We start from the raw sequence: 51,491 nt of genomic DNA, 5'->3' as shown, positions 1-51,491 counted from the left end.
ATCACATGGTATTCATACCGCAATTACAATGCCACCACCGGTCATCATTTCTAAACCAATTGATAGCCAATCTATATTTGATCTTAATACCTTAGCACTTAATACGACTCGTGATCCATCTATGAGTGATGTCAAAAAATTAGGTGATGTTTTACAAATATATGACGATAGTGTTGTATTTTTTTCTATTTTCAATCCATATGATTATCGCAAACAAGTGCAACTTATGCTCCCTGCGTTTATGTTGGCTTTAGAAAAAAACATTAACATGATCTTGATTATAAAATTAGTCATTGATAATATTCATACAACTTTAGGTACAATACAAGATATTTTAAAAAAGTTATTTAAAATTGAGGGCCAATGTGATCGTATCATTTTTATTGGAGAGAAGCTAAGTGATCATCAAGTAATTAAAATCATGGAGACAGCTAATTATTATCTTTGCACTTCCTCTACTGAAGGCCTTAATCTCCCTCTTATAGAGGCTATGGCCCAAGGCGTGGTACCTGTATCCTCGCGAGCCACAGCAATGGCTGACTATATCAATGAGACAAATTCTGTAATTATTGAGAGTGAGCGGGCCGTAACCAATGGTACTTACCATTTTTTGCATGGCCAACTCGTCACGACACATTTTCCTCCCATACTTTTGTCTATAGTTGATGCATTAATTGTTGCATCTTCTCTTTCTAAGGAAGCGTATCAATCCCTTTCTAGTCAAGCAAAAATTGATGTTGATGCTAAATACAGCCTGTCAGCATTTGTCAATAAATTAAATGCAATTGGAGGGGTATAAATATGAAAGAAAGTCAGATAGAAAAAAAAGGTAAGCCATTATTAATAGTAGATGTAAGCCCGTTATGGGAAATTAATTATACTGGTATATCAAATGTTGTTTATGAGTTGGCAAAAAGATTCCTGAATGATATTGCATCTGATTTTAATATAAAATTTAGTGTTTTTTTAAAAATTGTCAATGTTGAATTAATAGAAAAATGTTTGCAAAATAGAAGCGGCGCTGAACTTCAGGCGGCTTTTAAAATTGACAATATTTTTAATGAAATCATGGTTGATGAAAATGGCCAAATTGATGGTTGTGATTCATATGGTCTTTTTCTTCACCGAAAACCAAGTAGAAAAATATTTCATAAAGATAGTCAATTATTTTATGATTTCTCTTTTCTGCTTACACAGGAATGTCATACCCAAGATACCGTTAATTACCATTTAGAAGGATTAATAGAGCAAATAGCTACTACGGAATTATTTTTTTGTATTTCAGAGTCTACTGCAAACGATTTAAATTGGCTTTTTAATGTGCCGAAAACTAAAATAGTTACTGCATTACTTGGTCATAATGTGGATAAAGAAATGGCTGTTATCGCACGAGAAAAAATTGGTGGTCGTGAAGTTGAACCCTATTTTCTTATGTTGGGTACTATCGAGCCTAGAAAAAATATCGCCATTATTTTTGAGTGGCTAAAGAAAAATCCCGATTTACTAAAAAAATTCAAATTTATTTTCGCTGGTGGACAAGGATGGGGGCCTTCTTTTTCTGATTCAGTGAAAAAATATGATCTATCGAGCGAAATGGAATCTGGGCGCATATTGCATCTCGGTTACGTCGATGAAGCACTAAAAGCTACTCTGATCGTAGGGGCACGCGCCATATTTTATCCTTCAATTTTTGAGGGATTTGGATTGCCCGTACTTGAGGCGATGGAACTGGGTGTTCCTGTTATTGCAAGTTGCTCAACCTCAATTCCTGAAGTTTTAGGTGACACAGGATATTATTTTGATCCTTATTCAGTAGAATCACTTGATCAAGCTTTTTCCAAATTTATTTTAGATCAATATACTGAAAATATTGAAGGTTTATTGATAAATGCGAAACAAAGAGCAGCTGAGTTTAGTTACGATCGAACGTATTTGATAATATACGAGGCTTTATGCTCAAAATTGATCGATAGTTAAGCCATGAAATAAAAAATTTTTAAGACCATGTTATTTGAAGATTGCACAAATATATTTGTGCCAGTTTATTAATATCATAGCCAATTTTTTGTGCCAATCAACGCTGTGCTTGTGTGTAAAAGATTGAATTTTGTATGTTAACCATAAAAATAAAATCATAAAACTTTAATTAATTAATTAAAAAATACGTCATCAAACTTACTAATAACTCATCATAAAAAAGTAAGAAAAAAAGACTTTATATCTTGTACAGGATATTAGTCAGATAACGCTTTAAAATTTATCCGATTTGCTTAATTGCGAGTAAAAAATGAAAACAACAATTATTACCGGTATTACCGGCCAAGACGGTGCATATTTAGCAGAGCTTTTGTTGGGCAAGGGTTATAAAGTTTACGGCACCTACCGCCGAACCAGTTCAGTCAACTTCTGGCGCATCGAAGAATTGGGCGTAGCCAAACACCCTAATCTGCACCTGGTGGAATACGACCTGACGGATCTCAGCTCAAGCATCCGCTTGCTGCAGACTACTGGCGCGACCGAGGTGTATAACCTCGCTGCCCAGAGCTTTGTAGGTGTGTCATTCGACCAGCCGATCACCACGGCAGAAATTACCGGCCTCGGTCCGGTGAATCTGTTGGAGGCGATCCGGATCGTCAATCCTGGTATCCGTTTTTATCAGGCCAGCACGTCCGAAATGTTCGGCAAGGTGCAGGCGGTACCGCAAATTGAATCGACCCCTTTTTATCCGCGCAGTCCCTATGGTGTAGCCAAGCTGTATGCGCACTGGATGACGATCAATTATCGCGAGTCTTACAACCTGTTTGCCAGCAGCGGAATTTTGTTCAATCACGAATCCCCGTTGCGCGGACGCGAGTTTGTTACCCGCAAGATTACCGATAGCATGGCCAAGATTACTCTGGGCCAGCTCGATGTACTTGAACTGGGTAATATCGACGCCAAGCGCGACTGGGGCTTTGCCAAGGAATATGTCGAGGGCATGTGGTGCATGTTGCAGGCCGACAAGCCTGATACCTATGTATTGGCAACCAACCGAACCGAAACCGTGCGTGACTTTGTCACCATGGCAGCCAAGGCGGCAGGGTTTGAGCTGGTATGGGAAGGTACTGCAGAGAATGAAATCGCGATGGATCGCAAGACGGGCAAGACACTGGTACAAGTGAATCCGAAGTTCTACCGTCCTGCTGAAGTTGAGCTGTTAATCGGCAATCCTGAAAAAGCCAGAAACGAACTAGGCTGGCAACCCCGGACCACGCTGGAGGAACTCTGCCAGATGATGGTGGATGCCGATATTCGCCGTAATCACGCCGGGTTTTCATTCTAATTAACGTATAGCTTCATGACGGCACTCACTTCAAATAAGGTATTCCCCGGACGGGTGATTTTTGATCACCTGCCAAAAACTGCTGACATGGCGATCAATGCCTGGTTGATGGACGAATTGGGAGCGGGTTGCGTCAGCACTAACTTGGCGGGCAAGCACCGTGATTTAATCCGGCACTACGGCGGGCTATATTCAATTATTTCTGGACATGTTCACTTTCATGCAGGCGAAGGTCTTGATCCGCGCTATCAGTACATGACGTTTTTTCGTGATCCTGTGGATAGGGTTGTTTCATGGCTGTATTTTGTGATCAACAATCATGACGAAGCACAGTCTCCGGAATTAAGAGTTCCGTCGATACGTTATCTGGAAAGTAACGGCGAGGAGATTGGTACTGCGCTACTCAGCAATATTTCAAACTGTTATGTGAATCATTTTTGCCGCATCAACGGTAACGGTCAGGAAACCGATGACGAGAAAATTGCCAACGCGCTCGCAGCGATTCGCCAATATGACGTCGTGGGCATGTATGAAGATATGCCGCGGTTTCTTGCTGATGTGGCAGCGCTGATCGGGCTGCCAGCTCCGCAGGCGATTTCGCGCATCAATGTCACGGTACAACGTCCCCAAGTCGACCAGATATTGCCGTTATTGCGGGAACGAATCGTGGCGCTAAACCAGCTGGATATTCGCTTGTTTGCCGAAGTGCTGGCGTGGAAAGCATCGACCATATCTGCTGATGCTATTCAGGTTCCGCCGCTGGCAATGTCAATGTGGAAGAAGAGCGAACCGGTTGCTGATCTGGTCTTCAGTAGCCCGGATTTGACCATTTTCAAGGTGGCGCTGCGTGAGGGCGTTGAGATTCGCCACGGACAGTTGATGACGTTCGATGTCGATTTTTTCCTGGCGCGAGAAGTGGCTGAGCTGGAGATGGGCATCCATATCTTTGACAGTGACCGGCAATGGGCATTTGGTATTAACAGTACCTTGCTAGGTCAGTCCCATCGGTCGTTATCAAGCGGGTCGTACCGGGTTAGCCACCATCTGGTTGCCGATCTGCATGCCGGAAAATACACAGCGGGGTTTGCTTTTGCAGAGCTTTTGCCGGAAGGGTTGACGGAGTTGGCGTGGCGGGACGTCATGTGCGAATTTCAGGTTTCTCGTCCGGTTGAAAAATCATTTGCGGGCTATTCCTATTTACCGGCTGACCTCAGTCTATTTTTGATTAGTCCTGCAACGCGGGATGCGGTGGTGAACCAACCTAAGGGCCGTATAAGCGTTGTGTCAGCAGTTACTTCCATGATTTCTGGAGGGGAAGTAAATGTACATGTGAGGATTGTCAATTCCAGTGACGAGGATTGGGTAGGCGACAGGTCACGTCCGGTTAGCTTTTCTTATCACTGGCTACACGAATCAGGCGAAATGCTGGTTTTTGATGGTCTACGCACTCCTTTGCCCCCCAGCGGCATTGCACGGGGGAATTCGGTCGATGCCACGATGCTTGTCAAAGTTCCGCTTATGGCTGGAATGTACTTCCTGATTTTGACGTTAGTACAGGAGTTTGTGGGGTGGTTTGAGGATAAGGGTTTCGAGGCTGCGAAGCTGGCAGTCGAAATAAGGATTGCAGATGAATAAACCAACCAACGTAATCTGGCACCACTCAACCGTCAGCAGAACCATGCGCGAGACGTCCAACGAGCACAAGAGCGTGCTGTTGTGGTTCACGGGATTGTCCGGTTCCGGCAAATCCACGCTGGCCCATGCGGTGGAAAACCGCTTGTATCAACTGGGTCGGCAGACCTTTGTGCTCGATGGCGACAATGTTCGCCACGGGCTGTGCGCGGATCTCGGATTTTCCGCGCAGGATCGCGTTGAAAACGTGCGGCGGGTTGCGGAGGTCGCCAAATTATTTCTGGAGTCGGGCGTCATTACGCTGGCTGCCTTCATCTCGCCTTTTGCAGCGGATCGCGCGCGGGCACGGTCAATTTTTCCGCATGGTGATTTTCTGGAAATCTATTGCCGTTGTTCGCTGGCTATTTGTGAAGAAAGAGATGTCAAGGGCTTGTACAAGCTGGCGCGCGCCGGTGAATTGAAGCATTTCACTGGGGTGTCGTCGCCCTACGAAGAACCGTCCGTTCCGGAACTCGTTGTGGATACGGGCCGCATGCAGCTGGCGGAGTCCATTGACGCGGTGATAGCGCTGTTACGCGCCCGCGGCATGATCCCTAACAAGTCAATTGATCGATAGAATTTTTAAGAGATTAACCATGTTGAAAGCATTCATTACCGGTATTGACGGATTTACCGGGCGTTATATGGCCGCTGAGTTGCTTGGTGCGGGGTACGACGTATCCGGCCTGGCGCATCATCCCGTGAGCGTGCCGATTCCCGGGGTAACACAGGTCTATGTCGGTGACCTCGGTGATCGTGCCGCCCTCGCCCGTATCGTGACGGAGGTGCAGCCTGACGTGGTCGCGCATCTGGCGGCGATCGCCTTCGTTGCGCACGGAGATGCAGAGGCGATCTATCGCACCAACCTGATCGGATCGCGCAATCTGCTGGAGGCATTGAGCCAGGAGGCCAACGCTGTGCAGGCAGTGCTGGTGGCCAGTAGCGCCAATGTGTACGGCAACGCCACTGGCGGCGTGCTCGATGAAACCACGCCGCCGGCACCGGCCAACGATTACGCCGTGAGCAAACTGGCCATGGAGTACATGGCCAAACTGTATCAGGAGCGCTTGCCGCTGATGCTGGTGCGGCCGTTTAACTATACGGGCGTCGGGCAGTCCGAGAGTTTTTTGCTGCCTAAAATTATCAACCATGTGCGCCGACGTGCGCCAGTGATCGAGCTGGGCAATTTGCATGTGGCACGGGATTTTTCCGATGTGCGTACGGTGGTGCAGTATTACCGCCGGCTGCTGGAAACCCCAGCTGCGATCGGCAATACCTTCAATGTCTGCTCCGGTCAGGCCCATACGCTCGACGAGGTTCTGGCGATGGTGCGGATATTGGCGGGCTACGATGTTGAGGTCCGCGTGAATCCGGCATTTGTTCGCGCCAACGAGGTGAAAACATTGAGTGGCAGCCGTGCCCGGCTGGAGGCAGCGGTGGGTGTTGTGCCGGACATACCGTTGCTTGAGACGCTGCGCTGGATGATTCAGGCGGATGTCTGAAAATCACCCTGGCAGTGGAGGCGTTGGCACCGGTCTTGACCGGTATCGGACGGTATGCCTGGGAACTGGCATCGCGCCTGCCGCTGCATCTTGGTACTGGTGACGTGCGCTATTACCGGCAAGGCCATTGGGTGAAGGACCCCGGACTCTTGTTGCAAGCGCCAGCAACCACGTCCGGACCGCATCAAAAAAAACGGCGACTCCGGATCAAGACGCCGCGCTGGTTCAACGAGCACATGTTGACGCGTGACTGCCGTGGGTACGTATTCCATGGACCGAACTATTTCCTGCCGCCCTGTACCGACATTGGCGTGGCAACAGTGCATGACTTGTCGGTCTTCAAATTTCCGGAGACGCATCCGGTCGCCCGTATCAGGCAATTCGAGCGCGACTTTACGGCCTCCGTTTCCCGTGCAAGACATCTGATTACGGATTCGGAAGCGACCCGCCTGGAAGTCATTGACTTTCTGGGGTGGCCGGCTGCACGCATCACTGCGGTGCCGCTGGGAGTGTGTTCAACATTTGCACCTGCATCGGCAGAGGCGACGGCGCTGTGTCTGCGCAAATATGGTCTGGTTCATGGTGGCTATGCCTTGTGCGTGTCGACGCTGGAGCCGCGCAAAAAGATAGGAAATTTATTGCAGGCGTATCAATGTCTGCCGCCATCGCTGCGGCAGCAAACCCCATTGGTTCTGGTGGGCGGTGCCGGCTGGTTGAGCGAGGCACTGCATCAGGAGATCGATCGCCTGTCCGCGCAAGGTTGGCTGCATTACCTCGGCTTCGTGCCGGAAGCGGATCTGCCCGCCTTGTACGCGGGTGCCGCGACGTTTATTTATCCGTCGATTTATGAGGGTTTTGGTTTGCCGGTCCTTGAGGCGATGGCATCCGGCGTGCCGGTCGTGACATCGAACCGGACGTCGTTGCCGGAAGTGACGCAAGGCGCGGCATTACTGATGGATCCCGACGACATTGATGCACTGGCTGCCTGTATTTACCAGAGTCTGGGTGATGCGTTGTGGCGTGCGACTGCCATCACGCTGGGTCTGGCGGTCGCCAGGGAGTTGTCGTGGGATCGTTGTGTGGCGCACACCATTGCGGTGTATCGCGGCATAGCACGGGATTAATCGATGAGGTGCCGGGACAGGTAGCCCGATTTGCATGAATGATTACTGCCGGAAACGAACAGAAAACCGAGTTTGTCGATGCTTGCGCCCATGCGCAAAAGCGGCAATCCGCATGAAGTATTTAACACTGGAACTCAAGAGCATGAAATCAACATCGTACGGGCTTGTGAAGCGTGCTGTCAGCGCTGTCCCTTTACTTCTCTCTCTGCTCGCAGCAAGTGCGCTGACTGGCTGCGCCACCTACCCCAACTGGCTCCCCTCATCCGGCCCCAGCCTCGAGCAAGTGCAGGATACTTCCCGGACGCAGGATACGACCGGTATCCAGATCGTCGAAGTCAACGATGCGGTCGCTCGCAGGTTGCTTGCCAGTCAAAAGCAAAGCCTGTTTTCTGAAACGTTCAGGACTTCTGCCCAATCCGCCTATGTCATCGGTGCTGGCGATGTGGTTGAAGTGTCGATCTGGGAAGCGCCGCCTGCGGCCTTGTTTGGCAGCGGGGCGATTGACCCGCGCTCGGGACCGGCGATTACGCGGGTGACGGCTTTTCCGGAGCAGATGGTCAACAGTGACGGAGCCATCAATATGCCCTTTGCGGGGCAGATCCCGGCAGCGGGACGCAGTCCGCATCAGATCGAGGGCGAGATTGTGCGTCGCCTGAAAGGCAAGGCGAATCAGCCGCAAGTGCTGGTCCGGGTGATCCGCAACAACACGGCCAACGTGACGGTCGTGGGCGAAGTCACCACCAGTACCCGCGTGCCGCTGACCGCACGCGGCGAGCGTTTGCTTGATGCGCTGGCAGCAGCAGGCGGCGTTCGTCAGCCGGTCAACAAAACGACCTTGCAGATTACCCGTGGTGATCAGGTTCAGGCCTTGCCACTCGACACCATCATCCGCGACCCAAAGCAAAACATCGTGTTGCAGCCAGGCGATGTCGTGACCTCGCTGTTTCAGCCGCTCAGTTACACCGTGCTGGGGGCGACCGGCAAGAATGAAGAGTTGAACTTTGAAGCGCAGGGTATTTCACTGGCCCAGGCGCTGGCCCGGGCAGGCGGTTTGCAGGACTCCCGTGCCGATGCACAAGGCGTATTCATTTTCCGGTTCGAGTCACCCGGTGTGCTCGATCTCGGTGGCAAGACGCCGACCATGACGCCGGAAGGAAAAATACCGGTGATTTATCGGGTCAATCTGAAAGACCCGGCGACGTTCTTTGTGGCACAGAGTTTTCCGGTTCAGAACAAGGATGTGCTGTACGTTTCCAACGCGCCTGCGGCCGAACTGCAGAAATTTTTGAATATCATTGTTTCGGTCGTTTATCCGATCGTCAGTGTCGGCGCCGCGGTGAAGTGAACGCGCCAGGCCTTTCGATTCACTACTGTGAAGGCAGACGTCATGTCTGAGGTATTCATTGACGTGACCAGACTGGTAGGCCGATTGATGAAGGGTCGGCTGCCGACGGGTGTTGACCGTGTCAGTCTGGCGTACGTCCGGCATTTTTTTGATCATGCGCAAGCCGTGGTGCGGCTCGGGGCACGCACTTTAGTGCTGCCACGGCAGGCATCGCGCGCGTTGTTCCGCCAATTGCTGGCTCCCTCTCCGGATGTCAACCGGATCATGCTGTGGCTGGTCGGCCGCGAATACCTGAAATTCCAGCGTGGCCACCGCCTTCAGGGTGCCTTTTTGTTCAACACCGGCCATAGCGGATTGGAGCAACCGGGGTATCCGGAACAATTGCGTCGGCAGGGCGTACGCCCCTTGTTTCTGGTGCATGACCTGATTCCGATCAGCCATCCGGAGTATTGCCGGGCAGGCGAGCTGGCCAGGCATGAGATCCGGATGAATAACGTACTGCGTCTTGCGCAGGGTGTGATCGCCAATTCGCAGGCAACGCTCGACGCGTTGAAGGACTTTGCGCGAAAGACGGACCAGCCCACGCCGCCCGCGGTCGTGGCGCTGCTTGCTGCGCCAGTGTTTGCGGCACCTTCGCCGGTGCGGCCTGTGGCGGGACCTTATTTTGTCATCGTGAGCACGATCGAACCGCGCAAGAATCACTGGCTGCTGTTGCAGCTCTGGCGTCGCCTGGTCGAGCAGATGGGTGCCAACGCGCCGAAGCTGGTGGTCATCGGTCAGCGTGGATGGGAATGCGAAAACGTGGTGGATTTGCTCGAGCGGTGCGAGTTGTTGCGCGATGTCGTGACCGAACTGCCGGCCTGTTCCGACGCCGATCTGTCGACCTATCTGCATCATGCGCAAGCGTTGCTGTTTCCGTCTTTTGCCGAAGGGTATGGCATGCCGCTGGTCGAGGCGCTGTCGCATGGGGTGCCGGTGATTGCGAGTGACTTGCCGGCCTTTCGCGAAATTGCCGGGGACATCCCCGATTACCGCGACCCGCTGGATGCGCTCGGATGGATGGCCTGTATCGAGGCCTATACCCGCACGGATTCTGCCGAGCGCACGGCACAGTTAAACCGGATCGCCCGGTTTGTGCCGCCGACGTGGTCGGCGCATTTTCAGCTGGTCGAAGGCTTGATGGAGCGATTGGGATGACGCCTTCTTTTGCTGACGTTTCTGCGGTGAGTGGTCAGTTGGAGCGCGCCTTGCCGCCGCATGTTTTTGCGTTCGGGTTTTCATTCAGGAAGCGCGCCATCGTGCGTCGCTTTGTCGGTGACGTGAAGGTACGTTTTATCTGGAACAGCAGCGCCGTATCGGCGGGTAGTGCTTTGCTACTGTGGGGTAGTACTCCGCTACCGGCGGGCTTGGTGCCGGACGTGCGCGTAATCCGGATCGAAGATGGTTTTTTGCGCTCGGTAGGATTGGGTGCAGATTTGATCGCGCCGGTGTCGTGGGTGATGGATCAACGCGGGATTTATTACGATGCGACACGGCCATCGGATCTGGAGTTCCTCCTGCAACATTCCGAGTTCAGCGCCGAACTGCTTGCGCGTGCCACCTCTTTGCGACGTCGGATCGTCGACACCGGGCTGACCAAATACAACGTTGGATCAGGCAGCTGGCGCTGTCCGCAACCGGGCAGGCGCGTCATCCTGGTGCCGGGCCAAGTTGAAGCGGACGCCTCGATCCGCTTCGGTGCGCCGGGAATCTCGACCAACATGGCGTTGCTGCAGGCGGTGAGGACGGCCAATCCGGATGCTTACGTTGTCTATAAACCCCATCCTGATGTCGTGGCCGGTTTGCGTGCCAGAGGTCAGGGCGAAGACGAGGCCCGACGCTGGTGCGACGAGGTGGTGGTCCATGTCGCGATGGCCGATCTGCTGGCGGCGGTCGATCAAGTCCATGTGCTGACCTCGCTGGCGGGCTTCGAGGCGCTGTTGCGTGGCAAACGGGTGACTTGTTACGGACTGCCTTTTTATGCGGGATGGGGATTGACCGAGGATGTGCTGCCGATACCGCGCCGCTGTCGTCGGCTGACCCTCGATGCCCTGGTGGCAGGCGCGCTGATTCTGTATCCGGTGTATCTCTCTCGCAGCAAAAGCGAAGAGAAGTGCACACCGGAGCAAGCGCTTGATGCGTTGCTGGCCTGGCGAGCGGCGACTGGAGATGGTCTGGTTTTGTGGCGCAAGGTGTTGCGCAGTGTACTGCGCAGTGTGTTGGGTATAGCGGGGAGAAAACGATGATTGTCAACGGCCTTGCCGGTTTTAAAGGTAGACGCATCCTGCTGTTGCAGGGACCACTCGGGCCGTTTTTCAGGCGGCTCGCGCGGGACCTGACGGCAGCCGGTGCCGAGGTGTCCAAGATAGATTTCAACGGAGGCGACTGGCTATTTTCCCAGGTGGGTGCCATCGCGTTCAGGGGAACGAGGGCGGCGTGGCCGGTCTTTTTCGAGCAGGTACTCGACGAGCGCCAGATCGACATGGTGCTGTTGTTTGGTGACTGTCGTCCGCTGCACAGCGCGGCACACGATATTGTGGTCGCGCGTGGCATCGATCTCGGCGTGTTTGAAGAGGGCTACGTCCGGCCCGATTACATCACGCTGGAACGCTTCGGCGTCAACGGGCATTCGCGGATTTCCCGTAGCCCGGTCTTTTACCTGAACACGCCAAAAATCGAGGTGGCGGCGACAGTCAATGTCGGCAACACCTTCTGGTACGCCGCAATGTGGGCGATGTTGTACTACCAGGCCAGTGTGCTGTTGCGTCCATGGTTTCGCCATTATCAGCACCATAGGCCGCTCACCATGGGCGAATGTTTGCCATGGCTGCGGGGTACCTGGCGCAAGCATTATTTTGCGCGCAAGGAAAAAGGTGTTCAGGCCGCGTTGTCCTCGACGCTGTCGGGGCAGTATTTTCTGGTCGCATTGCAGGTCCACAATGACGCGCAATTGCACGTGCATTCCGGCTTCGGGTCGGTGCCCACCTTTATCGAAACCGTGGTGTCGTCTTTCGCCCGCTTCGGGCCTGTTGGTACGGATCTGGTAATCAAGCAACACCCGCTGGAGCGCGGCTATCACGATTACTCGCAACTGGTGAGTGAACTGGCCCAGGCGCTGGGCATACCGAATCGCGTGCGCTACATCCATGACCAGCATTTGCCGACCTTGCTGGAACACGCCCGTGGGGTCGTGCTGATCAATAGCACCGTGGGACTTTCTGCGTTGTCGCATGGAACGCCACTGAAGGTCTGTGGCAACGCGATCTATGATATGCCGGGTCTGACGTATCAGGGACCGCTGGACGATTTCTGGCCGCAGGCCGAGGACCTCACCGTGGATGCGGAACTTTACCTGCGCTTTCGAAATTATCTGATCGAGCGCACCCAATTAAATGGCAGCTTTTACCAGCGACTGGATATCACGGGGTCGTCTGCCGGATTGGTCTGGGCAGTGGCGGGCGGCGGGCCCGACGGCGCAGAGATGGTCGGTAAAGAGGTTTTGCAGCACGCGCTTTTGTGAGGTCATGGACAACCTGATCGGGTGTGACACGAGGCTCGTTGGCGTTATCCGATAGCCACTACCCCGACATAGCCCGCCGGCAGCATCAGCATGGAACATCTTTCATCGTGCATCACCGGCGCGCCCGCCCATTCCACCAGCCCGCAGCCGTGCCGCTTGAGCTGCGCTTCACGCCGTGTCCATTCCTGCGCAAAGCAGTGCGCCCGGCGATCGTCACCACAACCGGCAAGTCGCGCCGTCGCAGCAGGGCCAAGATAGTCCCGCGCCACCGCTTCCCAGTCCGGTATCGGCTTTTCCTCTAACCGCATCAGATCGATGCCGACCGGACCATGACGATGTACCGCAGCGACCGAGAAGCCGGGCGCATGCGAGATCGATACGCTAGCCTGCGCAGCCAACTCGCCCAGCGCCTGCCGCACCAGCAAGCGCGCTTGGGTACGGTCTTCGCCCTGCGGCGTGTGCACACCGATCAGCAGCAAGCCCGATGCCGGCATCACCAGCGGTCCTGGCCAGTGCTGTACCGCCAGCGTCATCTCAGAAGATTGCCGGGGCAGCAGGGCAGCCGCGCCAGCTTGATCCGGCCGGGATGAATTCGCCTTTCATCACTAGTGTGAGTGCACCCAGTCGCGCATCGTCGCCGACGACCGCTCCGTACAGCACCAGACTGCGCGGCCCCATGTAGACGCGCTTGCCGATGATGACATGGTCGATCTTCATCACGCGGTCTTCAAACAGATGGGTTTGCGGACAGGCCAGCGCATTGATTTCGCTGTGGTCGCCGATGCTCACGCAATCGAATTCGGTGATCTGGGTGGTATCCATGTAGACCCCGCGACCAATCTTGCAACCGAGCAGACGCAAGGCCCACGGCAGCATTGGCGTGCCGCGCAGGTAGTTCATGAAGTTCAGTACGGCGACCCCTTCGTACAGGTTGGTGGCGGCTTCCGACAGCCACACGAAGGGCGTCCACATGGGTACGCTGCGCTGGCCGTAACGCCCCAGCAGCAGCCATTTGAACAGGGCCACGAACAGGAAACTGCCAGCGCCATACGCCATTCCGGTCAATGCCAGGCTGCGCAACACCGGCCACCAGACCCCGGCGCCGGCCAGCGGCATCAGGTCGAGTACGACGGTATAGCCGACTGCAGTGACGATGGCGTGCGGGGCAATGATGCGGAAGCCTTCGATCAGACCACGCGCCAGGCGGCGTTGTGGCGATGGATGGAAGGTCAGGTTTTCCGGGAAACCGCTGACGGTCTCGCGTGCCGGCAAATTGATCGGTGGCGAGCCGAACCAGGTATCGCCTTCTTTCATCTGGTGGTTTTCCGGCGCACGCGAACAGACGCCGATCAGCACGTTCTCGGGCAAGGTCGTTCCATCGGGGATGTAGGCCGCATTGCCCACGAAGCTGCGCTTTGAAATCACCGTTGGCTGCATCGTCATCCAGCCGCCATCGATCTGTTCGTCGCCCAGCAGCACGGCGTCGGCGATGAAGGTTTCATCACCCAGCGTGAGCATGTCCGGGATCACGCCGAGTGCGGTCGAGATTTCGGCATCGCGGCCGACTTTGGCACCGAGCAGCCGATACCAGATTGGCGCGAACACGGTCGCATAGACGCCGTGCAGCACGTGCAGGCTCGATTCCTGAATCTGGTTGACCAGCCATTTGCGGCAGTAGACATTGCTGTGTACCGGCCAGCTACCTGGCTGCAGTTTCGGTAGCAAACCCCAGCGGATGCCGGCCGACAACAATGCGGTACACAGGATCATCACGGCGGCGGCGGGGCAGGCCATGATGAAGTACTTGGTCAGCTGGAAGGCTTCGTTGGAACTTTGCAGCCACGGCGAACGCTCGGCGTCATCGAGCCAGTCGATCAGCATGAAACTCGGGAATACCGGCATGAAAAACAGCGTCGTGATCAGTAGCGCGCCGAACACGAAATAGACCGCTTCGCAGCTCAGGCGCAAGTTTGATACGGGCGGACGCGGCCGGTTCGAGGTCATGTCGAACGGGCCGGTATCGTTGGCGGGCGAACCGCTCCAGTTCCGTCCGGCCGGGATCGCCATGCCATCGCTGAGGGCTGACTGGGCATCGAGATGACCGTAATCGCCGATGCTGGTATTGCCTTCCAAAATCGAATACGAACCGACGCAGGTGTGTTCGCCCAGCGTGATCGCGCCGATGAGCAGTTCGCCGTGCTGGACCCGGGCGTTTTCAAAATTGGTCGCGTTGCCGATACTGGTGCCGGAACCGACGGTCAGCAGGTGCGGGGCACGCAGCGTCATCGAGCCGATCACGACATCGCTGCCGATACGCGCGCCGAGTGCCCGCAGCCAGCCGTTGTAGAGCGACGAACCGCTCAGCAGATAAGTCGGCGCGGATTCGATCACGCGGTCGGCTAGCCACCAGCGGTAATAGGTCAATCCCCAGAGCGGATAGCGGCCGGGTTTCAGACGGCGCACCAGCAGCAGGTGCGCGACGATGGCAAAGCCGAATTCAAGCAGCGTGGCCAGCATGAAAACGCCCACCGAAGCGGCGATCGCGACCGGTAGCGAGTCCCCCGGATCGCCGGTGAAATAGTGGTAAGTAAAGAAGGGTGCCAGCCATTGCGCCATGCGCAAGGCCACCAGTGCGGGGATGGCAGCGGTTTGTCCGGCACCGCACAACCAGCGTCGCCAGGCCGCCGGCGGCGTCCAGTTCAGGTCGGGTGCAACTGTCGCCGGTGGCGCTTCGGCCAGCACGTCGGCGATGCGTCCGATCAGCCGGTTCTTGTAGATGTCGCTGACGGTCACATGGGCAAAGCGCGGGTCGGCGCGCAAGGCCGAGGCCAGTCGCGCGGCAAACAGCGAATGGCCGCCGAGGTCGCTAAAGAAATCCAGCGTGCGCCGGATTGGCTGGCCCGGAAAGAGTTTGCCGAGCGCGCCGAAGAGCGCTTCTTCGGCCATGTTCAGCGGCGCGTCCGACGCCGCTGCATCAACCGCAACAAACGTCAGCGCACGCGCCTTGAGGCTGTTGCGATCAATCTTGCCGGAGGTCAGGCGCGGCATTTCGGGCAGGGTTTCGTAGTGGCCCGGCACCATGTACGGTGGCAGCACCTGCATCAGCGCGGCGCGCAGCGTGGCTGGCGTTGGCACCGTGCTCGCGTCGGCGACGAGGAAAGCTACCAGCTGGTCGATGCCGGCTTCCTGACGCAGCAGCACGGCGGCGGTGCCGACACCGGTCTGCTCGACCAGCACTGCTTCGATCTCGCCGAGCTCGACCCGAAAGCCGCGGATCTTGACTTGCGAATCGGTGCGGCCAAGGCAATCGACATTGCCGTGCGCGTCGATGCGGGCGAGGTCGCCGGTGCGGTACAGACGGCGATCCTGTTCGCCGGTCGACCATGGATTGGTGAGGAATTTTTCAGCAGTCAGGTCGGGCCGGCCCAGATAGCCCAGTGCCACACCGGGACCGGTGATGGCCAGCTCGCCCAGTGCGCCGCGTGGCAGCAGCGTCAGTGTCCGGGCCGGATCGGGATCGATCACCATCAGGCCGTAGTTGGGCAGCGGCCGGCCAATCGTGACCGGCTCGCCGGCGTGCAGTGCAGCCAGGCTGGCCGAGACCGTTGCTTCGGTCGGGCCATAGGTATTGAACAGCTGGCGACCGGGCTTGGCCCAGCGTGCCACCAGCGTCTGCGGACACATTTCGCCACCCAGGTTGATCAGGCGCAGGCTGTCGACGTCGTGGCTGAACAGGGCCAGCAGCGTCGGCACCGCATGCAGCACCGTGACCTGATTGTTGGCCAGCGCCAGCGGCAAGGCTTCGGGGTCGGCAGCCAGTTCTTTCGGGGCTAGCCAGAGCGTGGCACCGACCAGATAGCTGATCCAGATTTCTTCAAACGACATATCGAAGGCGACTGAAAAACCCTGATAGACGCGGTCGCTGGCGCGCACGTCCAGCACCGCGTTTTCGCTGCGCAGAAAATGGCAGATTGCGGCCTGGCTGATCTCGATGCCCTTCGGTTTGCCGGTCGAGCCGGACGTGTAAATCACGTAGGCCGGATCGTGCGCCCGCACGTCGCTGCGACGGGCATCGGTGGTGGTGGCGAGCAGGCCTTCGATGGTCCGGACCGGACAGCTGACGCTCATCAGTTGCGGCGCAAAGTGCAGGCAGCTGACGATGCCGGTGGCTTTCGCATCCTCGAGGCAAACCGCGATCCGCTCGACGGGCGTATCGGCATCGAACGGCAACCAGCCGGCACCGCTCTTGGCGATGCCGAGCTGGGCGATCAGCAGGTCGATCCCGCGTGGCAGCCACAGGCCGACCAGCTGGCCGGCACCGACGCCGCTGGCGATCAGGCCGGCCGCAATGCGGTCGGCGGCGGCGTCGAGTTCGGCGTAGGTCAGCTGGCGCTGGTCGAAGATCAGCGCGATCTGGTCGGGTGTGCGCTGGGCGCTGGCTTCAAACAGATCGGCCAGCACTTCATTACGGATCAGGTCGGGGCGGGACGGGCCCTGCAGGATGTCATGCAGGGCGTCGGAAAGCGGCAAGGAATTCATCTGGAGCCAATGGCGGAAAACGCAGAGATTATCACGCCATGGGGTGCAAAGCCGACTCGTTTCAGTCGCCCGGAATCGCCCGGTTGCGGGCGACGTCGAAGGCTGTCACGGGTGGTTGCGCATTGCCCCATGTGGCACGCGTGTATGACACCACCGCAGCGACTTCGGCATCGCTCAGGATGGCGGCAAACGGCGGCATGCCATACGGCCGTGGATTGCCGCCGGTGCTGGGCGGGAAACCGCCGTTGAGGACGATGCGGATCGGATTGATGGCCGACTCCATCGTGATGGCGCGGTTGCCGGCCAGAGGCGGATAGTGCGGCGGGATGCCGCCGCCATCGGCGCGGTGGCAGTTGACGCAATGCTGTTCATAGAGCTTGCTGCCGAGCCGTTGTGTGCGCTCATCGAGCACCACCGGAGGCAAGGCCGCTTCGCTGGTTTGCGGCAGCGATTTCAGATACCCGGCCATCGCCTGCAAGTCCGGTGTGGACAGATGCTGCAAGCTGGACCCGACCACTTCAGCCATCGGGCCGAATACGGCACCACGCGGCGAGATACCGGTTTGCAGCAAGTCGACGATGTGGGATGGCTGCCAGTCGCCGAGACCGGCTTCGCTACTCGATGTCAGCGACGGGGCATACCAGTCCAGCACCGGGATCAGGCCACCGTCGAGTCCGCCACGGCTACCACCGAGCGTGGTGCGGCTGGCATGGCAGGCGCTGCAATGACCGAGGCCCTCGACCAGATAAGCACCGCGATTCCAGACGGCTGTCTGGCTCGCATCGACTTCTTGCGTGCCCGGCGTGAAATACAGCACTCGCCATGCCGCCAGCAGTGGACGCTGGTTGTATGGAAAGCGCAGCGTGTTCGGCAGGTTCTCTTGCGCGACCGGTGCCAGCGTCTTGAAGTAGGCGTACATCGCATCGCTGTCGGGCCGCGTCATGCGGGTGTAACTGGTGTACGGAAAAGCCGGGTACAGAAAGCTGCCGTCAGGCGATTTGCCGTTGTGCAGCGCCCGCCAGAAATCATCGGCCGACCAGTTGCCCAGGCCGCTGGTTTTGTCCTGGGTCAGATTGGGGGAATAGATGGTGCCGAACGGGGTGGCGATCGGCCGACCGCCGGCATACTGCGCGCCGCCGCGCACGGTGTGGCAACCCATGCAATTGCCCGCCAGCGCCAGATACTTGCCTTGCGCGACCTGGATGGCGGAACCGGTGATCGGTACGCCGACGGCATCCTGACCGGGAGTGCGGACGAATTCTTTCGTGATCAGCAGGGCGGGGATCGCCAGCAACAGGAACAGGGCGATGCGCAGAAATTGTTTCATGGTCTTCGTCATTGTGAAACGCTGCCGCAGGTCAGTGGCATGCGGGCAGGCAGCGAGGTGGCAGGTCTGGCACCGGCTGGCACCGGTTGGGCCGACAGCCAGGCCGTGACGGCGTTGATGTCAGCCGGGCTGAGTTGCGCGGCAATCTTGCCCATGCAGTCGGGTGCTGCCGCATGGCGCGTGCCGTTGCGCCAGGCACCGAATTGCGCAGCCAGATAATCGCGCGGCAAACCCACCAGGCCGGGGATGGCGGGTGACACGCCGGTCAATGCGCTGCCGTGGCAGGCGATGCAGGCCGGGATGTTTTGGGTCGCATCGCCATGCTGCACCAGTGCCTGCCCGCGCGCAGCCACGCTGGCCGATACCGTCAACGGTTGCGGTGGCGGATACGGCACTTCCAGCGCGGAAAAATAATTGGCCAGTTCGTGCAGGTAGTCATCCGACAGGTTGCTGACCATGTAAATCATTTGCGGATACGCGCGGCGGCCATCGCGAAAGTTGATCAGCTGGTTGGCCAGATAGCCGGCCGGTTTGCCGGCGATGCGCGGGAAGTAGCCATCGGCACCGCGCTTGCCGTCAATGTTGTGGCAAGCAATGCAGGCGACAGCGCGCTGGGCGATGCTGTCTTCAAGGGCGGGGGCGGCGAGGGCATTGCCTGCAGCCAGTGCCAGTAGCAGTGAAGGCAGAACGCGATAGTGGCAGGTGGATGTCATGTCAGGTGCAGTGTGACCGCGAGATCGGGGACTGCATTCTACTGCTAGCGTCAACGGTCGCCGTCAATAAAGCCGATGGGTGCCAATGCTAGACTCTGCCTCTTTGCCTAATCCGGAGTCATCATGATCGCTACGTTTGCTACGCTGCTGGTGTTCCAGTCCCTTGGCGAAGGCCTGTCGTATGCGTTGTCGTTGCCGATACCCGGTCCGGTAATCGGCATGGTGCTACTGCTGGGATACCTGATGCTGCGGCCCGCCGAGGCAGAAAAATTAACCCCGACGTCGATGGGTTTGCTGCGCCATCTGTCGCTGCTGTTCGTGCCGGCCGGGGTCGGCATCATGGTCCATGCAAGGCTGCTCGCCGCCGAGTGGGTGCCGATTTCGACGGCGCTACTGGCCAGCGTGGTGGTGTCGATTGCGGTGACTGCCGCTGTCGTGCGGGCCTTGCAGAAATGACGCCCAAGCTCAACGAGATCTGGGTTTATCTGGCGGCGTCGCCGCTGCTGGGACTGACGGCGACTTTGCTGGCCTATCTGATCGCATCGCTGATTTACCAGCGTGCCAGATTCAATGCGCTGGCCAATCCGGTGGCGATCGCCGTGGCCATCCTGGTGTTGCTGCTGACGCTGACGGGTACCTCGTACAAGACCTATTTCGATGGCGCGCAATTCGTGCATTTTCTGCTGGGACCGGCGACGGTCGCGCTGGCGATTCCGCTGTATCAGCAATTGCCGGCATTGCGGCGTGACTGGTTCGCGCTACTGGTTGGTATGCTGGCCGGCAGTGCCGCAGCGATTACTACGGCAATGGGTGTGGCCTGGGCGCTGGGCGCGTCGCCGGTCACCATCCTGTCGCTGGCACCGAAGTCGGTCACCTCGCCAATCGCGATGGGCATCGCCGAAAAAATCGGCGGCTTGCCGTCACTGACAGCGGTGATGGTGATCGCCACCGGCATCCTCGGTGCGACGCTGGCGCGCACCATCCTGACCTGGATGAAATTTACTGATCACAAGGTGATGGGCTTTGCGCTGGGGGTTACTGCGCACGGCATCGGCACGGCACGCGGGTTTCAGGTTAGTGAAGAAATGGGTGCGTTTGCCGGACTGGCGATGGGGTTGTCGGGGGTGATGACGGCGTTGTTGTTGCCGTTGGGGTTGAAGGTGTTGGGAGTGATTTAGTGGGGGGTGTTTGTTGGCGGGATGTGGTTGCACCGAATGCACTGGTTGAGGTGGTCAATACCTCGACCAGTCACGGTCGTCGCGTGCTGAACTATGAGGCGCTCCGCCACGACCTAGCCGGGGGCGGCCCGGCAGCCGGTCACTTCTTTTTGCTTCGCCAAAAAGAAGTAACCAAGAAAAAGGCGACCGCGAAGCGGCTGCCCTTCGGGTTCCCAAAAGTCGGAGCCAGTCAGGGGGAGTGCCGCAAACTCGCTACGCTCAAACATGCGTCACTCTTATCCCCTGCCTGACTCCGACTTTTGGCAGCTGCTTCAATGCGGGACAGGTCAACGTCAACTGCCACTTCAACATCAACATCAACATCAACATCAACATCAACATCAACATCAACATCAACCCCTCCGACTACCGCTCAATCGTAGGGTGCAATAACCGCAGGGCATTGCACCGAATGCACTGGTCACCGTCATCAATCCTCGAACCATTCCGGTCTGCTGGCCAGCGGCTGGTCGATCACTACATCCGACAGCGGTACCGCGACACACAGCAAGATGGTGCCGTCCTTCTTTTCATCGGCGCTCAGCGCGGTGCAATGCTCTTCGGTTATTGCACCCTCCGCGATTTTTCTACGGGTTGTGATGCTTCGGTTACTCCGACGCGGGTCAGATAGCCAGAACGACTTTCGCCGGCGCGCTTGGCTGCCGCATCAATGATGAACAGCGCACGGCGCGACAGCGTGATGTTGATCCGCTCCGTGACATCTTCCAGTCGGCTCATGTCGATATCCACGAGCACCCACGTCCAGCCAGCGTAATCGGAATTTTTTTGATGCGCTGACAAGGCATGGGCTGCTGGAATCGGTTCGCCCGATGCGAGCAGTGCTTCGATATGCAGTTCGATGGCTTCGGTTGTATTGGTGACTGCTTCATCAAGCGTTTCACCAGCAGAAAAACAACCCGGCAAGTCGGGGACGATAACGCCGTAGGCGGTCGTGTCGCTACCAGTTTCAATGACGATCGGATATCGCATCGCTTACCCCTTCAATCCTGCCTGTTTCAAAATAGCCTTGACCAATCCGATGCCCAGATCTTTTTTGGGATGCGGGACGGTCACCACGCCGGGCCTGCCGATTTTTCGTAATTGATGATGACTGCCGCTGATGCGTGCGATTTCGAAACCATTTTTTTCGAGAAGGCGAATCAGATCGGCACTTTTCATGATGTGTATTCTACTTATTGAAAATGGCGTGGTCCAGAAAAATGCTGGATGTGTAACGTTGTTATAAGCCCTGCAGTTTTGCGTGGTTTGCTTCAGCGCAGCAATGTCGTCGGTTTTTTCGGCTTTTTTTGTTGCCGTGATGCGGTTGGGACTAGCCCGGTGCACTGGTCACCGTCATCAATCCCCGAACCATCACGGTCTGCTGGCCAGCGGCTGGTCGATCACTACATCCGATAGCGGTACCGCGACACACGGCAAGATGGTGCCGTCTTTCTTTTCATCGGCGCTTAGTCCCGGCCAGTCAACCGTGTAGCGCACCGTGCCGCTGCTCAGGCGGCACAGGCAAGTGCGGCAGGTGCCATTGCGACATGAACTGGGCAGGGTGATTCCGGCTGATCGGGCGGCGGCCATTAGCGTGTCGCCATCCGGTACATCGAAGCGCCAGTCCTTGCCGGTGATCTGCGCAGAAAACACGTTAGACGCCATTCCCCATCACGTCGCCCAGACGCACCGGTAGCGCCGCTTTCCACGCAGGATTGAAACGTACCTGTTCGCGTGGAAATAACAGCACGACCGTCGAGCCGAGCAAAAAGCGTCCCATTTCATCGCCCTTTTTCAGCAGAATCTGCTGGTCGTCATAACGCCATTCGCGGACCGCTTTCGTGCGCGGCGGGTTGACGATGCCGTGCCAGGTGGTGGCCATGCTGCCGACGATGGTGGCGCCCACCAGCGTCAGGACGAACGGGCCGGCGGCGTTCTCGAAGACGCAGACCACGCGTTCGTTGCGGGCGAACAGGCCCGGTACGCCGCGTGCGGTCGCCGGGTTCACCGAGAACAATTCGCCGGGCACGTAAATCATCCGCAGCAACCGGCCATCGCAGGGCATGTGGATGCGGTGGTAATCCTTGGGACTGAGGTAGATGGTGGCGAAGCTACCATCGCGGAACTGGTCGGCCAGCGCGGCATCGCCGCCCACCAGCGCGGTGGTCGAATACGCATGGCCCTTGGCCTGGAAAATCTGGTCGCGCTCGATCGCTCCGAACTGGCTGATGGCACCATCGACCGGACAAATGTACGCGGCATCGGCGAGCGGTCGTGCGTCGCTGCGCAAGGCTCGCGTAAAGAAGGCATTGAAGCTGGCGTAGCTGGTGATGTCGGGATTGGCGGCCTCGGCCATGTTGACCTGATAGCGTGCGATGAAGCGCCGGATGATGCCGGTGGTGATGCTGCCGGCTTCGGCATTGGCGACCTTGCCGGCAAACCAGGTGATGGCTTGCTTGGGCAGCAGGTACTGGAGCAGGACTGCGGGATCGGCCACGGCAACTTTCAATAACAATGATGGCCGGATTGTACCGGCATCAGCGCTCGCGCAACGCTTCCTGCTTGGCCTTGATGACCGGTTTGAGCAGATAGTTCAGTACGGTTTTTTTACCGGTACGTATATGGATGGTGGCGGTCATGCCCGGGATGATCGGCAGGTTCTTGTCGCCGCGACCGAGGTTGTTTTTGGACGTACGTACCCGCACCAGATAAAAACTTTCATCCTTGTCGTTGGTGATCGAGTCAGCCGTGATGGTGTCGAGCGTCGCAGCGAGCCCGCCGTAGATCGAAAAATCATAGGCGCTGAGCTTGACGGTCGCATCTTGTCCCGGATGCAGGAAGGCGATGTCGGCTGGTCGCACGCGTGCTTCGATGAGCAGGTTGTTTTCGATCGGGACGATTTCCATCAGGTCCATGCCGGGCTGGATCACGCCACCGATAGTGGCAACAGACAGCGTCTTGACGAGGCCGGCCACCGGCGAGCGGATTTCGGTGCGGGCCAGCCGGTCGGCCATGGCCACGCCCGAAGCACGCGATTGCTCGAACTCGGAGCGGGCCAGATTGAGTTCGGTGGAGGCGTCCGAACGGAACTTGGCGAGCTGTCCGGCTTCCTTGGCGCGGGCCTCGGCGATGCTTTGTTCGATGCGCGGGATGGCCAGGCGCGCGGCGTCGGCTTCACCACGGAAATCGCTGACCTGGCGTTCCAGTCGCAGCACTTCGACTTCCGACAGCACGCCTTGCGCAACCATCGGTTTACTGATCGTCAGTTCGCGTGTGACCAGACGCTGGCTTTCTTCGAGCTGGAGCAGGCGGGCGCGTTTTTCGCGCAATTCCTGCACGCGCTGGTTGGCTTGCTCGCGCAGCACCGTGAGTGCGGCGTCGAGTTCGCGCTGGCGGTTCTGGTACAGCTGTTTTTCTTCCTCGACTACTTTCGGGTTGTCGCGCAGCAGTTCCGGGGATGCCGTAAAAGTGCTGCCGACGGTTTCTGCATTGAGGCGCGCAATCCGCGCCTGCAGTGCCTCGTATTTCGCTTTGACTTCGTCGACTGACGAAGAAAAACGCGTCTTGTCGAGCACCAGCACGATCTGGTTTTTTTGCACCAGATCGCCAACATGCACCGGGATTGCGCCGACGATGCCGCCCTCCAGATTCTGGATCACCTGGACCTGGCCGGATGGAATCACTTTGCCTTCGCCGATGGTGATTTCATCGATCGGTGCAAAGGCAGCCCAGACCACGGCGATGAGGACGAACAGCACCGTGCCGCGGATGATCAGCGAGCCGAAGCGTGGCGCGCCGGTGACCAGCGCGGCACTGCTGTCGGACATGAATTCGATGTCGGCACGGCGGTCGGCGTCGTCCGTACCGGCCGGTAGGATCAGTTGCCGGAGCTTGCTGTTCCAGCCCGATGACGGGAGATTAGACTTTGGCGACATGCAGCTTCCCTCCGGATAAGGCTTCCAGCACTTGTTCTTTCGGACCATCGGCGATGATGCGTCCGCCTTCGACGACCAGCAAACGATTGACCAGCGTCAGCATCGAGGCACGGTGCGTAATCAGGATCAGGGTCTTGTTGCCGAGTTGCTGCGACAGGCGGGTCTTGAAGTTGTCTTCGGATCGGTTGTCGAGCGAATTGGTCGGCTCGTCGAGGACCAGTACGTTCGGGTCTTGCAACAGGGCGCGGGCAATCGCCACCGACTGGCGCTGCCCACCGGAGAGGCCGTCGCCGCGTTCGCCGACGGCACGATCAAACCCTTGCGGATGGCGATTGACAAATTCGGTGACGCCGGCGATGTCGGCCGCACGCAGCATCGCGGCATCGTCGGCATGCGGTGCGCTCATGACGATGTTGTCCTTGATGCTGCCAAAGAACAGCACCGGGTCTTGCGGCACGTACCCGATGTGGCGACGCAGATCGATCGGGTCGATTTGCTGCTGGTCGACGCCGTCGATCCAGATCGCGCCATCGCTGGGCTGGTACAGGCCGAGGAGTAGTTTTTCGATGGTCGATTTGCCGGAACCGATGCGGCCGATGATGCCGACCCGTTCACCCGGGGCGATCTTGAACGAGATATTGCTGAGGGCTTCGACCGGTTGCTCGGGATAGGCAAAGCTGGCGTTCTGGAATTCGATGCCGCCCTGGAAGTCAGGCCGGTGCACGAAGCTCTTGCCGGGTGGATGTTCGACCGGCAAATTCATGATGCGGTCCAGCCCGATCAGCGCAGTGCGGGCGTGATGAAAGCGCGTCGCCAGCGCGGCCACTTGCGATAGCGGTGCGAGCGTGCGTCCGGCCAGCATCGTGCAGGCGATCAGTGCCCCCATCGACAAGGATTTGTCGGCGATCAGATAGACCCCGACGATGATCAGCGCGACATTGGCCAGTTGCTGGACCAGCACGCCGGCATTGATGCTGGCAGCCGAGAGCAGGCGCGCGCGCAAACTGAGCTTGCCGATTTGTCCGACCAGCTGTTCCCAGCGGCGCTGGGCCGGGCCTTCGGCCGAGATGGCCTTGAGGGTGTCGAGCCCGGACAGGGTTTCGATCAGCGTGGCCTGACGTTGCGAACCGACCGAGAAGGTCTGGTTGATGACGCGGGCCAGTGGTCGTTGCAGCAACATGCCGGGGATCAGGATCAAGGGAATCGCGACGAGTGGCACCAGTACCAGCGGCCCGCCGACCCACCAGATGATGAGCAGGTAGAGCAGTGTGAACGGCAGGTCGATCAGTGTGGTGATGGTGGCCGAGGTCAGGAATTCGCGAAAGGATTCAAACTCGGTGAGGCTGTTGGCAAAGCCGCCGACCGACTTGGGGCGCACCGACAGGCGGATGGCGAGGATTTTTTCGTAGATCGCCGATGACAGCGCCATGTCGATTTTTTTGCCGGCGACGTCGATGAAATAGCCACGCAGGCTGCGCATCGCAAAGTCGAAAACGAAGACGATGGCCACGCCGATGGCCAGCACCCAGAGCGTGTCGAAGGTCTGGTTCGGTACCACGCGGTCGTAGACGTTCATCGTGAACAGCGGCAGCACCAGTGCAAACAGGTTGACCAGAAAGGATGCGATCAGTACTTCGGAGTAGATGCGCCACGATTGCCGCAGCGGTGTCCAGAACCAGTGACCGGCGGCGGGGGTGTCGGCCTGGTCGGCGCGGGCATCAAATTTGAAGATCGGGCGCACAAAAATTACATGGCCGGTACAGGACGCTTGCAGGATATCGGTATCGATGTCGAGTTCGCCATCACCGGATTCGGGCTGGATGATGCGCGCCGTGCCGTCGTTGCCCTGATGGGTCAGGATGCAGGCCTGGCCATCCTTGAGCAGCAATACCGCTGGCAGCGTCAGCTGGCTGATGCGTGACAGCGTGCGGTTCACGATGCGCGCCGAGAGGCCGGCGCGGGCCGCCGCCCGAATGAACAGCTCGGGCGTGAGCCGGTTGTTTTCCAATGGCAGACCGGCCGTCAGGGTCTGGCGCGAATGGGGCTGGTTGCGTAGCCGGGTCAGTGTGACCAGACACTCAGCCAGGGGATCATCGGGTTGCATCGCATCACGGGGCAGCGGCCAGTCAGGTGCAGCGGTACCGGCTGTATCGGGAGAACAATCGTTGTCACGCATGAAAAAAGCCTTTCGGTGTGCGGTCTGCTGCCGGGAATTTTAAACGCAATCAGAGCGAACACTGCGGGCAACATCAAACTGCGAGCGGAAAATCGGACTAGGATAGGCCGCCCTGACTATCCCGAAAGACATCGCAGTGCGCCTAATCGATTTGCTGTTCCGGAAACTTGCCTTTGTCATGCTGCTATCGTGCTGCCTGATCCTGCTGACTCCGATCACGGGGGCGACGGCCGCGCCGGTGCTCGAAGTGGTGTCGTTCGGTATGGATAACGGTCGTGCCGGGAGCACGATGGCCGCTGCGCCGCAGGATTTTGTCTACGACGGCTTACCGCCAGCCAACGCGCAGGGAAGTACCTGGAGCGGTCCGGTTCTGGTGGCACCAAACGATACCTGGCAAACCATTCTGGCGCGGTCCCAGGCGCCGGCGACTGCCTGGACTGCACGTCTGACGCGGGCAGATCGTCGCGATTGGCCGCAGCGCCCGGTGCGCGGCAGCAAAGTCTGGATCGAATGGAATGGTGCCCATACGCCGCTGGCGGTGTTTTATTCGGTATCGGCACGCCAGATGCTGATGGCCAGGATGATCGAGGGCGAACTGCGTATTCGCGAGGCCACCCGGGACAGCGAGCAGCCGCCTGTGCTGTCCGGCGGCGCGCTCTATGTAGCGGCTGACACGATCGGCTTGCCGGAAGAAATCGTTGACCAGCTGGTGGCGCTGTTTTCGGGGGAACTGGATTTTCATCGCGACCTGACGCAGGGATTCAAGGGGACGGTGCTGTTTGAAATGCAGTTCGATGAAGGACAGATCAGCCGGCCTGGCCGCATCCTCGCGGCCCGTCTGATGACACCGCAGCGCACGCACACGGCCTATCTGTTTGACGACGTGGCTGCGGGCGAACGGCAGTATTTTGGTGCCGATGGCCATCCTGTTCAGCAGACCTTCCTGCAATCGCCCATTTCCTTTTCACGCCAGACCTCGGGTTATTCGGTGGCGCGTTTTCATCCGATCCTGCAATTATGGCGGGCTCATACCGGCGTCGATTTTGCCGCGCCGTCGGGAACGCCCGTGCGGGTGACGGCCGATGGCGTGATCGAGTTTGTCGGCGTGCGGGGCGGGTACGGCAATCTGGTGCGGGTCCGGCATGCCGACGGGTTGTCGACCTACTATGGTCATCTGCAAGGGTTCGGCAAGGGATTGAAGATCGGTGCGGCGGTGCATCAGGGCGACTTGCTGGGAACGGTCGGCATGACCGGCCTGGCCACCGGTCCGCATCTGCACTATGAATTGCGCCGGCTGGGAAAGCCGTTTGATCCGGCTTTGCTGCGCAGTCCGTCGGCATCGTTGCCGGCAAACCAGCTGGCGCGCTTCGATCATCTGGTGCATTGGTACGAGACGCAGTTGTCGGCGTCTACCCGGTCTCATTTCGTGACGCGCTAGTGTGCGCCGTCTTTTTCATACATCCGGTATTGGTTTTTTCCTTCCGACTTGGCGCGATACATCGCGGTATCGGCATTCCTGAGCAGCGCGTCCGACTCATTCCCATCGCGCGGAAACAGGCTGATGCCGACCGAGGTGCCGACCGACTTGATGCCTTGACTGAGGGTGAACGGCCGGTTGAATGCTTCGACAATGCGTACGGCGACGCGGGTCGCATCGTTTTCGGACATGATGGGTTCAAGGATGGCAGTGAATTCGTCGCCGCCGAGCCGCACGACATGGTCGCCGGGACGCAGTACCGATTGCAGGCGTTTGGCTGCTTGCTGCAGCAGTTCATCGCCGGCGGCATGTCCCAGAGTGTCATTGACACTCTTGAACCCGTCGAGATCAACGAAGAGCAGCGCCAGCATGCTGCCCGCCTTGGCGTTGCGCTCGATGGCTGCAGGCAGGAATCCGGTCAGCCAGTGACGGCTCGGCAGGGCAGTGAGGGCATCTTCGTTGGCGACACGGCTGAGTTCATTGTTGTGATTCTTGACGGCAGAAATGTCGCGCAGCGTCATCGCCAGGCCCGTATCGGCGCGCACCAGCCGGCGATGCAGCCAGGTACCGCGCAGCGGACTGTCATCGACGACTTCAAATTCATCTTCGTAAAAGCCGTTCTGCATGGCTTTGTGGAAAACGCTGAACCAGATTTTTTGGGGAATGCCATCGGTGTGTTCGGTAAAACGCGAGCCGATCAGATGTTCCCGCAGCTTGCCGATCAAGAGTGCGCCACGCTCGTTGCAATCTTCAATCAGGAAGTCGACCAGATGCTGTTCGGTGTCGAAGATGGCTCGCAGCATGTAGAAACCTTCGTTTCCCCCTTCGGTCGCTATCCGGTAAGTCCGTTTGACCTCCTCCGACTGGTAGTGTCGTTGCGCCATCCGTGCCGACATGATGATGCCGATCAGCGATAACGCCAGCAGGAACGCGGAGGCGCTGATCGCACCTTGCCGGTAAGTGTCCCAGGTTGCAACGTAAGGTGCCAGCAACTGCTGTTCCGATAAGCCGATCAGCGTCACGAACGGGTAGGCCGACAACGCTTGCCACGCCAGATAACGGGTTTCGCCATCGGCAAAGACAGTGCTGTCGGCGGCCTTGATGACTCCGCGTTGTACCGGTGTGCGAAGCGGCATGTGGCGGATTGCCGGACTGTCGGACGGATACAGCGTATTGCCGATACGCGAGCCGCGCATCGTTCCCTGCTTGTCGGTCACCGCGAGCAAGTCAGCCTGTCCCAGACTGGCGCTGTCAAAAAAAGCGGTGAAATAAGCTGGTTCGACCGAAATCACGATCACGCCATTGAACGCGCCGCTGGCGTCTTGCAAGCGGCGTGACAGTTGTATCGTGGGTCGGTCGAACAGCCCGGGAGACATCAGCGGATCGATGTGAAGATGGTCCGCAGTCGCCTCGCGCTGGACAAGGAAATACGCCATCTTCGCCATGCTCACACCCTGCTTGATGTTGCGGGTGCTTGTGATCACCGCACCTTTGCTGTCAAGAATCGTTGCAGACAACAAGCCATTGTGCGGGAACAGACCCTGACCAAGCTGGTTATCGAGGAGCAGTTGACCATTGCTTTGCTGCCAGTCCAGGCGCAGGTGGATCGCCGACTGATCGGCCTGGTCGAGCAAGCGCGTCAGGTGCTGGGCAAAGGAGGTGGCGATGTAGGAGGCATTCTTTCGTGCATTTCGTTCTACAAATTCATGATCGGACTGGATGATCGACAGCGTGATGCTCCAGATAGCCACCGCCAATAGCAGGCAACCCACGGGCCAGATCAGTATCGTCGTCAGATTGCCTTTGATGAATGCCATACGGGATGGCGGCTTCATCCATGCTTGGGGGGCGCTTTGCTGGGGCATGGCGGTGTCGTCTCCGTAAAGTCATGGGCAAGAGCGTGCAGCAGGTGACTTCTTGCTGCATTTTCCCGCGATAAGAAATTGATAAAAATCATAACACCGTGTAACTATTGGTAGTAATTTGACGGCGTCATTGGCCGAATTGGCCGATGGAAGTGTTACTTGTGAGCACAAGTGCGCTAGTGGAGCGACTTCGTGTGTCGTGTGTCGTGTGTCATGTGTCATGTGTCGTGTGACATCTCGCTGGCCGGAAAAAGGCTTTGTTCATCACGAAGTGTCATTTGCCGGTTCAAGTTTGTCCGGAGACTGAGGCGTCAGTTCAGCTTGTGCCGCGCTTGACGAAAAACAGGGCGGCACCGACACCGATCAACACGCCGCCAAAAAACCGGTTCTGTTTTTTCATGGCGCGCGGATCACGAAAATAACGCTGCATGGATGAAGCGGCAAACGCATAGGTGTGCATGACCATCAGGTCGATCGCACACATGGTGACGCCCAGAATAATCAATTGGGGCAGCAGCGCCGCGTTGCTGGTAATGAATTGCGGCAGCACGGCAACCATGAAAATAATGCCCTTCGGATTGGTGGCATTGGTCAGAAATCCGGTCATCAGCCGCTTGCGCCAGCTTGGTACATCGGCCGCTGCGGACAGGTGGGGGCGGGTCCCGTCGACATCCACTTTGGCCCGCCACTGGCTGATGCCAAGGTAGATCAGATACAGCGCGCCCACAATCTTGACGGCATTGAAGGCGACTTCGGAGGCCAGCAGCAATGATCCGACGCCGGCACCGGCAATCACCAGGATCATCAGCAGGCCGACTTGCAGGCCGGCGATGGTGACGCTGGTGCGTTTGACTCCGTACGACAAGCCGTGCGACATCGACAGCACCGCACCGGAGCCCGGCGAAATGGCGATGATGCAGGCGGCGATGACAAAAGTGATCCAGGTGGCGAGCGTCATGAGGGTTGCCGGCTTACTTGCCCCAGCTGTCTTTCAAGGTGGTGATGCGGTTAAATACCAGTCGGCCAGCCAGCGAGTCATGCCGGTCGGCGACAAAATAGCCGTGCCGTTCGAACTGATACTTGTCATCGGCCTGTGCGGTTGCAAGGCCGGGTTCCACCCATGCTGCAACGACTTCCTTGGCATTCGGATTGAGCGCCAGTTTGAAATCCTTGCCGCCGGCATCCGGTTGCGCATCGGTGAACAATCGGTCGTACAGGCGCACCTCGGCTTGCAGCGCATGCGCAGCGCTGACCCAATGGATATTTCCCTTGACCTTGTAGTTGGCTGAACCTTCGGTGCCTGATTTGCTGTCGGCGAAGTAATTGCAATGCACGGCGATCACATTGCCCTCGGCATCCTTGTCGCAGCCGGTGCATTCGACCACAAAGCCATAGCGCAAACGGACCTTGTTGCCCGGGAACAGGCGGAAATAGCCTTTGGCAGGCACTTCCATGAAGTCTTCCTGTTCGATCCACAACGTGTCGGAAATGGGGAAGTCACGGTTGCCGCGCTCGGGGAAGTGCGGATGGACCGGGGCCTGGCAGGCGACGAGTTCGCCGGCAGGGAAGTTGTCGATGATCAGTTTGAGCGGGCGCAAGACGACCGTTGCTCGCGGTGCTTTCGGATCGAGGTCTTCACGCAGGCAACCGTCGAGTGTGCCGATGTCGATCCAGCTGTCGGACTTGGTGACACCGGATCGCTCGCAGAACAGTTGCAGCGATTCGGGCGTGAAGCCGCGCCGACGCAAGCCGACGATGGTTGGCATGCGCGGGTCGTCCCAGCCATCGACGATGTGTTCTTCGACCAGTTCACGCAGCTTGCGTTTGCTGGTGATGACGTAGGTCAGGTTCAGGCGTGCGAATTCATACTGGCGCGGCAGCGGTTTTTTAAAGTAGCCCCCTTCAGCCAGACGTTCCAGCACCCAGTCATAGAACGGACGGTGATCCTGAAATTCGAGCGTGCAAATCGAGTGCGTGATGTTTTCCAGCGCATCCGAGATCGGATGGGTGTAGTCGTACATCGGATAAATGCACCACGCATCGCCGGTCCGGTGATGGTGGGCATGGCGGATACGGTACATCGCCGGATCACGCAGGTTCATGTTGGGTGAAGCCATGTCAATACGGGCCCGCAGGATGTGCAGGCCATCGGCAAACTCACCGGCCTTCATGCGTCGGAACAGGTCTAGTGATTCTGCCGCCGAACGGGTCCTGAATGGGGAGTCCTTGCCCGGTTCACTGAAGCTGCCTCGGTTGGCCGCCATGTCTTCTGCAGGCTGGCTGTCAATGTACGCATGTCCGGCAGTAATCAGATATTCCGCCATGTCGTAGAGCCGGTCGAAATAATCGCTGGCGTAATACAGGTGCTCTTGGCCCTGGCTGGTCCAGTCGAATCCCAGCCACTTGACCGAGTCGAGGATGGTGTCGACATATTCCTGGTCTTCACGCGCGGGATTGGTGTCGTCAAAACGCAGGTGCGCACGGCCCTGATAGTCGCGTGCCAGTCCAAAGTTGAGGCAGATCGATTTGGCGTGACCGATGTGCAGGTAACCGTTCGGTTCAGGCGGAAAGCGCGTTATCACCTGGGGCAATGGCAGTCCTGCCGCATCCGTGCGACCCGCGTGCGTTTGTGCTGCCAGATCGGCATCGATGATGCTGCGTAAAAAATTGGAAGAAGGTGCTGTGTCTGCCGCGACTAGGCTGCTGTGATCTTTGCTCATGGTGGGCGTTCGGGGTCGGGATAGTGAAGATTCAACATTTTACCGTAGCAGGTAGCTCGGTTCACATTACATCGCCTGCCATCGGGCTGGTTGCTGCGCCGGGGAGGACAGCAAATGCGCAGTCGGGGTCGCCTGCTTCTTCACTTTTTCTAAATCGAGTTATTCAGGACACTAAAAATTCTTTCTTTTTTCTTGCCGGCATCACTTTTACCGAGAAGTGTTGTAAATCCGCATCAAAAAATCATCTGAAGCGTGATTATTTTAGAGTTTTTAAAATGGTGATTTATCAACCATACGGTGCAATCCGGGAGCGGGATTTATTGCGGTGTAGGCAAGGCATGGGAACACTGCCAAAACAGCGGGTAAATCCCGTTTCTCTTATGGCCACATTTAATTTTTAAGCTCTTTGACGGTTTGCGGCAGGCATTTTCCGGATGGGTTGGCAGCCGATTTTCTTGTTTGCCTGATCCCGGGTTCTTTCCTGATCCCGAACTATGGTTGGAATAATTAATTTTATCCAACTTAAATTCATGAGCGTGCGGTGTTTCTGTACCCGGTTTGCCGACCTTTCGGCATCTGCAATCTCGCCGCGCTGCAATGAAATATGTAAAATCCGACAAGTCGATTTTGCAGGACATCTCAGGCACAAACTTGTTGAGAGTTTCGATTAATAAGCAGCTAACAAGCATCAAGCAAGCATCAAGCAAGCATCAAGCAAGCATCAAGCAAGCAGCAAATAAGCAGCAAATAAGCAGTAAATAAAAGCTCGTCAGAAGCTGATCAACAGTCATTGTGACTGCTGATTATTTTCTAGACGAACATCTGTTAATAACCCCAGGGAACAATCATGAAAAAATCATTACTCGTTTTGGCAATTTTCGGCGCCTTTGCCGGTGTTGCGTCAGCTCAAACTTCAATCACCACATACGGTATCGTCGACATGGGCATTACCCGTGAAATGGGCGGCGCTGCTGGAAACGTCACCAAACTGGCGAACGGCGTCCAATCGGGCAGCCGTCTTGGTTTCAAGGGCACCGAAGATCTGGGCAGCGGCTTGAAAGCCATGTTCCAACTGGAAACAGGTATCAATGCTGATACCGGCGGTTTCAGTCAAGGTGGTCTGGCATTCGGTCGTCAAGCCTACGTTGGCCTGAACGGTGGTTTCGGTACCGCGTCAATGGGTCGTCAATACAACCCACTGTTTACCGCCCTGGATGAAGTTGATCCATTCGGCACAGGCCTGGCGGGTTCATCGACCAACCTGTTCATCACCGGCGCAACCCGCGTGAACAATTCGCTGAAGTATGTTGCTCCAGCAATGGGCGGCATCACTGCTGAAGCCATTTACGGTTTTGGTGAAGTTGCTGGCAATTCATCAGCAAGCCGCACCATCGGTGGTTCGGTTGGTTACTCCAACGGCCCGATCATCAGCAAACTGGTTTATGAGCGCGTTGCTAACGCAACCAACACCAGCACCACCAAGTTCACCCAAGGTACCTTCTCGTACAACTTCAATGTTGCGGTCCTGGCAGTCGGCTACGGCAAGACCAAAGACGACACCACGATCAATGCAGACAGCGCAATGGTTGGCGTGACGGTTCCATTCGGTGCCAGCGCTGTGATGGCTTCATACATCCGTCGCAACGACAAGTCGTCGGCGAACCTGGATGCCAATCAATACGCAGTGGGTTACACCTATGCGTTGTCAAAGCGTACCAACCTGTACTCGGCGTATGCACGTATCAAGAATACAAACAACGCCGGCTTCACGGTTGGCGATGCAACATCGGCTGGTTCAGGCGACAAAGCTCTGAACGTTGGTGTTCGTCACACGTTCTGATTGGTAGCAGGCTACGGCCTGCCGCCATCATGACTGCATCACAAGAAAAGCACCTTCGGGTGCTTTTTTATTGTGGTCACTGCTTCTATTGCGCTCAAGTAACTGGTCGGTTGGTCGTTACAAGATTACGTTCTTACTTTGCGGGTTTCTCATGCGTGCTGTCTTATTGTTGTCCGGTAGCTTGTTGCTTCTCGGGTTCGCTCACGCTAATGAACCGGCCGAGCCAGCTACCAAGCCTGCTGCCGTGGTGGGTTCCGGTGCGAAAACAGGTAGCGTCAGTGCCGCCATCAAGGAGGTAAATCAACCTGTCAAACCGCCGTCGGTGATCAAGGAACCACCAATGTCGGCTGCGGAGCGAACGCTGGCGAGGGACGCTGCGCAGCGCGAAGAGGAACTGGGCGCGCGCCTGAAGGCAAGCCTCGCCCGCCTGGAAAGGGCCAATATTGCTGCGCGCCAGGCTGCGCAGCGACCACGGGTTGTGCCACGACCGAAGATCGTTCCGGTGGCAGAGGCAGTCGTGGTGCCACATTCATCACACTGGGATTACGAGGGTGAAAATGGCCCGCTGCGCTGGGGACGAATCAACCCGGCCTGGTCGCAATGCGAGAGCGGCAAGCGCCAGTCTCCGATCGATATTCGGGACGGTATCCGGGTTGATCTGGAGCCGATCAATGTTGACTACAAGCCAGCCCGTTTCAGCGTCCTCGATAGTGGTCACACCATCCAGGTCAACGTGGGCGCGGGCAACACCATCACCATCTCAGGGAAGATGTACGAGCTGGTGCAGTTCCATTTTCATCGGCCTTCGGAGGAGCGTATCAACGGCCGGAATTTTTCGATGGTGGTGCACCTGGTGCACAAGGACGTGGACGGCAAACTGGCAGTCATCGCCGCCATGATTACCGAGGGGGCGACCAGCCCGTTGGTGCAAACGATCTGGAATAACCTGCCGCTGGAAAAAAATGAGGCGACCTCGCCATCGATGACGATCGACATGAACCAGATGTTGCCAGTCCAGCGCGAGTACTACACCTATATGGGATCACTCACTTCGCCACCGTGTACCGAAGGGGTATTGTGGCTGGTGATGAAAGAACCGATTCAGTTGTCCGCACAGCAGATGGCCATTTTTGCGCGGCTGTATCCGATGAATGCGCGCCCGATCCAGATCGGTGGCGGCCGACTGATCAAGGAATCCAACTAATTACGGCGCGTTAAAACGCAGACGGATGGTCTCGAGTCGCTGGCGATTAGTGCCCAGATCCTTGATGCCGAGTCGCGAAGCAGAGCGCATCTGAATCACGCCAGCCGGTTCGTCGAGGACAAATTCGACGTCGTCGACAAATTTGAGCAGCCGGGTCTGGAATTGCGCATACAAGTAGTCAGGATTGGACGTGATCACCGAGACACCGTCCATTTTCCCAACGAGGCCTGCGAGCTTGCGGAACGCTGCTTTGCCGTCGCCCGTGTACTGGATGGGCGCAATGACGTGATAGTCGGTGTGTGGCTGCAACCTGGCATAACTCGACACCACGTTCGACGAGGTCAGGACCGGCGGCTTGAGCATTCCACCGTGCAAGCCAAGATCTTCAGGCCGCTTGCCGCTCAATAGTCCCAGTTGTCCGACGGCCAGCAATCCTAGTGGCAGGACAATAAAAATGAGCAGAGCAACGAGTCCAAGGGTTTTTGTCATGATGGCAATGAGCGAGGTGTCAGGACAGGCACCTTAGCATGGCGTGAACGCCAGCTACAACACATGCCGTTCGCGTAATTGCGCCAGGTAGGTTTCCGAATAACCGAGCAAGTTCTCCAGCACTTCGTCCGTGTGTTGTCCCAGCAGGGGTGGCGCAGAGCGATAGGCCGGGGGCGTCTGTGACATCCGCATCGGACTGCCGATCAGTCTGGCGCTGGCTCCGGCAGGATGCGGCAAATCGACTTGCAATCCGCGCGCAACGACTTGCGGGTTCTCGAAGACCTCTTGCAGATTATTGATCGGGCCGCACGGTACGCCGGCGAGGTCAAGCAAGGTCAGCCATTCTTCCCTGGTGCGCCTGATCACCATCTCTGCCAGCAATGGCACCAGGATTTCCCTGTTCCGGACGCGCAGCGGATTGGTGGCGAAGCGCGGATCGTCAGCGAGCCCGGGGCAGTCGCCGGCGGTGACAAATTTTCGGTATTGGCGGTCATTGCCCGCCGCGACGATCAGGTGGCCATCGGAAGTGGCGAAGGTCTGGTAGGGCACGATGTTTGGATGGGCATTGCCCCAGCGCTGCGGGATGTTGCCGCTGGCCAGATAATTCGTGCCCATGTTGGCCATCATGGCGACCTGCACATCAAGCAAGGCGAGGTCGATGGCCTGACCTTCCCCGGTGCGGTCGCGGTGACTCAAGGCCGCCAGTACCGCGACGCTGGCATACATGCCGGTCATCAGGTCGGTAATGGCGATTCCCGCTTTTTGTGGCCCACCGCCTGGCAACGCGTCGCGTTCGCCCGTGACCGACATGAACCCGCCCATGCCCTGAATGATGAAGTCGTAACCCGGGCGGTGCGCGTACGGCCCGGTCTGGCCGAAGCCGGTGATCGAGCAATAGATCAGATCCGGCTTGACCTGTTTCAGGGACGCGTAGTCCAGGCCATATTTTTCCAGTTGGCCGACCTTGTAATTTTCCAGCACGACGTCCGATTGTGCTGCCAGTTCCCGGATGATTTGCTGTCCTTCTGCCGTGGTGATATCGACCGTCACCGAACGTTTGCCTCGATTGGCCGCCAGATAGTACGCCGCTTCGGTCGTGTCCTCGCCGTCGGCATCGCGCAAGTAAGGCGGTCCCCAGGCACGGGTGTCGTCGCCACTGTCAGGCCGTTCAATCTTGATGACATCGGCACCCAGATCGGCAAAAGTTTGCCCGCACCACGGACCGGCCAGAACGCGCGTCAGGTCCAGAATGCGCAAATGGGAGAGGGCTGAAGGCATGGAATTGTTTGACATGGGCGAACTCGCTTCCGGAAAGTCAGGTTAGGGTCAACAGACCAATTACACTTGAGACGATTACCGGAGAATACAGATGAAAATCACTTGGCCGTTTCCTCGCGTTGTCGCGCACCGCGGTGGCGGGTCGCTCAGTCCTGAAAATACCTTGGCGGCAATGCAGTGCGGGTTGGCGCACGGGTTTCATGCGGTCGAATTTGATGTGATGTTATCGCAGGATGGCGTGCCGATTCTGATGCATGACGAGCAGTTTGGTCGCACTATCGCAGGTGCCGGTGCAGTGCCAACGACAAATGTAGCATTGCTGACCACGATGGATGCGGGCAGCTGGTTCGGCCCGGCGTTTATCGGAGAACGGGTTCCGACCTACCGGCGAGTGATTCAATTTTGCCGGCGGCATCGTATCTGGATGAATGTCGAAATCAAACCGGCCCATGGTGTCGAGCAAGCAACCGGAACGGCCGTCGCGGCAATGACGCTGGCCATGCTTGAGGCCGATCAGGCGATCCCCCTGTTATCCTCTTTTTCGTTCGAGGCATTGATGGCGGCCAAACTTGTGGCCCCTGAAATTCCTCGTGGATGGTTGGTCGAACATATTCCTGCAGACTGGAAAGCGAAGCTGCTGGAGCTCAACGCGGTGGCACTCCATGTCGACCAAACTCATCTCACGGCAACCACTGCTGCGGCCGTCACGAAGGCCGGTTTTGGTCTGTTTTGCTACACCGTGAATACGGCCGAGCGTGCACGCGAACTGCTGGACTGGGGTGTTGACGGCTTTTGTACCGATCGGATCGACCTGATTGGTCCGGACTTTGCCTGACAGGGTTCTGCAGGAAGGATTGCGCCCGAACGGATCACGTATAATCGGGCGCTCGCTGAACCGCATTCTTCCTTACGACGACACCATGAAATCTACCGAAATCCGCGCCAAGTTCCTGACATTTTTTGAATCCAAGGGGCACACGATCGTGCGCTCCAGTCCGCTGATTCCTGGTAATGATCCCACCATGTTGCTGACGAACAGCGGCATGGTGCAGTTCAAGGACGTATTCCTCGGTACGGATCAGCGATCGTATTCCCGTGCAACCTCCGTGCAGCGCTGCGTGCGCGCCGGCGGCAAGCACAATGACCTGGAAAATGTCGGTTACACAGCCCGTCACCATACGTTCTTCGAGATGCTTGGTAACTTCAGCTTCGGTGACTACTTCAAGCGTGATGCGATCCACTATGCGTGGGAACTGCTGACCGGCGTGTACATGCTGCCCAAGGAAAAGCTCTGGGTGACGGTCTATCACGAAGACGACGAAGCCTACGACATCTGGGCCAATGACATCGGCATTCCGACCGAACGCATCATCCGTATCGGCGACAACAAGGGCGCGCGCTACGCGTCGGACAATTTCTGGCAAATGGCCGACACCGGTCCCTGCGGTCCGTGCAGTGAAATTTTCTATGACCATGGTCCCGACATCTGGGGTGGTCCGCCGGGCAGTGCAGAAGAAGACGGCGACCGCTTCATTGAAATCTGGAATCTGGTGTTCATGCAGTTCAACCGTGACGAGCAAGGCAACATGCCGCGCCTGCCAAAACCATGCGTCGATACCGGCATGGGCATGGAGCGTCTGGCGGCCGTGCTGCAACATGTGCACAGCAATTATGAGATCGATCTGTTCCAGAATCTGATCAAGGCGGCGGCGCGTGAAACCGGTACCGCTGACCTGGGTGATAACTCGCTCAAGGTCATCGCCGACCATATTCGCGCCTGCGCCTTCCTGATTGTCGACGGCATCATTCCTGGCAGCGAAGGACATGGCTATGTGCTGCGCCGGATTATTCGTCGCGCCTTGCGCCATGGTCACAAGTTGGGCCAGACCAAACCATTTTTCTACCTGCTGGTCAAGGATCTGGTCATCGAGATGGGTGAGGCTTATCCCGAGCTGACCGAAGCAGCGACGCGTGTCGAGCAAGTGCTGCGGCAAGAAGAAGAACGCTTCGGCGAAACGCTTGAGCACGGCATGAAAATCCTGGAAGCGGCCCTCGCTGCGACGCCCACTCAGCTCGATGGTCAGACTGCCTTCACGCTCTACGACACCTTTGGTTTCCCGCTCGATCTGACCGCGGATATCTGCCGCGAACGCAAGGTCGCACTGGATGAAGCGGGTTTCAACGTTGCAATGGAGCAGCAACGCACGACGGCACGTGCTGCCGGCAAATTCAAGATGGCTGTTGCAGTGGAATACAGCGGGGACAAGACCCGCTTTGTTGGCTACGACGCGCTGGAGCAACATGCAAGCGTGGTCGCCCTGTACGTCAATGGCGCGGCAGTGACGCACATGACGGCGGGTCAGGACGGCATCGTGGTTCTCGATGTCACGCCGTTTTATGCGGAATCGGGCGGGCAGGTTGGTGACACCGGGCTGCTCACGAATGCGGCAGTTCAATTCCACGTGGCTGACACGCTAAAAATTCAGTCCGAGGTGTTCGGACACCACGGCATGCTGGCCGGCGGTTCGCTGAGCGTGGGTGACCAGGTTGCCGCCAGTGTTAATCCGGTGGCCCGTGGCCGCACGATACGTAATCACTCGGCAACCCATCTGATGCACAAGGCGCTTCGTGAAGTGCTGGGCGCTCACGTAGCGCAAAAAGGGTCACTGGTTGATGCCGACAAAACCCGCTTTGATTTCAGTCACAACGGTGCACTGACAGCCGAAGAAATTCGCCAGGTTGAACTGATCGTCAATCATGAAATTCTTGCCAACGTCGCTACCGAAGCGCGCGTGATGGCCTATGACGATGCGGTCAAATTTGGCGCGATGGCGCTGTTCGGCGAAAAGTACGGCGACGAAGTCCGCGTCCTTGGTATCGGCTCCTCAAAAGAGCTGTGCGGTGGTGTCCATGTCTCTCGTACGGGTGATATCGGGTTGTTCAAGATCATCGCGGAAAGCGGTGTGGCCGCTGGTATTCGTCGGGTTGAAGCAGTGACCGGAGAAGGGGCGCTGGCGCTGGTGCAAGGACTCAGTCGGCAAATGCATGACGCCTCGGCCATTCTCAAGGTACAACCGGAAGAACTCACTCAGCGCATCGTGCAAGTTCAGGACCAGGTGCGTTCGCTGGAAAAAGATTTGTCTGCACTGAAGTCCCGGCTGGCAGCAAATCAGGGTGAAGAGTTGTTGGGCCAAGCGGTCGATGTCAAGGGAATCAAGGTGCTGGCAGCCGTCCTGGCGGGTGCCGATGTGGCAGCACTGCGCGTCACGATGGATAAAATCAAGGACAAGCTGAAGACCGCTGCGATCGTTCTGGCTTCGGTCAACGATGGCAAGGTCAGCCTGATCGCCGGCGTGACGGCCGATGCCACGTCGCGAATCAAGGCAGGTGATCTGGTTAATTTCGTCGCATTGCAAGTCGGCGGCAAAGGCGGCGGACGGCCGGATATGGCACAAGCCGGCGGGACGGATCCAAGTGGACTTCTTGCTGCATTACAAGCGGTGCCCGGCTGGGTCGACGGCAAGGTGTGATGCGCGGACATGCCCGGGCCGATACTGATCGATACCGGCTGGGGATGATCTGCAAGTACGTGATACGTCGATGTGGTGGCGGTACCTTGGTGTTCCGTCAACGCTTGGTAGTTTTCCGGTAGAATTTGCCACGTAAAAATAACCTTATGAGCAAGGCCATGGATTTTCATAAAGAACTTGATGCACGCGGCCTCAATTGTCCACTGCCTATTCTCAAGACAAAGAAAGCGCTCGCCGACATGACGAGCGGTCAAGTATTGCGGGTGACAGCAACCGACCCTGGTTCAATTCGTGATTTTCAGGCGTTCGCCAAGCAAACCGGTAACGAATTGCTGGCGCTGACAGACGAGAACAAGGAATTTGTATTTTTCATGAAGCGCAAGTAAGGGCATTGTTTTACAAAATGGGTGTCTATCCCGCGTGCTTCGGCAGCACAAAAGCAAAAGCCTGATTCCCGATTCTAAAAAGACGGGAATCTTTTAAATCTGACAATAGTACGATCGTGCTTAATTTTGCTGTCATATTGATTTTTCTCTTATAATTCGAGTCAGTTTACGTTTACGTCAATTCGACTTTCTTAAAGGCAGACCTATGAAAATCCTGGTTCCAGTCAAGCGTGTGGTGGACTACAACGTCAAGGTGCGGGTCAAGTCCGACGGCACCGGCGTGGATATCGCCAATGTAAAAATGTCCATGAATCCGTTCGATGAAATTGCTGTCGAAGAAGCCATGCGGCTCAAAGAGGCGGGTAAGGCAACAGAAGTTGTCGTCGTATCGTGCGGTGTGGTGCAATGTCAGGAAACGCTGCGTACGGCGATGGCCATCGGTGCCGATCGCGCCGTGCTGGTCGAGACGGATGTCGAACTGCAGCCCTTGGCAGTGGCCAAACTGATCAAGGCGCTGGCGGACAAGGAACAGCCGCAACTGATCATCCTGGGCAAGCAAGCCATTGATGATGACTGCAACCAAACTGGTCAGATGCTTGCCGCGTTGCTGGGTTGGCCACAAGCGACGTTCGCGTCGAAAGTCGTGGTGGATGGCGACAAGGTTGCCGTGACGCGTGAAGTTGATGGCGGACTGGAAACGCTGTCGTTGACATTGCCGGCGATCATCACCACCGACCTGCGCCTGAACGAGCCACGTTATGTGACTTTGCCGAACATCATGAAGGCAAAGAAAAAGACGCTGGAAATTATCAAGCCGGACGACCTCGGTGTTGATGTCGCGCCACGTCTGAAAACGCTGAAAGTATCCGAGCCGCCGAAACGCTCTGCGGGCATCAAGGTGCCCGATGTGGCAACGCTGGTCGCGAAGCTGAAGAACGAAGCCAAAGTCATCCAATAATCCAACGCCGCCGGCGCATTGCGCCGCTGCTATCCAACCGGGAATCCATCATGGCCGCACTTGTCATTGCTGAACACGACAACGCTTCATTGAAAGTAAGCACTCTTAACACCATCGCAGCTGCTCTGTTATGCGGCGGTGATGTCCACGTCCTGGTTGCAGGTCACCACTGTGGCGTTGCCGCCGAGGCCGCTGCAAAAATCGCTGGTGTTGCCAAAGTCCTCGTCGCTGACGGTGCGCCTTTTGGCGACGGGTTGGCTGAGAATATCGCCGAGCAAGTGCTCGCACTGGCATCGGCCTATAGCCATATCCTTGCGCCAGCAACTGCCTACGGCAAGAACATTGCGCCACGCGTGGCAGCACGGCTTGATGTCGGTCAGATCTCTGAGATTATCAAAGTCGATGCGCCAGATACGTTCGAGCGACCAATTTATGCCGGGAATGCGATTGCCACCGTGCAGTCACTCGATGCGATCAAGGTGATCACGGTGCGTACCACCGGTTTTGATGCAGCGCCGGCCGGCGGCTCGGCAGTCATCGAAAACCTTGTTGCCGTCGCTGATTCCGGCAAGTCGGCTTTCGTGTCGCGCGAGCTGGCCAAGTCGGATCGGCCCGAGTTGACTGCTGCCAAGGTCATCGTCTCTGGCGGCCGCGGGTTGGGTTCCGGCGATAACTTCAAAATTCTCGAGCCACTGGCTGACCGTCTCGGCGCTGCCATGGGAGCGTCCCGTGCGGCAGTGGATGCCGGTTATGTACCGAACGACTGGCAAGTTGGTCAGACCGGCAAAATTGTCGCTCCGCAGTTGTATATCGCCGTGGGAATTTCAGGCGCGATTCAGCATCTGGCCGGCATGAAGGATTCGAAGACGATCGTCGCCATCAACAAGGATCCGGAAGCACCGATTTTTTCGGTTGCCGACTATGGTCTGGTGGGGGATTTATTCGACGTCGTGCCGCAGCTGGTGACCGAGCTGGGTTAATTTTTTTAATTATAAAAGGCGGGAACGTGACAGGTGCCGTGCGGCCGATGAGTGCACTGCCTGTAGCGTATCCTGCCCCTATTCAAGGGAGTACCACATGAGTTACGTCGCCCCATTGAAAGACATGCTGTTCGTCATGAATGAGCTGGCCGGTTTGTCTGAGGTGAATGCGTTGCCAGGTTGCGAAGAGGCGACTCCGGAAACGGTTGAAGCCATTCTCGAAGAAAATGCCAGATTCTGCGGCGAAGTGGTTGCTCCATTGAACTGGGAGGGCGACAAGTCTCCGAGCTTCTGGCACGACGGTCAGGTCACGACCACGAAGGGCTTCAAGGAGGCGTTCAAGTCATTCGGTGAGGCAGGTTGGCAGGGCGTGCAGCATCCGGCTGAATTTGGTGGCCAGGGGTTGCCCAAGCTGGTAGCAACACCGTGCATAGAAATGGTGAATGCGGCCAATGTGTCGTTCGCGCTGTGTCCGATGCTCACGGATGGCGCGATTGAAGCATTGATGACGGCCGGCTCGGACGAGCAGAAAGCAACCTACCTGAGTAATCTGATTTCCGGTAAATGGACAGGAACGATGAATCTGACCGAGCCGCAAGCCGGTTCGGATCTGGCGATGGTGCGTTCACGCGCAGTGCCACAGGACGATGGATCTTTCAAGTTGTTCGGTACCAAGATCTATATCACCTACGGCGAGCACGACATGGCCGAGAATATTATCCATCTGGTGCTGGCGCGCACTCCCACTGCGCCCGAGGGAATCAAAGGTATTTCACTGTTCGTGGTGCCGAAGTTCCTGGTCAACGCAGACGGTTCACTCGGCGCGCGCAACGATGTGTACTGCGTATCGATCGAGCACAAGCTTGGTATCAAGGCCAGTCCGACAGCGGTGCTGCAATTCGGTGATCACGGTGGTGCCGTCGGTACGCTGGTTGGTGAGGAAAATCGCGGCCTTGAATACATGTTCGTGATGATGAATGCCGCGCGTTTCGCCGTCGGCATGCAGGGAATCGGCGTAGCCGATCGTGCCTATCAGAAAGCTGTGCATTACGCCAAGGACCGCGTGCAGTCGCGCGATCTGTCTGGTTCGGCAGGCCCGGTGGCGATTATTCATCAGCCTGATGTACGGCGCATGCTGATGACGATGCGTGCACAGATCGAAGCGTCGCGCGCACTGTCGTATGTGACGGCCGCAGCGCATGACGCCGCGCATCACCATACGGATGAGGCGACACGCAAAGCCAACAACCTGTTCTATGAGTTCATGGTGCCGATCGTCAAGGGCTGGTCGACCGAATTGTCGATTGATGTCGCGTCGACCGGCGTGCAAATCCATGGTGGCATGGGCTTCATCGAGGAAACCGGCGCAGCGCAATATTATCGCGATGCCCGCATCCTGACGATTTACGAAGGCACCACCGCCATTCAGGCCAATGACCTGATCGGGCGCAAGACGGTGCGCGATGGCGGTGCCAACGCCAAAGCCATCATTGCGCAGGTGCGCCACAGCGCAGAGGCCCTTGCCAGTTCAGACTCGGCCGATCTGGCGGCAATCCGGGTCCGGCTAAACGATGCGGCCCAGGCACTGGAAGACGTGGTCAGTTACATCGCGGCGAACGCGAAGTCGGACATCAAAGGTGTTTTTTCCGGCAGTGTGTTGTATCTGAAACTGGCCGGTATCGTTTTTGGCGGTTGGCAAATGGCCCGTGCCGCTTTGATTGCGGAGAAAAAGTTGCAGGCTGGTGAAGGTGATGCGAATTTTTACCATGCCAAGATTGGTACCGCGCGTTTCTTTGCTGATCATTTTCTGGCCCAGGCGAGCGGCTATCGCGCAGCGATCGTCGAGGGAAGCGCCGGAGTCATGGCGCTGCCCGTAGATCAGTTCTGACCAGCCCCGCCGGTGGTGGCATTCAGCCGAATGCGCCACCGGTGAAGAGCAGGTCGAAGCCGCGTGCCAACGTCGCGATCAGGCCGGTCGCACCGACTGCCAGCGTGATCACCAGCAGCAATGCCAGCCACCAGCGCGAGGCGCTCTGCTTGCCTGAGTCCGGATTGAATTGCTGGTCCCATTTGTCATCCGGGATTAATCCCAGTACCAGTGCTTCCAGACAGCCGATCAGAACCGATAGCACCAGTGCTGCAGCCTGGAACAATCCGTGCTGGCCAATGCCTAGCCAAAGCACCAGTAGCGTGACCGGAATGCTCGCCAGGTGTACCCAGCCCCATTTATCGGCTGGGCCGCGCAGATAGAAGCGGTGCAAACCAATGCCGCCGGTCACGGTGGCCAACAGGGTGGCGAAGGTTTTGTTTTTGTGTCTGGATGGCATGAAAAGTACCGCAGTAAGAGAAATGGAATTCGAAGGTAGTAAGGCAGCCGCGAAGTCTGTATCAGAGCCGAGGCGCAGTGTGCACTAGCTCCGGAGTCCCTGCAATGCTGCTCATTTCCGGGCATTCGATTCCGGGACAGTTTAGGTGTTGCGACCAGTCCCTGCTTCAGGCTATAATTCGCGGCTTTTTCCGTGTTTGAAACACTTATTGGAAATATTATGGTCGTTATTCGTTTAGCTCGTGGAGGCGCAAAGAAGCGTCCTTTCTTTAATATCGTTGCAACTGATTCACGCAATCGTCGCGATGGTCGGTTTATCGAACGCATCGGATTCTACAATCCGGTTGCATCTGGTGCCGAAGAAGTGGTCCGGATTGCTCAGGATCGTTTGACATACTGGGAAGGCGTTGGCGCCCAACTGTCCCCGACAGTTGCCCGTCTGGTCGCTCAGGTTGCCAAAAAAGCAGCTTAAGTCTCAGGTTTGACAGTTAATTCGCCACTTAAAACCGATTCGGGAGTAGTTATCCCCGTTGATCTGGTTCAGGTAGGGTACGTGTCCGGAGCTTACGGCCTTAATGGCTGGGTACGGATAAAACCCTTCTCGTCGACCGGAGAAGCGTTGCTCAGTGCAAGAGTCTGGTGGCTGGACAAGCCGGCTTTGCGTGACGTCGATGTCATGCAGGCAAAGGTGCACAGCGGTGATGTTGTTGCGCAATTGGCCGGTGTATCAGGCCGAGACGCAGCGGAAGTGCTCAAAGGCACTTCAGTACAGATACCGCGAAGTTATTTTCCAGCCCTGCCCGATGGAGAGTTTTATTGGGTTGATCTGATCGGACTGGCGGTTGAAAATCTGCAAGGTGAAAGCATCGGCGTGGTCCATGACATGATGGACAACAGTGCGCATCCCATCCTGCGGGTCGAGGCCGTTGTCAGTGCTGATGCCGAAAAGCGGGATGAAATTCTGATTCCGTTTGTCGGTCAGTTCATCAAAACGGTCGATCAGAAGGCCGGGAAAATTACCGTTGACTGGGGCCTGGATTATTAGTGCTTCGGAGTACGGCCCGCAGGTCGGAGGTCTGGATGCAGTTTGATGTCATCACGCTTTTTCCTGAAATGTTCACCGCGCTGACGCAGTCAGGAATTACGCGGCGAGCTTTCGAGCAAAACAAGTGGGGCTTGTCGTTGTGGAATCCCCGTGATTTCACCAGTGACAACCATCGTACTGTGGACGATCGGCCTTATGGCGGCGGTCCCGGCATGGTGATGTTAGCCAAGCCATTGGACGCTGCAATCACGGCTTCCAAGGCGCGCCAGCAGCAACTCGGTCTGGCGGTTCCGCGCGTGGTGTACTTGTCTCCGCAAGGTCAGGCGCTGACGCATTCCCGCGTCATGCAACTGGCGCTTGAGCCCGGACTGGTTCTGCTGTGTGGCCGTTATGAAGCGGTTGATCAGCGCTTGATCGATCGCTGCGTGGACGAGGAAATCAGCCTCGGAGATTTTGTGTTGTCAGGTGGTGAGTTGCCAGCGATGGCCCTGATGGATGCCGTGATTCGGCAATTGCCGGGAACATTGCATGATGAGGCGTCTGCTGTCGAAGACAGTTTTGTCAACGGCTTGCTGGACTGTCCGCACTACACGCGGCCTGAACTGTCAGAAGGCGTAGCAGTGCCGGCAGTTCTGATGGGAGGCAACCATGCCGATATCCTGACATGGCGACGCGAGCAAGCGCTCGCTGCGACGTTCAGGAAGCGTCCCGACCTGATCGCCGTTGCCCGCGCTGGCGGGGCACTGAGTCGCAAGGATGAACAGTTTTTAAGTGGTTTGCAGTAGGTTGTATCGAGCGGATGACTTTTCCGTCAATCCGCATGTTTAATCCCATCCTCTACTGGGCCTCAAGGTGTGCAAACACCCGGCGTCAGCAAGATGGCACAAGGAGTTTCAAATGGATCTGATCCAGCAACTTGAGCAAGAAGAAATTGCCCGTTTGGGCAAGAGCATCCCTGATTTCGCACCAGGCGATACCGTCATCGTGAGCGTCAACGTCGTTGAGGGTACCCGCAAGCGTGCCCAGGCGTACGAAGGCGTCGTGATTTCCCGTCGTAACCGTGGCTTGAACTCGAACTTCATCGTTCGCAAGATCTCGTCAGGTGAAGGCGTAGAGCGTACATTCCAGTTGTATTCGCCGCTGATCGCTTCGATCGAAGTCAAGCGTCGCGGTGATGTCCGTCGCGCCAAACTGTATTACTTGCGTGAGCGTTCCGGTAAGTCGGCGCGTATCAAAGAAAAACTGCCAAATCGTCGTGTTGCAGCGAAAAAAGCAGCAGCTTAATTTGCCTGGCAAGTCAATTCTTGAAGGGGTGCCTCGTGGCACCCTTTTTTTGCTTTGGTGGTTATAAATTATGATGTGACGCAAAGTGGTACCGTAGCGGTCTCTTTTTGTCTTTTTTTCAGGGTTGTCGACGTGTCCAGACTTCTATTCGATCCGCAAGGTATTCCCGTCGATTCGGTGGCTGGTGAGCAGTCGGTAATCGGTACAAGACTCAACGGAATGTGGCTGCGTCAACGGTTCGCAGCACCGGAAGACTGGACGCAAGAGGCCAATGACGAGCGCCCCGAACTATCTCCGGCACGCGTGCCGGTACCAGCCTCGGTGCTGTTGCCGATCGTTGAGCGTAGCCATGGCCTGACGATGTTGCTGACGCAGCGCAGCCCTAACCTGACCAATCATCCCGGTCAGATCGCGTTTCCAGGTGGTCGTGCCGATGCGGGCGATCATTCTGCGATCGATACGGCGCTGCGTGAAACGGAAGAGGAGATCGGTCTGTCCCGCAGTCATATCGATGTCATCGGCACCTTGCCTGACTACGTGACGATGACTGGCTACCAGATCACACCGGTGGTCGCGCTGATTCGTCCCCCTTTTGAGTTGCGTGCCGAGCCGGGTGAAGTTGAAGAGATATTCGAAGTGCCGCTCGCTTTTTTGATGGATGGCATGCATCATCAGCGCCGCGCGCTCGAACTGCCAAACGGGGCAGGCCATCGTACTTTTTACGCCATGCCCTATGAGCGATTCTTCATATGGGGCGCTACCGCCGGCATCTTGCGCAATTTATTTCATTTTTTACGGGCTTGAACGGCACTTCATGTCGTTTGCTTCCGGCCTGTCTGGTTTGATTCAAGCCCTATGCTGCGTTATGGTGTGGGTACCATGTAATTTAAGGCGTCCTGATGACATTTCTTTCCATTTTGTGCGCACTGCTAATCGAACAACTCAAACCGCTGCGCGCGGACAACCCGATTTACGGCACCGTCAAGCTGTTGGCCGCGCGCATGGAACTCTGGTTCAACGCCGGTGATGCCCATCACGGAAAGCTCGGCTGGTTCCTGGTGATGGCAGCGTTGATGGGTCCGACTGCGTTGATTTACTGGCTGGCTTTGCGTCTGAGTCCGTTCGCTGCACTAGCCTGGAATATCCTGATCGTTTACCTGACGCTCGGATTTCGGCATTACAGCCATTACTATTCGTCGATTCAGCTCGCGCTCAACAGCGGTGACGATGTCAGTGCACGCGTCTTGCTGGCCGAGTGGACCAAGCAGGACACCAGTGCGATGGAGTCCGGTGAAATTGCCCGGATTGCAGTTGAAAAAGCGCTGGTCACGACGCATCGCAATGTCTTCGGTGTTTTTTTCTGGTTTCTGATGCCTGTCGGCCCGGCTTGCGCAATCATGTACCGGGTCGCCGAATACCTGGCGCGTGCCTGGAACGAACCAGAGCACATGAAAAACGAAGCATTCGGCAAGTTCGCGGCACGCGCTTTCTACTGGATCGACTGGATACCGGCTCGCCTGACCGCGATTGCGTTTGCTATCGTTGGTAATTTCGAGGATGCGATTTACGCATGGCGCAATTTTGCAAGCCGCTGGCAAGAGGAAGCGGTCGGCATTATCCTCGCTGCCGGAGGCGGCGCACTGGGCGTACGGCTCGGCACCCCGTTGCAGGGTGCTGCCAACGTAATGCCTGCTGATCCTACCAGTCTCGAATCGACCGATCTGGAGTCCGATGCGGTGCCAGGCGAGGAGCCAACCGCCCGTGCTCTGCAAAGCGCGGTTGGTCTGGTGTGGCGCGCATTGCTATTGTGGATGCTGTTATTGCTGCTATTGTCGGTTGCGGTCTGGCTGGGCTAGGAAGTTATTGCAGGTCGGTAACCTCATCAATTCGGGAATGCGGATACGATGTTGGTTCAGGTCTTCTATAAGATATAATTTGTATGAATTCAAGGGGCTGCTGTGACCCCGGGCCAACCCGCCGTCTTCATTATCGAAACCAGCCTTACCCATGGCCGATCCAGACAAAAAAACACCAAAAATTGCGAACGAGTTTTTCATTCTGGGATTAACCAGTGCTGGAAAACAATTCCGCCCCAGCGACTGGACAGAGCGTCTGTGCGGTGCCATGTCCTGTTTCAGGCAGGAGGGTTCGGGTGGGCGCAACGCTCACTTGAAGTATTCTCCGTACGTCCGGCCGTCGGTTCTCAACGGCGTTAAATCGGTAGTCGTCGACGAAGCGCTGCGACTGATTGAGCCGCTGGCGTTTTATTTCGTCATGGACTTTGCGCGAGACAATGATTTGCAAGTCATCGATGCCTGTCTGCTACCCGATCCTGACAGCGTGTCGGGCACCGATTAAGACCCGATATTATTTTTCAAGTCAGATTGACCCGAATCAAGGAATTGTCCCTGTGAGTTCACACCATCACGACCATGACGGTCACGATCATGGCCATCACGGCCATCACCATGCCTTGCCAACAAATCACAACGCTGCGTTTGCGATCGCGATTGCGCTCAACGTCGCGTTTGTTGTCGTTGAATTCGCCTATGGATTTATTGCGCAGTCGACCGCGTTGCTGGCTGACGCGGGTCACAATCTCTCCGATGTGCTGGGCTTGCTGCTAGCCTGGGGTGCTGCGCTTCTGGCTCGCAAGCAACCGAACGGACGCTACACGTACGGGCTGCGCAGCAGTTCCATTCTGGCCGCGCTTGCCAATGCCCTGTTGCTCCTGATTGCTTGTGCTGCGATCGCCTGGGAAGCGATCGGCCGGTTTGCCGAACCGGCACCGGTGGCCAGTATCACGGTGATGGTGGTTGCCGGAATCGGTATTCTCATCAATGGCCTGTCGGCCTGGCTGTTTGTCGCCGGCAGCAAGGATGACTTGAATATCCGCGGTGCGTTCCTGCATATGGCCGCTGATGCGCTGGTCTCGCTGGCAGTGGTGATCGGTGCGGCAGTGATGCTCTTCACTAATTGGTATGTAATCGATGCGTTGCTGAGCCTGGTGATCGTTGCCGTTATCCTGTTCGGAACCTGGAGCCTTTTGCGTGAAGCGATACGGTTGGCGCTCAGTGCCGTACCCGCAAATATCGATCTCGAGGCAGTCGAACACTTTTTGCAGGCTTTGCCAGGCGTGACGGCGGTACAAGATCTGCATATATGGGGCATGAGTACCACCGAGGCTGCACTGACCGTCCATCTTGTCATGCACGAAGGTCATCCCGGTGATGCGTTCATGGCAGATGTGTCGCATCAGTTGACTGAACGCTACCGGATTGTGCATACCACAATCCAGATTCAGTGCCAGTCACCAGGTCATGTCTGCGCGCTCAAGTAACCGCACCCTTTATCGGTTCGGGCAGATTCCCGCCTGCCAGTGTCCCGCAGGTGCGACTGCACCAGCTATTTTTACCGCATCGGCATGCGCGGATTATTTGGCGCACTATCGCTGGCATTCTCGTCGCTTGGCATTTTTTGTTGGTGCAACACCAGGCCTGGCACCGCTCCTGTTTTTGATCGATTAGAAATCGCGGGCTAACTCGACCGGGCCCCCCGCGTCTCCGAGATTGAGGCATGATATTGGCCTTGCAGTTTTCGAAAGATCACCATGTCCGAAACACGCATTGAAACCGACAGCTTCGGTCCCATCGCTGTTCCCGCTGCCCGCCTCTGGGGT

Annotated in this window: 48 protein-coding genes (1 of these 48 running past the window's edge); 32 read left to right on the top strand and 16 right to left on the bottom strand. The window is 57.0% G+C overall.

The genetic code is table 11. The annotated features are described in order from the left end of the window. The 11 genes from QN370_RS09025 to QN370_RS08975 form a co-directional block, all read left to right on the top strand. Positions 1–799: glycosyltransferase (locus QN370_RS09025; protein WP_323581709.1), on the top strand; the 799-nt coding region annotated here is incomplete at its 5' end. 2 nt (positions 800–801) lie between these two features. Further along, positions 802–1,977 (top strand): glycosyltransferase family 1 protein, encoded by a 1,176-nt coding sequence (locus tag QN370_RS09020; protein WP_322126667.1) that lies wholly within the window; start codon positions 802–804, stop codon positions 1,975–1,977. A 310-nt stretch (positions 1,978–2,287) separates the two neighbouring features. After that, positions 2,288–3,322: a GDP-mannose 4,6-dehydratase gene (gmd, locus tag QN370_RS09015; RefSeq protein WP_322126668.1), complete on the top strand. Its 1,035-nt coding sequence runs from the start codon at positions 2,288–2,290 to the stop codon at positions 3,320–3,322. Between the two features lie 15 nt (positions 3,323–3,337). Then, positions 3,338–4,957, top strand: coding sequence for a Wzt carbohydrate-binding domain-containing protein (locus tag QN370_RS09010; RefSeq protein ID WP_322126669.1), 1,620 nt, complete (start codon positions 3,338–3,340; stop codon positions 4,955–4,957). Next, on the top strand, positions 4,950–5,570 hold the full coding sequence (gene cysC, locus QN370_RS09005; RefSeq protein ID WP_322126670.1) for an adenylyl-sulfate kinase: 621 nt from the start codon (positions 4,950–4,952) through the stop codon (positions 5,568–5,570). Before QN370_RS09010 ends, cysC begins: the two co-directional genes overlap by 8 nt. A gap of 19 nt (positions 5,571–5,589) precedes the next feature. After that, a complete protein-coding gene (locus QN370_RS09000; protein WP_322126671.1) occupies positions 5,590–6,495 on the top strand; it encodes a GDP-mannose 4,6-dehydratase in 906 nt (301 codons plus the stop codon). Continuing rightward, positions 6,492–7,619, top strand: coding sequence for a glycosyltransferase family 1 protein (locus QN370_RS08995; RefSeq protein ID WP_322127224.1), 1,128 nt, complete (start codon positions 6,492–6,494; stop codon positions 7,617–7,619). The genes QN370_RS09000 and QN370_RS08995 overlap by 4 nt, the downstream gene beginning before the upstream one ends. A 166-nt stretch (positions 7,620–7,785) precedes the next feature. Beyond that, positions 7,786–8,964 carry a polysaccharide biosynthesis/export family protein gene (locus tag QN370_RS08990; protein WP_416172133.1) on the top strand — a complete coding sequence of 393 codons (1,179 nt, stop codon included), beginning with the start codon at positions 7,786–7,788 and terminating at the stop codon, positions 8,962–8,964. A gap of 42 nt (positions 8,965–9,006) precedes the next feature. Further along, entirely contained in the window at positions 9,007–10,161 is a 1,155-nt protein-coding gene (locus QN370_RS08985) for a glycosyltransferase family 1 protein (RefSeq protein WP_322126672.1), read from the top strand. After that, positions 10,158–11,249: a beta-3-deoxy-D-manno-oct-2-ulosonic acid transferase gene (locus QN370_RS08980; RefSeq protein ID WP_322126673.1), complete on the top strand. Its 1,092-nt coding sequence runs from the start codon at positions 10,158–10,160 to the stop codon at positions 11,247–11,249. The genes QN370_RS08985 and QN370_RS08980 overlap by 4 nt, the downstream gene beginning before the upstream one ends. Next, entirely contained in the window at positions 11,246–12,523 is a 1,278-nt protein-coding gene (locus tag QN370_RS08975; protein WP_322126674.1) for a capsular biosynthesis protein, read from the top strand. Before QN370_RS08980 ends, QN370_RS08975 begins: the two co-directional genes overlap by 4 nt. 44 nt (positions 12,524–12,567) lie before the next feature. Here the strand turns inward: QN370_RS08975 and QN370_RS08970 are convergent, their stop codons facing one another. From QN370_RS08970 to QN370_RS08955, 4 genes are all read right to left on the bottom strand, one after another. Further along, positions 12,568–13,056: a 4'-phosphopantetheinyl transferase family protein gene (locus tag QN370_RS08970; RefSeq protein WP_322126675.1), complete on the bottom strand. Its 489-nt coding sequence runs from the start codon at positions 13,054–13,056 to the stop codon at positions 12,568–12,570. A 1-nt stretch (position 13,057) separates the two neighbouring features. Then, complete coding sequence (locus QN370_RS08965) at positions 13,058–17,062, bottom strand: Pls/PosA family non-ribosomal peptide synthetase (protein ID WP_322126676.1); 4,005 nt, start codon at positions 17,060–17,062, stop codon at positions 13,058–13,060. A 61-nt stretch (positions 17,063–17,123) separates the two neighbouring features. Next, a complete protein-coding gene (locus QN370_RS08960; RefSeq protein ID WP_322126677.1) occupies positions 17,124–18,389 on the bottom strand; it encodes a cytochrome c in 1,266 nt (421 codons plus the stop codon). 8 nt (positions 18,390–18,397) lie between these two features. Then, positions 18,398–19,102 carry a c-type cytochrome gene (locus QN370_RS08955; protein WP_322126678.1) on the bottom strand — a complete coding sequence of 235 codons (705 nt, stop codon included), beginning with the start codon at positions 19,100–19,102 and terminating at the stop codon, positions 18,398–18,400. A gap of 123 nt (positions 19,103–19,225) precedes the next feature. On the opposite strand from QN370_RS08955, the gene QN370_RS08950 reads away from it, so the two are divergent. Together QN370_RS08950 and QN370_RS08945 are read left to right on the top strand one after the other, a co-directional pair. Then, positions 19,226–19,558: a CidA/LrgA family protein gene (locus QN370_RS08950; RefSeq protein ID WP_322126679.1), complete on the top strand. Its 333-nt coding sequence runs from the start codon at positions 19,226–19,228 to the stop codon at positions 19,556–19,558. After that, the gene (locus tag QN370_RS08945; protein ID WP_322126680.1) at positions 19,555–20,280 is read left to right on the top strand and encodes an LrgB family protein; all 726 of its coding nucleotides are present in this window, start codon (positions 19,555–19,557) and stop codon (positions 20,278–20,280) included. Before QN370_RS08950 ends, QN370_RS08945 begins: the two co-directional genes overlap by 4 nt. Positions 20,281–20,883: 603 nt before the next feature. On the opposite strand, the gene QN370_RS08940 is transcribed toward QN370_RS08945, so the two are convergent. The 6 genes from QN370_RS08940 to QN370_RS08915 form a co-directional block, all read right to left on the bottom strand. Next, positions 20,884–21,309, bottom strand: coding sequence for a type II toxin-antitoxin system HicB family antitoxin (locus QN370_RS08940; RefSeq protein ID WP_322126681.1), 426 nt, complete (start codon positions 21,307–21,309; stop codon positions 20,884–20,886). A 3-nt stretch (positions 21,310–21,312) separates the two neighbouring features. Beyond that, positions 21,313–21,498, bottom strand: coding sequence for a type II toxin-antitoxin system HicA family toxin (locus QN370_RS08935; protein WP_322127226.1), 186 nt, complete (start codon positions 21,496–21,498; stop codon positions 21,313–21,315). Positions 21,499–21,690: 192 nt separating this feature from the next. Beyond that, complete coding sequence (locus tag QN370_RS08930; protein WP_322126682.1) at positions 21,691–21,984, bottom strand: 2Fe-2S iron-sulfur cluster binding domain-containing protein; 294 nt, start codon at positions 21,982–21,984, stop codon at positions 21,691–21,693. Further along, a complete protein-coding gene (asd, locus tag QN370_RS08925) occupies positions 21,974–22,816 on the bottom strand; it encodes an archaetidylserine decarboxylase (RefSeq protein WP_322126683.1) in 843 nt (280 codons plus the stop codon). The genes QN370_RS08930 and asd overlap by 11 nt, the downstream gene beginning before the upstream one ends. Before the next feature lie 40 nt (positions 22,817–22,856). After that, positions 22,857–24,254 carry an HlyD family type I secretion periplasmic adaptor subunit gene (locus tag QN370_RS08920; protein ID WP_322126684.1) on the bottom strand — a complete coding sequence of 466 codons (1,398 nt, stop codon included), beginning with the start codon at positions 24,252–24,254 and terminating at the stop codon, positions 22,857–22,859. Then, positions 24,238–26,430 (bottom strand): type I secretion system permease/ATPase, encoded by a 2,193-nt coding sequence (locus QN370_RS08915; RefSeq protein WP_322126685.1) that lies wholly within the window; start codon positions 26,428–26,430, stop codon positions 24,238–24,240. Before QN370_RS08915 ends, QN370_RS08920 begins: the two co-directional genes overlap by 17 nt. Before the next feature lie 136 nt (positions 26,431–26,566). Here QN370_RS08915 and QN370_RS08910 point away from each other — a divergent pair, with 136 nt between their 5' ends. Continuing rightward, the gene (locus QN370_RS08910; protein ID WP_322126686.1) at positions 26,567–27,868 is read left to right on the top strand and encodes a M23 family metallopeptidase; all 1,302 of its coding nucleotides are present in this window, start codon (positions 26,567–26,569) and stop codon (positions 27,866–27,868) included. Here the strand turns inward: QN370_RS08910 and QN370_RS08905 are convergent. The 3 genes from QN370_RS08905 to QN370_RS08895 all read right to left on the bottom strand — a co-directional run bounded on the left by QN370_RS08905 (position 27,865) and on the right by QN370_RS08895 (position 32,492). After that, positions 27,865–29,772, bottom strand: coding sequence for a sensor domain-containing diguanylate cyclase (locus QN370_RS08905; protein ID WP_322126687.1), 1,908 nt, complete (start codon positions 29,770–29,772; stop codon positions 27,865–27,867). The genes QN370_RS08910 and QN370_RS08905 overlap by 4 nt on opposite strands. Before the next feature lie 316 nt (positions 29,773–30,088). Further along, positions 30,089–30,730 carry a LysE family transporter gene (locus QN370_RS08900; protein ID WP_322126688.1) on the bottom strand — a complete coding sequence of 214 codons (642 nt, stop codon included), beginning with the start codon at positions 30,728–30,730 and terminating at the stop codon, positions 30,089–30,091. A gap of 13 nt (positions 30,731–30,743) precedes the next feature. After that, positions 30,744–32,492: a glutamine--tRNA ligase/YqeY domain fusion protein gene (locus tag QN370_RS08895; protein ID WP_322126689.1), complete on the bottom strand. Its 1,749-nt coding sequence runs from the start codon at positions 32,490–32,492 to the stop codon at positions 30,744–30,746. Positions 32,493–32,515: 23 nt separating this feature from the next. On the opposite strand from QN370_RS08895, the gene QN370_RS08890 reads away from it, so the two are divergent. The 3 genes from QN370_RS08890 to QN370_RS08880 all read left to right on the top strand — a co-directional run bounded on the left by QN370_RS08890 (position 32,516) and on the right by QN370_RS08880 (position 35,536). Beyond that, positions 32,516–32,893, top strand: coding sequence for a hypothetical protein (locus tag QN370_RS08890; RefSeq protein ID WP_322126690.1), 378 nt, complete (start codon positions 32,516–32,518; stop codon positions 32,891–32,893). Between the two features lie 446 nt (positions 32,894–33,339). Then, positions 33,340–34,332: a porin gene (locus tag QN370_RS08885; protein ID WP_322126691.1), complete on the top strand. Its 993-nt coding sequence runs from the start codon at positions 33,340–33,342 to the stop codon at positions 34,330–34,332. 151 nt (positions 34,333–34,483) lie between these two features. Beyond that, the gene (locus QN370_RS08880) at positions 34,484–35,536 is read left to right on the top strand and encodes a carbonic anhydrase family protein (protein WP_322126692.1); all 1,053 of its coding nucleotides are present in this window, start codon (positions 34,484–34,486) and stop codon (positions 35,534–35,536) included. Here the strand turns inward: QN370_RS08880 and QN370_RS08875 are convergent, their stop codons facing one another. Both QN370_RS08875 and QN370_RS08870 read right to left on the bottom strand, forming a co-directional pair. Next, positions 35,537–36,025 carry a DUF1499 domain-containing protein gene (locus QN370_RS08875; RefSeq protein WP_322126693.1) on the bottom strand — a complete coding sequence of 163 codons (489 nt, stop codon included), beginning with the start codon at positions 36,023–36,025 and terminating at the stop codon, positions 35,537–35,539. It abuts the gene before it with no gap. 54 nt (positions 36,026–36,079) lie between these two features. Then, a complete protein-coding gene (locus tag QN370_RS08870) occupies positions 36,080–37,318 on the bottom strand; it encodes a CaiB/BaiF CoA-transferase family protein (RefSeq protein WP_322126694.1) in 1,239 nt (412 codons plus the stop codon). A gap of 76 nt (positions 37,319–37,394) precedes the next feature. Between QN370_RS08870 and ugpQ the strand changes: the two genes are divergently transcribed. The 6 genes from ugpQ (at position 37,395) to QN370_RS08840 (ending at position 45,045) form a co-directional block, all read left to right on the top strand. Then, entirely contained in the window at positions 37,395–38,138 is a 744-nt protein-coding gene (ugpQ, locus tag QN370_RS08865; protein ID WP_322126695.1) for a glycerophosphodiester phosphodiesterase, read from the top strand. Positions 38,139–38,223: 85 nt separating this feature from the next. Further along, the gene (gene alaS, locus QN370_RS08860) at positions 38,224–40,833 is read left to right on the top strand and encodes an alanine--tRNA ligase (protein ID WP_322126696.1); all 2,610 of its coding nucleotides are present in this window, start codon (positions 38,224–38,226) and stop codon (positions 40,831–40,833) included. A gap of 158 nt (positions 40,834–40,991) precedes the next feature. Beyond that, the gene (locus tag QN370_RS08855; protein WP_322126697.1) at positions 40,992–41,219 is read left to right on the top strand and encodes a sulfurtransferase TusA family protein; all 228 of its coding nucleotides are present in this window, start codon (positions 40,992–40,994) and stop codon (positions 41,217–41,219) included. Between the two features lie 205 nt (positions 41,220–41,424). Beyond that, positions 41,425–42,177, top strand: coding sequence for an electron transfer flavoprotein subunit beta/FixA family protein (locus QN370_RS08850; RefSeq protein ID WP_322126698.1), 753 nt, complete (start codon positions 41,425–41,427; stop codon positions 42,175–42,177). Positions 42,178–42,227: 50 nt separating this feature from the next. Further along, positions 42,228–43,157: an electron transfer flavoprotein subunit alpha/FixB family protein gene (locus QN370_RS08845; protein WP_322126699.1), complete on the top strand. Its 930-nt coding sequence runs from the start codon at positions 42,228–42,230 to the stop codon at positions 43,155–43,157. 97 nt (positions 43,158–43,254) lie between these two features. Further along, positions 43,255–45,045, top strand: a complete 1,791-nt coding sequence (locus QN370_RS08840) for an acyl-CoA dehydrogenase (RefSeq protein WP_322126700.1) — start codon at positions 43,255–43,257, stop codon at positions 45,043–45,045. A 22-nt stretch (positions 45,046–45,067) separates the two neighbouring features. Here QN370_RS08840 and QN370_RS08835 read toward each other — a convergent pair whose 3' ends face one another. Then, entirely contained in the window at positions 45,068–45,484 is a 417-nt protein-coding gene (locus tag QN370_RS08835) for an NINE protein (protein ID WP_322126701.1), read from the bottom strand. Positions 45,485–45,703: 219 nt separating this feature from the next. Between QN370_RS08835 and rpsP the strand changes: the two genes are divergently transcribed. The 9 genes from rpsP to fumC form a co-directional block, all read left to right on the top strand. Then, positions 45,704–45,955 carry a 30S ribosomal protein S16 gene (gene rpsP, locus QN370_RS08830; protein WP_322127227.1) on the top strand — a complete coding sequence of 84 codons (252 nt, stop codon included), beginning with the start codon at positions 45,704–45,706 and terminating at the stop codon, positions 45,953–45,955. Positions 45,956–45,964: 9 nt separating this feature from the next. Beyond that, on the top strand, positions 45,965–46,528 hold the full coding sequence (gene rimM, locus QN370_RS08825) for a ribosome maturation factor RimM (protein ID WP_322126702.1): 564 nt from the start codon (positions 45,965–45,967) through the stop codon (positions 46,526–46,528). A gap of 35 nt (positions 46,529–46,563) precedes the next feature. After that, entirely contained in the window at positions 46,564–47,313 is a 750-nt protein-coding gene (gene trmD / locus QN370_RS08820) for a tRNA (guanosine(37)-N1)-methyltransferase TrmD (protein ID WP_322126703.1), read from the top strand. 112 nt (positions 47,314–47,425) lie between these two features. Beyond that, on the top strand, positions 47,426–47,812 hold the full coding sequence (gene rplS, locus QN370_RS08815) for a 50S ribosomal protein L19 (RefSeq protein WP_322126704.1): 387 nt from the start codon (positions 47,426–47,428) through the stop codon (positions 47,810–47,812). Between the two features lie 132 nt (positions 47,813–47,944). Further along, positions 47,945–48,616: a CoA pyrophosphatase gene (locus tag QN370_RS08810; protein WP_322126705.1), complete on the top strand. Its 672-nt coding sequence runs from the start codon at positions 47,945–47,947 to the stop codon at positions 48,614–48,616. A 95-nt stretch (positions 48,617–48,711) separates the two neighbouring features. Continuing rightward, complete coding sequence (locus QN370_RS08805; protein WP_322126706.1) at positions 48,712–49,668, top strand: CobD/CbiB family protein; 957 nt, start codon at positions 48,712–48,714, stop codon at positions 49,666–49,668. A 151-nt stretch (positions 49,669–49,819) separates the two neighbouring features. Then, positions 49,820–50,170 carry a DUF3579 domain-containing protein gene (locus QN370_RS08800; protein WP_322126707.1) on the top strand — a complete coding sequence of 117 codons (351 nt, stop codon included), beginning with the start codon at positions 49,820–49,822 and terminating at the stop codon, positions 50,168–50,170. A 52-nt stretch (positions 50,171–50,222) separates the two neighbouring features. Continuing rightward, positions 50,223–51,152 carry a cation diffusion facilitator family transporter gene (locus tag QN370_RS08795; RefSeq protein ID WP_322126708.1) on the top strand — a complete coding sequence of 310 codons (930 nt, stop codon included), beginning with the start codon at positions 50,223–50,225 and terminating at the stop codon, positions 51,150–51,152. 270 nt (positions 51,153–51,422) lie between these two features. Beyond that, positions 51,423–51,491: the start of a class II fumarate hydratase gene (fumC, locus tag QN370_RS08790; protein WP_322126709.1), read on the top strand. The gene runs 1,326 nt beyond the window's last position; only the first 69 of its 1,395 coding nucleotides appear in the window; the start codon lies at positions 51,423–51,425; the stop codon falls past the right edge of the window.

This window comes from Actimicrobium sp. CCI2.3 (assembly GCF_035019065.1).
Classification (GTDB): Bacteria; Pseudomonadota; Gammaproteobacteria; order Burkholderiales; family Burkholderiaceae_D; genus Actimicrobium.
This window is presented reverse-complemented; position numbering and strand designations above follow the sequence as displayed.

Excerpts from the sequence above, each read along its gene's own strand:
- QN370_RS08900 (WP_322126688.1), bottom strand. The coding sequence starts at position 30,730 with ATGACGCTCGCCACCTGGATCACTTTTGTCATCGCCGCCTGCATCATC.
- QN370_RS08980 (WP_322126673.1), top strand. The coding sequence starts at position 10,158 with ATGACGCCTTCTTTTGCTGACGTTTCTGCGGTGAGTGGTCAGTTGGAG.
- QN370_RS08835 (WP_322126701.1), bottom strand. The coding sequence starts at position 45,484 with ATGCCATCCAGACACAAAAACAAAACCTTCGCCACCCTGTTGGCCACC.
- QN370_RS08880 (WP_322126692.1), top strand. The coding sequence starts at position 34,484 with ATGCGTGCTGTCTTATTGTTGTCCGGTAGCTTGTTGCTTCTCGGGTTC.
- QN370_RS08970 (WP_322126675.1), bottom strand. The coding sequence starts at position 13,056 with ATGACGCTGGCGGTACAGCACTGGCCAGGACCGCTGGTGATGCCGGCA.
- rpsP (WP_322127227.1), top strand. The coding sequence starts at position 45,704 with ATGGTCGTTATTCGTTTAGCTCGTGGAGGCGCAAAGAAGCGTCCTTTC.
- alaS (WP_322126696.1), top strand. The coding sequence starts at position 38,224 with ATGAAATCTACCGAAATCCGCGCCAAGTTCCTGACATTTTTTGAATCC.
- QN370_RS08940 (WP_322126681.1), bottom strand. The coding sequence starts at position 21,309 with ATGCGATATCCGATCGTCATTGAAACTGGTAGCGACACGACCGCCTAC.
- ugpQ (WP_322126695.1), top strand. The coding sequence starts at position 37,395 with ATGAAAATCACTTGGCCGTTTCCTCGCGTTGTCGCGCACCGCGGTGGC.
- QN370_RS08850 (WP_322126698.1), top strand. The coding sequence starts at position 41,425 with ATGAAAATCCTGGTTCCAGTCAAGCGTGTGGTGGACTACAACGTCAAG.
- QN370_RS08895 (WP_322126689.1), bottom strand. The coding sequence starts at position 32,492 with ATGAGCAAAGATCACAGCAGCCTAGTCGCGGCAGACACAGCACCTTCT.
- QN370_RS08950 (WP_322126679.1), top strand. The coding sequence starts at position 19,226 with ATGATCGCTACGTTTGCTACGCTGCTGGTGTTCCAGTCCCTTGGCGAA.
- QN370_RS08840 (WP_322126700.1), top strand. The coding sequence starts at position 43,255 with ATGAGTTACGTCGCCCCATTGAAAGACATGCTGTTCGTCATGAATGAG.
- QN370_RS08915 (WP_322126685.1), bottom strand. The coding sequence starts at position 26,430 with ATGCGTGACAACGATTGTTCTCCCGATACAGCCGGTACCGCTGCACCT.
- QN370_RS08955 (WP_322126678.1), bottom strand. The coding sequence starts at position 19,102 with ATGACATCCACCTGCCACTATCGCGTTCTGCCTTCACTGCTACTGGCA.
- trmD (WP_322126703.1), top strand. The coding sequence starts at position 46,564 with ATGCAGTTTGATGTCATCACGCTTTTTCCTGAAATGTTCACCGCGCTG.
- QN370_RS08985 (WP_322126672.1), top strand. The coding sequence starts at position 9,007 with ATGTCTGAGGTATTCATTGACGTGACCAGACTGGTAGGCCGATTGATG.
- QN370_RS08855 (WP_322126697.1), top strand. The coding sequence starts at position 40,992 with ATGGATTTTCATAAAGAACTTGATGCACGCGGCCTCAATTGTCCACTG.
- gmd (WP_322126668.1), top strand. The coding sequence starts at position 2,288 with ATGAAAACAACAATTATTACCGGTATTACCGGCCAAGACGGTGCATAT.
- QN370_RS08935 (WP_322127226.1), bottom strand. The coding sequence starts at position 21,498 with ATGAAAAGTGCCGATCTGATTCGCCTTCTCGAAAAAAATGGTTTCGAA.
- QN370_RS09010 (WP_322126669.1), top strand. The coding sequence starts at position 3,338 with ATGACGGCACTCACTTCAAATAAGGTATTCCCCGGACGGGTGATTTTT.
- QN370_RS08800 (WP_322126707.1), top strand. The coding sequence starts at position 49,820 with ATGGCCGATCCAGACAAAAAAACACCAAAAATTGCGAACGAGTTTTTC.
- QN370_RS08905 (WP_322126687.1), bottom strand. The coding sequence starts at position 29,772 with ATGCCCCAGCAAAGCGCCCCCCAAGCATGGATGAAGCCGCCATCCCGT.
- QN370_RS08870 (WP_322126694.1), bottom strand. The coding sequence starts at position 37,318 with ATGTCAAACAATTCCATGCCTTCAGCCCTCTCCCATTTGCGCATTCTG.
- QN370_RS08965 (WP_322126676.1), bottom strand. The coding sequence starts at position 17,062 with ATGAATTCCTTGCCGCTTTCCGACGCCCTGCATGACATCCTGCAGGGC.
- QN370_RS08875 (WP_322126693.1), bottom strand. The coding sequence starts at position 36,025 with ATGACAAAAACCCTTGGACTCGTTGCTCTGCTCATTTTTATTGTCCTG.
- QN370_RS08805 (WP_322126706.1), top strand. The coding sequence starts at position 48,712 with ATGACATTTCTTTCCATTTTGTGCGCACTGCTAATCGAACAACTCAAA.
- QN370_RS08960 (WP_322126677.1), bottom strand. The coding sequence starts at position 18,389 with ATGAAACAATTTCTGCGCATCGCCCTGTTCCTGTTGCTGGCGATCCCC.
- QN370_RS09020 (WP_322126667.1), top strand. The coding sequence starts at position 802 with ATGAAAGAAAGTCAGATAGAAAAAAAAGGTAAGCCATTATTAATAGTA.
- QN370_RS08920 (WP_322126684.1), bottom strand. The coding sequence starts at position 24,254 with ATGTCGCCAAAGTCTAATCTCCCGTCATCGGGCTGGAACAGCAAGCTC.
- rplS (WP_322126704.1), top strand. The coding sequence starts at position 47,426 with ATGGATCTGATCCAGCAACTTGAGCAAGAAGAAATTGCCCGTTTGGGC.
- QN370_RS08845 (WP_322126699.1), top strand. The coding sequence starts at position 42,228 with ATGGCCGCACTTGTCATTGCTGAACACGACAACGCTTCATTGAAAGTA.
- QN370_RS08930 (WP_322126682.1), bottom strand. The coding sequence starts at position 21,984 with ATGGCGTCTAACGTGTTTTCTGCGCAGATCACCGGCAAGGACTGGCGC.
- QN370_RS08945 (WP_322126680.1), top strand. The coding sequence starts at position 19,555 with ATGACGCCCAAGCTCAACGAGATCTGGGTTTATCTGGCGGCGTCGCCG.
- QN370_RS08975 (WP_322126674.1), top strand. The coding sequence starts at position 11,246 with ATGATTGTCAACGGCCTTGCCGGTTTTAAAGGTAGACGCATCCTGCTG.
- cysC (WP_322126670.1), top strand. The coding sequence starts at position 4,950 with ATGAATAAACCAACCAACGTAATCTGGCACCACTCAACCGTCAGCAGA.
- QN370_RS09000 (WP_322126671.1), top strand. The coding sequence starts at position 5,590 with ATGTTGAAAGCATTCATTACCGGTATTGACGGATTTACCGGGCGTTAT.
- QN370_RS08885 (WP_322126691.1), top strand. The coding sequence starts at position 33,340 with ATGAAAAAATCATTACTCGTTTTGGCAATTTTCGGCGCCTTTGCCGGT.